The following is a 56447-nucleotide window of genomic DNA, read 5'->3' as shown; positions in this document are numbered from 1 at the left end:
GTTGCGCCGTCCAGCCAGTAGCTTAGCCAGGCACCAAAAAAGCTGGTCAGGCTACCGATAGCTACCGCGATAGTAAGCAGGCGTGGAAAACGATCCGTCAGCAACCAGGCGGTCGCGCCAGGCGTGACCACCAGGCAAATGACCAGAAATGCGCCGACGGTTTGCAGTGCGGCAACGGTGGAAACGGAGAGCAGCGTAAAAAATAGCAGCTTCAGCCGACCAGGATTCAGACCGATCGAGCGGGCATGGTTTTCATCGAAAAAGACCACCATCAGGTCTTTCCATTTCAGCAGCAGGATGGTCAGTGAGATAATACCGATGATCGCCAGTTGCAAAATATCTTCCGGCGCAATCGCCAGCACGTTGCCGAGAATAATGGTCTGGATGTTCACCGACATCGGATTGAGCGACACCATAAACAGCCCGATACCGAAGAAAGAGGAAAATATCAGCCCTATGATGGCATCTTCCTTCAGGCGTGAGCGCTGATTGAGAAACAGCATACTGCCCGCAGCCAGTCCCCCGGAAAGAAATGCCCCCAGCGCGAAGGGAAGCCCTAACATATAGGCCCCGGCAACACCGGGCACGATGGAATGCGATAGTGCATCGCCAATCAGCGACCAGCCTTTGAGCATCAGGTAGCACGAGAGGAACGCGCACAGGCCGCCGACCATCGCCGAAACCCACATGGCGTTGAGCATATACTGGTAACCAAAGGGTTCTGTCAGCCAGTTCATGACTATTCCCCCTCGCGTGCCGCGCGACGTGAAATAAACGGGCGCTCATCATCGGTAATCACATGTTGCTCGCCCCCGCTCAATGCGACGTGACGCAGAACGCCGCTAAATGCCTGTTCAAGGTTCTCGGTGGTAAAGGTGGTGTCAGTTGGACCGCTGGCCAGCACGGTGCCTTTAATCATTACCGTGTAATCACAAAACTCGGTGACCGAGCCCAGGTTATGGGTGGAGACCAGCATGGTTCGGCCCTCATCGCGCAATTCGCGCAGCAGACCGATGATACGGGCCTCGGTTTTTACATCTACGCCGGTGAAGGGTTCATCCAGCAAAATGACCTGCCCATCTTGTGCAATGGCCCTTGCCAGGAAAACGCGTTTTTTCTGCCCACCGGAAAGTTCACCAATCTGGCGATGGCGGTATTCCAGCATATCGACCCGTGCCAGAGCAGCATCCACGCAGGCGTGATCGTGCGCCTTTGGCCGGCGCAGCCAGCCCATATGGCCAAAACGTCCCATCATGACCACATCTTCGACCAGCACCGGAAATGACCAGTCCACCTCTTCAGACTGGGGCACATACGCAATCAGATTCTGTTTTAGCGCCTTGCTGACCGGCTGTTGCAGGATAGAGATTTCCCCCTGTGCCAGCCGGACAAACCCCATCAACGCCTTAAACAGTGTTGATTTCCCGGAACCATTTACACCAACCAGCGCGGCAATCGAGCCGCCCGGAACCTGAAACGTGGCATCCCGCAGTGCGGTGTGGCCGTTGCGATACGTCACCGTAACCTGATTCACGGTAATCGCAGATTGACTCATGGTTGACTCCCAAGGCCGTTGTTGATGCCGTTAACAATGGTTTGTGTGGTGACGCGCAGTAGATCCAAATAGGTCGGGACCGGGCCGTCGGCAGCGCTGAGTGAATCGACGTACAGCACGCCGCCGTAATGTGCGCCAGATTCTCGGGCCACCTGACGCGCGGGTTTGTCGGACACGGTACTTTCGCTAAATACCGTGGGGATCTGATGCGCTCGTAGGGTATCGATCACCTTGCGTACCTGTTTCGGCGTACCTTGTTGATCGGCGTTGATCGGCCATAAGTACAGTTCTTTCAGATCGTTATCGCGTGCCAGATAGGAGAACGCCCCTTCGCTAGTGACCAGCCAGCGTTTATCGGCAGGAATTTTGGCAAGTTCAGCTTGTAGCGGCGCGAGCGTTTGCTTAATTTCCGCTTTATAGCGCTCGGCATTCTTCTGGTAGGTCGCCGCGTTTTCCGGGTCATATTTCATTAACGCATTGCGGATGTTATCCACGTAAATCAGTGCGTTGTCTGCTGACATCCAGGCATGTGGATTGGGTTTTCCATTGTATGGCCCTTCGCTGATGCCCATCGGTTGTACGCCGTTTGAGACCATCACTTCCGGTACGCCGGACAGATGTTGGTAGAAGCGGGCGAACCAGAGTTCCAGATTGAGACCATTGGAGAGAATTAACTGCGCACCCTGCGCCCGCTTAATGTCGCCTGGTGTGGGCTGGTATTCGTGAATTTCTGCTCCGGGCTTGGTAATTGAACTGACGTCCGCCGCATCGCCTGCCACATTGCTTGCCATATCAGCAATGATCGTAAACGTCGTGATGACCTTAAACTTTTCTTTCGCCCAGGCAGGTGACAGCGTAAGTGCCGTCAACAGGCTGGCAAGGAGAACTGATTTCAGACGAGGCAGATGCGGCATAGTATCCCTCACAATAAAGTGGTTAATTAATCATCGAATATAGCCTTTGCTATGTTATATAGCACATGGCATAAGTAAATGAAAATAATTCTTATTTGCGTAGGGTGCTAAGGATGTATCACCTTCAGGTAATAGTGCTGCGTATTTTTAAGGTGTATTATTTATGCAACTTAATTGTGGAGGTCTCATGTCCGGCAAACGTATTGCTCGTGAAAAAATGACGATCCAAAAAATGATCTCGCTGTACGAAAGCCAGTGTCCGGAAGCTTCAGATGAGCAGGGGCATTACGATGCGTTGTTTGCTTATGCGCAAAAGCGCCTGGATAAGTGCGTGTTTGGCGAGGAAAAACCGGCCTGCAAACAGTGCCCGGTACACTGCTATCAGCCAGCCAAACGGGAAGAGATGAGGCAAATTATGCGTTGGGCCGGGCCGAGAATGCTCTGGCGTCACCCGATTCTGACCATTCGCCATCTGATTGATGACAAGCGTCCAGTCCCGGAATTACCTGAGAAATATCAGCGCAAGAAGTAATCTGGTTATTTTGTGCCGGATGGCGGCGATGCCTTATCCGGCCTACAAGAGCAAGTGCTCCGTCGCGTAGGCCCGATGAGCGTAGCGCCATCGGGCAATTTAACTATCCGGTACCGGATGGCGGTTACGCTTTGGTGGCAATAAGAATGGCCGAGGCTTTGATCAGCGCGATGACCCGGCTTCCCTGGCTCAGTTTCATCTCTTGCTGACTTTCGTTCGTCACGACCGCGACAATGTCAAAACCGGCATCAGTTTTGATGTGTACGGTGGCGTTAACGGCGCCTTCAGTTACCTGTGAAACGCTACCGGCAAATTGGTTGCGGGCAGAGAACTTCAGACCGCAGTCTTCAGTCGCCAGCGTCACCCACGGCGCTTTGATCAGCGCAATGGCTTCTTTTCCTTTCGCCAGACCCAGTGCCTGCTGACTGCTATGAGTCACAATCGCGACCAGTTTTGCGCCGCCAGCCAGCGTCAGTTCAACTTCATCATTCACTGCGCCAGTTGCAACTGCACTGACTGTACCGGTTAATTGATTACGTGCTGATACCGCCATACTGCCTCCTTTCGTTGAGTTATCACCCAGTATAGCCACAATGGCTAAACCAGCGCATCCTTATCAATACCTAATCGCTTCATACGCGACAACAACGTGGTTCGTTTTAGCCCCAGTCGCTGCGCAGCACCTTTAGGACCGGCGACAACGCCATTGGTCTCTTTCAGTACCCGCATAATCAGCTGGTATTCATCTTCGCCATCCTGTGCGACTTCGGTTGCAACCGGAGGGGGGGGCGGTACCTGCGTGGTGATATCCGGTAGGGATAATTGCAGTACGTTGCCTCGGGTCAGCAGAACGGCGCGTTCCACCACGTTTTCCAGTTCGCGGACGTTACCCGGCCACTCCATGCTGCTCAGGGTACGAAGCGCTTCGGCAGGAATACTGTCGATATTGCGCCCCATCCGGCGAGCGATTTTAAAGGTAAAGGCTTTCACCAGCAGTGGGATGTCTTCTGGACGCTCGCGCAGCGGAGGTAAATGGATCGGGAAAACGTTCAGCCGGTAATACAGATCGTTACGGAATTCCCGATCGGCAACCATCTTTTTTAGATCGCGGTTGGTGGCGGCGATCAACCGAACGTCGGTTTGGATCAGTTTGTTGCTGCCCAGGCGTTCAAATTCCTGCTCCTGAAGTACACGCAGTAACTTCGGCTGGAGTTCCAGCGGCATGTCACCGACTTCGTCGAGGAACAGGGAGCTTTTATCCGCCAGTTCGAAACGCCCAATTCGCTGTGTGCTGGCCCCGGTAAAGGCACCGCGCTCGTGACCAAACAGGTCGCTTTCCAGTAATCCGGCAGGCATTGCTGCGCAGTTCATCTTCACCATCCGACGGGCATTACGTCCACTCAGATTATGAATTGCTCTGGCGATCAGCTCTTTACCCGTACCTGTCTCACCCAGAATCAATACGGTACTGTCGCTTTGCGCCACCATTTCGACCTGTTTGAGTACGCTGTACATGGCTTCGCTGCGACCGATAATTTCGCCGAACTCACTGTCCACATTGTTCAGTTGCTCGGTCAGCGCCAGGTTTTCATCGACCAGACGTTCTTTCAGGCGGTGTATCTCCTGATAGGCAAGCGCGTTATCTACCGCAATGGCTACGCGTTCGGCAATCTGGCGCAACAGTTTCAGGTTGGCGGTGGTGAAAACTTTTTCTTCACACTGCGCCAGTTTGAGCACGCCAAGCATCGTATTGCCGGACATCAGCGGCAGCAGGCACAGCGTTTGTAACTGGTTACCCCAGGTTTCGAACAGCATGCGTTCATACGGCGCAAGGGTATCGCGTTCGCTCAGGTTAATCAGCAGCATCTCTTTGCTGCGGAACACCCGCTCGGAAAGCGTGCCAGCTTCATCCACTTCACTTTGTTCGTGAGCTGGATGATTCTCATCCAGATAGTGGGTGGAGTAGATACTCAACTTATTTTTGCGATCGCTGCGTAATACGATGCTGATGGCATCAATATCGAAATAGTGGTGGATCTCTTTGGCGACTTCGCTGACCAGTTCGTCAATGTCCAGTCGGGAGAGTACTGCATTGGTGATGGCGACCAGGATACGAAAGTTGTCACGTTCGCGACACAGCAAATCGTAATCGACGTTGTTGCTGACCCTGCTCTGAATTTGTTCCGCAACGACGCCGACTATTTGGGTGAAGGTCTGTAGCCGGTTGTACTCTTTTTCACTCCACGGGCGATCCTCGTTGCGGATAAATTCGCAGCCGCCAAAGATGCGTCCGTCCGCCGCCAGCGGCAGCAAACAGTAGTGACCAAATTCAGAATACAATCCGCCAGAGGCCAACTGTGGCCAGGTTTCTGAAAATTCATGATAGTTACAGTGCAGCGCATCGGGGCGAGACAGAATACGACGTACCGGACCGTGTGCCAGTACCGTTTCGTCTTCATAGTCGATGGGTTTACCATTTTCACGCGTCGCAAAATAACGCGCACGCTGCGTCTGTGCCTGCCATAACACAATAGCCGCGCAGTCAGCCAGCGCTGAACGCTTGACCAGCTGCGAAAGCGCCTCACTAAGAGACTGGAGATCGGGCTGCTGTAATAATGTACGAGTAATATCGAACAGGCCTTGCTGTCCGAGGTCACTCATCGGTGTATACGACATATTGCTTTTCCAGGGAAAACACCGCAGAACGGTGCGAAAACGGTAAATGAATTATAGGTATAAGTCGTAAATTATTGCCGGATGGGTCGGGTATTCAAACCATAGGCCTGATAAGCAAAGCGCCATCAGGCAGTAATACAGTGTTAATGCCGGATAACGACCCAAACGTGGTTTATCCGGCCAGGAACAGATTGCCAACCGGCTGCTAGCATATACGAGGTAATGGTTCGGCGTGTGGTAAATCGAGGGTCCGTTTCACGCCGTAAAGTCCGGCAAGACGTACACCTTTACGTTCAACCACTTCACCAATTAGCGCGGCATCGCGTCCTAAAGGATGGGCGTGGAGTGCGGCGAGTACGGCTTCAGCAGCCTGACGTTCAACGGCAATCACCAGCTTGCCTTCGTTGGCAAAGTTGAGTGCGTCCAGACCCAGCAGTTCGCAAACGCCACGCACGGCAGGTTTCACCGGCAGTGCCGCTTCAGACAGCTCAATGCCAAATCCGCAAGAGGCCGCAAATTCATGTGTTACCGCATTTACGCCGCCGCGGGTGGCATCACGCAGCGCTTTCACGCCAGGAATATCGCGTAGCGTCTGGATAAGCGGCGTTAACACCGCACAGTCGCTGACCAGTTCGCCATCAAGCCCCAACTGTTCGCGCAGGTTGAGGATAGTCGCACCGTGATCGCCAAGTGTACCACTCACCAGCAGCACATCACCCACGCTCAGGGTTTGCGCCCCCCAGTGAATATTGGCGGGAATCGCGCCCATACCGGCGGTGTTGATGAACAGTTTGTCCGCGGCACCGCGCTGCACAACTTTGGTATCGCCGGTTACGATAGCAATCCCCGCTTCACGGGCGGTTGCTGCCATGCTGTTCACGACGGTTTTCAGCGTGTCCATTGGCAGACCCTCTTCGAGGATAAAACCGCAGGAGAGGTAGCGCGGTATCGCGCCGCTGACCGCGACATCGTTAGCCGTACCGCAGATTGCCAGCTTGCCAATGTTGCCGCCGGGGAAGAACAGGGGGTCGATAACGTAGCTGTCCGTTGAAAACGCCAGACGATCGCCTTCTGCGACCAGCTGCGCCAGTTCCAGGCGCGCCTGATCTTCCTGTTCTGCCAGCCACGGGTTAGCAAAAGCTTCCATAAACAGACTGTTGATCAACTGCTGCATAGCCTGACCGCCGCTACCGTGGGCGAGTTGTACGCTGTTCATGCTTCACACTCCTGCTGACGATACTGATACCAGGCGGCACATGCGCCTTCAGAGGAGACCATCAGGGCACCAAATGCGGTCTCCGGGTTACAGGTTTTACCAAATAATGGGCACTGATGCGGTTTGCATCGGCCAGTCAGCACCTCTCCGCAACGTGCGCGCGGATCGTCATAGACCTGCTGCGGCGCTGGCTGGAAATGTGCTTCGGCGTCAAAACGCTGATAATCAGGCGTCAGGTGAACGCCGGATGATTCGATCACGCCCAGACCCCGCCATTCGCTGTCACCGTTGACACTGAACACGTCGGCGATAGCCTGCTGGGCTAACGCGTTACCGGCATCCGGTACCACGCGGCGGTACTGGTTTTCAACCTGGCTTTGGGCCGCTATTTTCTGCTCGATCAGCATCACGACGCCTTGCAGCAGATCAAGCGGCTCGAAGCCGGCGACCACCAGCGGGCGATGGAAATCTGAGGCAATGAAATTATAGGCGTCAGTGCCAATCACCATACTGACGTGACCTGGCGCCAAAAAGGCGTCGATACCGTTGTCCGGCTGTTCCAGCAGGCTGCGCAGCGTTGGGATCAAGGTGATGTGCTGGCAGAAAAAGTAAAAGTTCTGCACATCGCGCTGTTTGGCCTGCTGCAGAGTTATGGCGGTTGTCGGCATGGTGGTTTCAAAACCCAGGCCAAAGAACACCACTTTGCGCGTTGGGTTTTCCTCGGCCAGCTTCAGTGCATCCATCGGGGAATAGACGATACGGACATCCGCGCCGCGTGCTTTGGCCTGTAGCAGTGAGCCCTGTTTTCCAGGGACGCGCATCGCGTCGCCAAAGGTGCAGAAAATCACTTCCGGGTGGCTGGCGATTTCGACACAGCTGTCAATTCTGCCCATCGGCAGAACGCACACCGGGCAGCCTGGACCGTGAATAAACTCCACATTTGCGGGCAGAAGCTGATCGAGGCCGAATTTAAAGATAGCGTGGGTATGACCACCACAAACTTCCATAATGCGCAGCGGGTGTTCAGCGGTGTAGGAGAGGTGAGCGGCACGCTCGCACAGATGCTCTATCAACTGCATCACCTGTTCTGGTGCGCGATATTCGTCAACAAAACGCATTTATTTTTCCTCGCCATACAGCAACGCGCCGACATCCGGCTCAACGTCAAACATGTTTTGTAGCGCGTCGAGCGTATCGCGCGCTTCAGCTTCATTAATGATGCTCATGGCGAAACCGACGTGAACCAGTACCCACTGGCCCAGACGCGGCTCACCCTTTTCATCACAGCTCCCGACCAGCGTCAGATCGACGTCGCGCTGAATACCGCAAACATCGACCTTAGCCTGGTTGCCATCAATGGTGCGGATTTGACCCGGAACACCTATGCACATCGCTGATTCTCCAGCCATGACAGCCATTGATCCATCCCTTCACCGCTGGTGGCGGAAATCAGGATGATTTCAATGTCCGGGTTCACTTCCCGGGCGCTGGCGATGCACTTCTCAACATCAAAATTAAGGTAAGGCAGCAGATCCACTTTGTTGAGCAGCATCAGTGATGCAGCAGCAAACATGTGCGGGTATTTCAGCGGCTTATCTTCGCCTTCGGTAACAGAGAGCACGGCGACTTTATGACGCTCGCCGAGGTCAAAGCTGGCCGGGCAGACCAGGTTACCAACGTTCTCAATGAACAGAATGCCGTTGTCATCAAGCGGCAGACGTGGCGCGGCATCGGCAATCATTTGCGCATCAAGGTGGCAACCTTTACCGGTGTTGACCTGGATTGCAGGGGTGCCGGTGGCGCGAATACGAGCGGCATCGTTAACCGTCTGCTGGTCGCCTTCAATGACGGCACATGGCACACTGTCTTTCAGCTTCATCAGCGTTTCGGTCAGCAGCGTCGTCTTACCGGAGCCTGGGCTTGAGACGAGGTTCAGTACCAGATGCTGACGGGCAGCGAATCGGGCGCGGTTGCGCTCGGCCAGACGATTGTTTTTGTCCAGTACGTCTATTTCGACTTCCAGCATGCGGCGCTGGCTCATACCTGGCGCGTGAGTTCCTGCTTCACCGTGACCATAGTGCAGATCGCCTTCAGCGGTCTGGCTCGGTGCGAAACTGGAGGTTTTCACACCGGTAATATTCAGTGCCGGGCGAGCCGCCGGGGCAAATGGCGCGCTGCGGAACGCCGAGTGGGGGTTATGTTCATCACCCTCTATATATAGGTTGCCTTCAGCGCAACCACATGTCGTACACATCGCTCACTCCTGATCTTTATCTTGCGGTATATCTGTTGCCGGATGGCAGTTTTGCCTTATCCGGCCTACCAGAGGTGTCACCGGAATTAGTCTTCGGCGTCGCCTATTTCAATTCTTCGAATCTGTAAGCCGTCGTCGGCCACAATTCTCAGCATATCGCTATTGCATTGCGGACACCGACGCACGCGCTGCGTCAGCAACGTGACGTATTGCTGACAAGATTCGCACCAACATTCGGCTTCTTGTTCTTCGAGGTGGAGTTTACAACCTTCTGCAAGGGTGCCACGGCATACCAGATCAAAACAAAAGGCGAGAGCGCTGGTTTCTACGCAAGAAAATGCGCCAATTTTGAGCCAGACCCCAGTTACCCGCTTTGCGCCATGTTGGGTGGCCTGTTGTTCAATCAATTCCAGTGCCCGTTGGCAGAGGGTTATTTCGTGCATATCGCCTCCTAAGATGTTGCCGTTTTAAAAGCAATAAGCATGCCAGGTTGAATTTTCACGTTCGTGACAATGTCGACGATGACGAAATGACATGTCGTCATCGCGCCATAAATTCATAACCATATGAAAATAAACAAAATTAATTTTGGCATGAAATGTGCTTAGGGCTGTTCATCTCTGCTAAACGGGTAACCTGACATGACTATTTGGGAAATAAGCGAAAAAGCCGATTACATCGCTGAACGGCATCGTCGCCTACAGGACCAGTGGCGTATCTACTGCAACTCGCTGGTTCAGGGGATCACCCTGTCAAAAGCGCGTTTGCATCATGCGATGAGCTGCGCGCCGGACAAGGATTTGTGCTTTGTCCTTTTTGAACACTTCACTATCTACGTCACGCTGGCGGACGGCTTTAACAGCCACACCATCGAGTACTACGTTGAAACGAAAGACGGTGATGATAAGCAACTGATTGCACAGGCAGAGTTGACCCTCGACGGACAGGTCGATGAGCGCATCAGCAACCGCGATCGCGAGCAGGTGCTGGAGCACTATCTCGAAAAAATCGCCAGCGTCTACGACAGCCTGTACACCGCGGTTGAAAACAATATGCCGGTGAATTTAAGCCAGCTGGTTGAAGGACATAACCCGGCTTAAGCCTCGGGTGTTGCCCACTTGAGTCATGATGCGGTTTGTTCTGCATCACGACGGTTTAGGGAATGGGCATGTCGAAAAATGTCGAAATGACATTTTACAGACATGTTTTCGTCAAAAATGACTATCACCTGAGGAATGCCTGGTGAATCGTTTTGTAATTGCTGACTCCACTCTTTGCATTGGCTGCCACACCTGTGAGGCCGCCTGCTCAGAGACTCATCGCCAGCATGGCCTGCAGTCAATGCCGCGCCTGAAAGTGATGTTAAATGAAAAAGAATCTGCGCCGCAGCTTTGCCACCAGTGTGAAGATGCGCCTTGCGCTACCGTTTGTCCGGTTAATGCGATTAATCGCGTTGACGGTGCCGTACAGCTGAATGAAAGCCTGTGCGTCAGCTGCAAATTGTGCGGGATCGCCTGTCCGTTCGGTGCGATTGAGTTTTCCGGCAGCCGTCCGCTGCACATCCCGGCGAACGCCAATACGCCAAAAGCGCCCCCGGCTCCGCCGGCTCCTGCGCGTGTGAGCACGCTGCTAGACTGGGTACCGGGCGTTCGTGCCATCGCGGTGAAATGCGATCTGTGTAGTTTTGACGAGCAAGGTCCGGCCTGCATACGCATGTGCCCGACCAAAGCCCTGCACCTGGTGAGTAACATCGATATCGCACGCGCCAGTAAACGTAAGCGTGAGCTGACTTTCAATACCGATTTCGGCGATCTCACCTTGTTTCAGCAGGCTCAGAGTGGAGATGCAAAATGAGCGCAATTTCACTGATTAACAGCGGCGTAGCCTGGTTTACAGCGGCTGCGGTTCTGGCATTTCTGTTTTCATTTCATAAATCGCTGAGCGGCTGGATTGCTGGGGTTGGCGGTGCGGTAGGCAGCCTGTGTACCGCAGCCGCCGGTTTTACCGTTCTGACCAATGCGCTGGCGGTGAGCGGCGTGATGCCGTTTATTGGCCACAGTCTGCAAATTACTCCGCTGAATGCTATCTGGCTGATTACGCTGGGTCTGTGCGGCCTGTTTGTCAGCCTGTACAACATTGACTGGCATCGTCATCCGCAGGTGAAGGCTAACGGCCTGCTGGTGAATCTGCTGATGGCCGCGGCCGTGTGCGCAGTGGTTGCCAGCAACCTCGGTACGCTGGTGGTGATGGCAGAAATCATGGCGCTGTGCGCGGTGTTCCTGACTGGCTGCAGCAAAGAAGGCAAGCTGTGGTTTGCGCTGGGGCGTATCGGTACGCTGATGTTGGCGCTCGCGTGTTATCTGGTGTGGCAACGCTACGGCACCCTGGAACTGCGCCTGCTTGACCTGCGTACCCAGGAGCTGCCGCTTGGCTCCGACATCTGGCTGCTGGGTGTGGCTGGCTTTGGCTTGTTGGCAGGGATTATCCCGCTGCATGGTTGGGTGCCTCAGGCGCACGCTAACGCCAGCGCACCGGCTGCGGCATTGTTCTCTACCGTGGTCATGAAAGTCGGTTTGCTGGGTATTCTCTCCCTGTCGCTGCTGGGCGGTAACGCGCCGCTGTGGTGGGGCGTTACGCTGCTGGTGTTAGGCATGATCACCGCGTTTGTCGGTGGTTTGTATGCGCTGATGGAACATAACATCCAGCGTCTGCTGGCGTACCACACGCTGGAAAACATCGGCATTATTCTGCTGGGGCTGGGTGCTGGCGTGACCGGGATTTCCCTCAATCAACCAGCGCTGATTGCGCTGGGTTTGACTGGCGGTCTGTATCATCTGGTTAACCACAGTTTGTTCAAAAGCGTCTTGTTCCTGGGCGCAGGCAGCATCTGGTTCCGTACCGGTCATCGTGATATCGAAAAACTGGGCGGGATCGGTAAACGCATGCCGGTGATTTCTCTGGCGATGCTGGTTGGGCTGATGGCGATGGCTGCACTGCCGCCGCTGAACGGCTTTGCCGGTGAGTGGGTTATCTATCAATCCTTCTTTAAGCTCGGAAACAGTGGCGCCTTTGTCGGCAGTTTGTTAGGACCGTTGCTGGCGGTCGGACTGGCGATTACCGGCGCACTGGCGGTGATGTGTATGGCGAAAGTTTATGGCGTTACGTTCCTTGGCGCACCGCGCACGAAGGAAGCTGAAAATGCCTGTTGTGCACCCATCCTGATGGGCGTGAGCGTGGTTGCGCTGGCTATCTGCTGCGTGATTGGCGGCGTTGCTGCGCCGTGGCTGCTGCCGATGATCTCCTCTGCCGTTCCGCTGCCGTTGGAAACCGCGAACACCACCGTTTCTCAGCCAATGATCACGCTGCTGCTGATCGCGTGTCCGCTGCTGCCGTTCATCATCATGGCCATTTTCAAAGGCAACCGTCTGCCGTCGCGTTCACGCGGTGCGGCGTGGGTGTGTGGTTACGATCACGAGCAGTCAATGGTGATCACCGCGCACGGTTTTGCCATGCCGGTGAAAGAAGCCTTTGCCCCGGTACTCAAACTGCGTAAATGGCTGAACCCGGTATCACTGGTTCCGGGCTGGCAGAATGCGGCTGCACCGGTGCTGTTCCGTCGCCTGGCGCTGATTGAGCTGGCGGTGCTGGTGGTGATTGTGGTTTCACGAGGAGCCTGAGAATGAGTGTTTTATATCCGTTAATTCAGGCGCTGGTACTGTTTGCCGTTGCGCCGCTGCTGTCCGGTATTACCCGCGTGGCGCGTGCGCGTTTGCACAACCGCCGCGGTCCAGGCGTTTTGCAGGAATACCGCGACATTATCAAACTGCTGGGGCGTCAGAGCATTGCGCCTGCGGATTCCAGTTGGGTTTTCCGTCTGACGCCGTTCGTGATGGTGGGCGTGATGCTGACTATCGCCACCGCGCTGCCGGTAGTGACCGTGGGTTCACCGCTGCCGCAACTGGGTGATTTGATAACCTTAATCTACCTGTTCGCCATTGCCCGCTTCTTCTTTTCAATCTCGGGTCTGGATACCGGTAGCCCGTTCACCGCAATCGGTGCCAGCCGTGAAGCGATGCTTGGCGTACTGGTTGAACCTATCCTGCTGCTGGGTCTGTGGGTTGCGGCGCAGGTTGCAGGTTCAACGCATATCAGCAACATCGCTGACACCATTTATCACTGGCCTGCGGCTCGCAGTATCCCGCTGATTCTGGCGCTGTGCGCCTGTGCCTTCGCCACCTTTATCGAAATGGGCAAACTGCCGTTCGACCTGGCGGAAGCTGAACAGGAACTGCAGGAAGGTCCACTGACCGAATACAGCGGCAGCGGTTTTGCGGTGCTGAAGTGGGGCATTAGCCTCAAACAGTTGGTGGTTCTGCAAATGTTCGTCGGCGTATTCCTGCCGTGGGGACAGATGGAAACCTTCACCGCGGGTGGGTTGCTGCTGGCGCTGGTGATTGCCATCGTCAAGCTGGTCCTCGGCGTGCTGGTCATCGCCCTGTTCGAAAACAGCATGGCGCGTCTGCGTTTTTGCGCCACTTCACGCGTGACCTGGGCCGGTTTTGGGTTTGCGTTTTTAGCGTTCGTCTCCTTGCTGGTGGCGTGATTTAAGAGAGTTTGAGCATGTCTGAAGAAAAATTAGGTCAACACTATCTCGCCGCACTGCACCAGGCCTTTCCGGGTGTGGTGTTGGATGAAGCCTGGCAGACCAAAGATCAGCTGACAATTACCGTCAAAGTGAACTATCTGCCTGAAGTGGTGGAGTTCCTGTACTACAAACAGGGCGGTTGGTTGTCCGTACTGTTTGGTAACGACGAACGCCAGTTGTGCGGTCATTACGCCGTTTACTACGTGATGTCGATGGAGCAGGGCACCAAGTGCTGGATAACCGTCCGCGTTGAAGTCGATGCCAATAAGCTGGAATTCCCGTCCGTCACGCCGCGCGTTCCAGCTGCGGTGTGGGGCGAGCGTGAAGTGCGCGACATGTACGGTTTGATCCCTGTGGGTCTGCCGGATGAACGTCGTCTGGTCCTGCCGGATGACTGGCCGGACGAACTCTACCCGCTGCGTAAAGACAGCATGGATTATCGTCAGCGCCCGGCACCGACTACCGATGCCGAAACCTACGAGTTCATTAACGAGCTGGGCGACAAGAAAAATAACGTGGTGCCGATTGGCCCACTGCATGTGACCTCCGATGAACCGGGGCATTTCCGTCTGTTTGTTGATGGTGAGAACATCATCGACGCCGACTACCGCCTGTTCTATGTCCATCGTGGCATGGAAAAGCTGGCAGAAACCCGTATGGGTTATAACGAAGTGACATTCCTGTCGGACCGTGTTTGCGGCATCTGTGGTTTTGCCCACAGTACTGCGTATACCACGTCCGTTGAGAATGCGATGGGCATCGTGGTGCCGGAACGTGCGCAGATGATCCGCGCCATTCTGCTGGAAGTTGAACGTCTGCACTCGCACCTGCTGAACCTCGGTCTGGCCTGTCACTTTACCGGTTTCGATTCCGGCTTCATGCAATTCTTCCGTGTGCGTGAAACGTCCATGAAGATGGCGGAAATTCTCACCGGGGCGCGTAAAACGTACGGTCTGAACCTGATTGGCGGGATCCGTCGTGACCTGCTGAAAGAAGACATGATCCAGACCCGTCAACTGGCGCAGCAAATGCGTCGTGACGTGCAGGAACTGGTCGACATGCTGCTCAGCACGCCGAACATGGAACAGCGTACCGTTGGCATTGGTCGCCTGGACCCGGAAATTGCCCGTGACTTCAGTAACGTCGGTCCAATGGTTCGCGCCAGCGGCCACGCGCGTGATACCCGCGCAGACCACCCGTTCGTAGGCTACGGTCTGCTGCCGATGGAAGTCCACAGCGAGCAAGGTTGTGACGTCATTTCTCGTCTGAAAGTCCGTATCAATGAAGTCTATACCGCACTGAACATGATCGACTTTGGTTTGGATAACCTGCCAGGCGGCCCGCTGGCGGTGGAAGGCTTTACCTATATTCCTCACCGCTTCGCGCTGGGCTTTGCCGAAGCGCCACGTGGGGATGATATCCACTGGAGCATGACTGGCGACAACCAGAAACTGTACCGCTGGCGCTGCCGTGCAGCCACTTATGCTAACTGGCCGACGCTGCGTTACATGCTGCGTGGTAACACCGTTTCCGATGCTCCGCTGATTATCGGTAGCCTCGATCCTTGCTATTCCTGTACTGACCGTATGACCGTGGTCGATGTGCGTAAGAAGAAGAGCAAAGTCGTACCGTACAAAGAACTTGAGCGCTACAGCATCGAGCGTAAAAACTCGCCGCTGAAATAAGGAATCGCCATGTTTACCTTTATCAAAAAAGTCATCAAAACTGGGGCGCCGACGTCGTCGTATCCACTGGAGCCGATTGCGGTCGATAAAAACTTCCGTGGTAAGCCGGAACACAATCCGCAGCAGTGCATTGGCTGCGCAGCCTGCGTTAATGCCTGTCCGTCCAATGCGCTGACGGTTGAAACCGATTTGGCCACCAATGAGTTGGCGTGGCAGTTCAATCTCGGACGCTGCATTTTCTGTGCTCGCTGCGAAGAAGTTTGCCCGACGGCGGCAATCAAGCTGTCGCAGGAGTATGAACTGGCCGTGTGGAAGAAAGAGGATTTCCTGCAGCAGTCTCGCTTTGCGCTGTGCAATTGCCGCGTATGTAACCGTCCATTTGCGGTGCAAAAAGAGATTGATTACGCCATTGCGCTGCTGAAGCACAACGGTGACACCCGTGCGGAAAATCACCGTGAAAGCTTTGAGACCTGCCCGGACTGTAAGCGCCAGAAATGTCTGGTGCCGTCTGACCGTATTGAACTGACTCGCCATATGAAAGAGGCCAGCTGATGAGCAATTTATTAGGCCCACGTGATGCCAACGGTATTCCGGTACCGATGACTGTGGATGAATCCATTGCCAGCATGAAAGCGTCGCTGCTGAAAAGTATCAAGCGTTCAGCGTATGTTTACCGTGTGGACTGCGGGGGTTGCAATGGTTGCGAAATCGAAATCTTTGCGACACTTTCCCCACTGTTTGATGCTGAACGTTTCGGTATCAAAGTCGTCCCATCACCGCGTCATGCGGATATTCTGCTGTTTACCGGTGCGGTGACCCGTGCGATGCGCTCTCCGGCACTGCGCGCCTGGCAGTCTGCGCCAGACCCGAAGATTTGCATCTCCTACGGAGCCTGCGGTAACAGCGGTGGTATTTTCCACGACCTATACTGCGTATGGGGCGGCACCGACAAAATTGTACCGGTGGATGTGTATATTCCGGGCTGTCCTCCGACGCCTGCGGCAACACTGTACGGTTTTGCGATGGCGCTTGGCCTGTTGGAACAGAAAATTCATGCACGTGCGCCGGGCGAACTGGACGAACAACCTGCTGAAATTCTGCATCCGGATATGGTTCAACCGCTGCGCGTGAAGGTGGATCGCGAAGCGCGTCGTCTGGCAGGTTATCGCTATGGCCGCCAGATTGCAGATGATTATATGTTGCAGTTAGGTCAGGGTGAGCAGCAGGTGGCGCGCTGGCTGGAGACGGAAAACGATCCGCGTCTGACCGAAATCGTCACCCATCTTAACCATGTAGTCGAAGAGGCGCGTATCCGATGAGTGAAACGGTGGTGTTCAGTCAACTGAGCCGTAAGTTTATTGATGAGAACGATGCAACGCCCGCCGAGGCGCAGCAGGTTGTCTATTACAGCCTGGCGATTGGTCACCACCTGGGGGTCATCGATTGCCTGGAGGCGGCGTTAACCTGTCCATGGGATGAGTATCTGGCGTGGATTGCCACACTAGCCGAAGGCAGCGAAGCCCGACGTAAAATGGAAGGTGTGCCGAAGTACGGTGAAATCGTCATCGATTTTAACCATGTGCAAATGCTGGCGCGCGCGTTTGACGATGCACGCGCCGTGCAGACGCCGCAGCAACAGGAATGGAGCAAGCTGATGCTGAGTATGCTTCATGACATTCACCAGGAAAGCGCTATCTATCTGATGGTGAGGAGACACCGTGACTGACGTTTTATTATGTGTGGGTAACAGCATGATGGGCGATGACGGCGCGGGTCCGCTGTTGGCGGAAATGTGTGCCGCAAATCCTCAGGGCAACTGGGTTGTCATTGATGGCGGCAGCGCGCCGGAAAACGATATTGTCGCGATCCGTGAACTGCGCCCTGAGCGTCTGTTGATTGTGGATGCCACCGATATGGGGTTAAACCCTGGTGAGATCCGTATTATCGATCCTGATGATATTGCCGAAATGTTCATGATGACCACGCACAACATGCCGCTGAACTACCTGGTCGATCAGCTGAAAGACGATGTTGGAGAGGTGATTTTCCTCGGTATTCAGCCGGATATCGTCGGCTTTTACTACCCTATGACACAGCCAATCAAAGAGGCGGTTGAAACCGTGTATCAGCGATTAGCCGGGTGGAAAGGCCACGGTGGATTCTCTGAGTTAGAAGCCCCGGAAGACTAAACTGTGCCTGTGCCTGTGCCGGATGCATTGTGCGTCCGGCCTGTTTTACTTCTCGTACCCTCTGCTATTCCGTTGCTTGCTCAATAATTAATCTTCCCTGCATCACTGACACCTTCACTGCCGTACCGGTAGGAAACCCGGCCTGTTCCAGCCAGTCGCCATTTAGCGTTAACGAGGCGTGTCGGCTGATGCGTAGCGTGAAACCTGTCTTGCGATCTTCATGGCGTTTCCTGACATACCCTACAGTTAAACGGCGTACGGGCTTGGTGATTACCCCGGTTGTGTTGCCATTTTTTTCCGACATGAACGCTTCCTTGTGATGAATGGTTAAGACGAAAAACTACTGAATAAAATGCCAGTAAAAAAGTATGGAGGCAAACCTGAAACTGGAAGGGGGATTCCACATTGAGAATGCAATTAATGAAATGAAAGTGTTTTGCGGGTAGATTTCATGGGCGATTTGCGTCGCGATTCGACGTCTTATCTTTATGCCGGGAGGTGGGGTTTTTACGTCGCCAAAAAGTTTCACCGGCGAGTTGATTGATCGCGACGCCATTGCTCCGTCAGTTTCACGTTGACCGCCGTCATTAGTCATCGTCACTAGTGACGATGACACCCCATACAGCACCAGCATAAAATAAAAATCCTTAAATAACAGTTAATTAAATTCTGGCACGATTTGTGTATGTTTCGGCAGATAATCTGTCATTGCTGGAGAATTTGATGAACCGTTTCATCATTGCAGACGCCAATAAATGCATTGGTTGCCGTACCTGTGAAGTGGCCTGCGTGGTATCCCATCAGGATAACCAGGACTGCGCATCGCTGACCCCTGAAACCTTTTTACCCCGCATTCACGTGATCAAAGGTGTTAATGTTTCCACGGCGACGCTGTGTCGTCAGTGTGAAGATGCGCCGTGCGCTAACGTCTGTCCGAATGGTGCAATCAGCCGTGATAAAGGCTTTGTCCACGTGATGCAGGAACGCTGCATTGGTTGTAAAACCTGCGTTGTGGCTTGCCCTTACGGTGCGATGGAAGTGGTTGTACGTCCGGTTGTGCGTAACAGCGGTGCGGGTCTGAATGTCCGTGCAGAAAAAGCCGAAGCCAATAAATGCGACCTGTGCCACCACCGCGAAGCGGGACCTGCCTGCATGGAAGTGTGCCCAACTCACGCGCTGATTTATGTGGATCGCAATAAACTCGAGCAACTGAGCGCCGAAAAACGTCGCCGCGCCGCGCTGGACTCTACCGCATCTTTGCTGTTCTGATATCTGAAAATCCGCGTAAAATACGTGCCTGATGGCGCGCAGCTTATCAGGCCTACAAGGGCGTCATGTAGGCCGGATAAGGCGAAGCCGCCATCCGGCAAACGGACATTTCAGGGATACAATACCGCGGGAATTCATCATGACAATAAACCACCACTCCGGCGTACAACTGCGTATTCGCGGCAAGGTTCAGGGCGTCGGATTTCGCCCCTTTGTCTGGCAACTGGCGCAGCGCCTGCACCTACACGGCGACGTGTGTAACGACGGTGATGGCGTGGTTGTGCGATTGCTGGAAGATCCCGCGGCGTTTATTACCCAGTTGCATCAGCACTGCCCACCGCTGGCACGTATCGATAGCATCGAAAGTGAGCCATTTGTCTGGACGCAGCGGCCAGCTGATTTCTCGATTCGACAGAGCGCGGGCGGAACGATGAATACGCAAATTGTCCCCGATGCCGCGACCTGTCCTGAATGCCTTGTTGAAATGAACACGCCCGGCGAACGTCGCTATCGCTATCCCTTTATCAACTGTACCCACTGTGGCCCACGCTTTACGATTATCCGCGCGATGCCGTATGACCGTCCGTTGACCGTCATGGCGTCTTTCCCGCTCTGTCCGCAGTGCGACAAAGAGTATCGCGATCCGTATGACCGTCGCTTCCACGCCCAGCCCGTTGCTTGCCCGGCATGCGGCCCGCATCTGGAATGGATCGGTACTGGTGTGCGTGCTGAAAAAGAAGATGCACTGCTGGCGGCGGTGGCACAGCTGAAAGCGGGCGGCATTGTGGCGGTGAAAGGCATTGGCGGATTTCATCTGGTCTGCGATGCCCGTAACGATAATGCCGTGGCCCGACTCAGGCAGCGCAAACACCGTCCGGCTAAGCCTCTGGCGGTGATGTTGCCCGATGATAACGGATTGCCAGAGGCCGCTCGTCGTCTGCTGACAACGCCCGCCGCGCCTATCGTGTTAGTGAATAAACACGATGTTGTTGCGCTCAGTGAGGAGATTGCGCCCGGGCTGACGGAAATTGGGATAATGCTACCTGCTAATCCATTACAGCACCTGCTGTTACAGGCACTGAACTGCCCACTGGTGATGACCTCCGGCAATCTCAGCGGCAGGCCACCGGCCATTACCAATGCGCAGGCTCTGGATGATTTGCGTGAGATTGTAGATGGGTTCCTGCTACACAACCGTGAAATTGTGCAGCGTATGGATGACTCCGTGGTACGTCAAAGCGGGGAAATGCTACGCCGCTCCCGGGGCTACGTGCCGGATGCGGTTGCGCTACCGCCGGGCTTTCGCGATGTGCCGCCGATGTTGTGTTTAGGCGCAGATTTAAAAAATACTTTCTGTCTGGTGCGTGGTGAGCAGGCGGTTATCAGCCAGCATTTGGGCGATCTTAGCGACGATGGTATTCAACATCAGTGGCGTGACGCGTTGCGCCTGATCCAGAATATTTATGACTTTACACCGCAGCGTATCGTCCATGACGCGCACCCTGGTTATGTTTCCAGCCAGTGGGCCAGCGAGATGAATCTGCCGACTGAAACGGTGCTGCATCATCATGCGCATGCTGCTGCGTGTCTGGCCGAGCACGGCTGGCCGCTGGACGGTGGCGATGTGATTGCCCTGACGCTAGACGGTATTGGCATGGGCGAAAACGGTGCGCTGTGGGGCGGCGAGTGTTTGCGGGTCAATTATCGTGAATGCGAACACCTCGGTGGCTTACCTGCCGTGGCACTGGCCGGCGGCGATCTGGCGGCAAAACAGCCGTGGCGCAATCTGTTGGCGCAGTGCCTGCGTTTTGTTCCTGACTGGCAGCGTTACCCGGAAACGTCAGCGCTGCAACAGCAAAACTGGCCGGTGCTGGCTCGCGCCATCGAGCGAGGGATCAATACCCCGCAGGCCTCATCGTGCGGACGGTTGTTTGATGCCGTTGCAGCCGCACTCGAGTGCGCGCCGGAATCGCTGAGCTACGAGGGGGAAGCGGCCTGTGCCCTGGAGGCGATGGCATCGCAATGTGCTGGCGTTGATCATCCTGTCACGGTGCCGCTTGATGGCAACCATCTGGACTTAGCGGCTTTTTGGCACCAATGGTTGAACTGGCAGGCCAAATCGACAGAAAGAGCGTGGGCGTTTCACGATGCGCTGGCGCGTGGGTTTGCCACTCTGATGCGGGAACAGGCTGAAGCGCGCAGGATTAAGACGTTAGTATTCAGCGGCGGTGTAATGCATAACCGTTTATTGTCAACCCGACTGGCATTTTACCTGGCCGATTTTACGTTATTGTTCCCGCAGCGTTTACCGGCGGGCGACGGTGGATTGTCATTGGGGCAGGGTGTGATTGCCGCAGCGCGAGCGTTAGGGCAAAAATAAAAAAAGCCCCGGGACTGGCGGGGCAAGAAAAACATGTCGGGGCATACCGACAAGTGGCAACGCACATCCATGTGCGTGAGGTTAATAAATCAGTAGCCGCGTTGCTGGATAAGGTTGTAGATCGGATAAGGCGTAGCCGCCATCCGGCATCACAGATTTACACGGGCAACGTTTTCAGCAGCGCGAAGGCTTCTTTCATCCGGTCTTCACTGACGACGAAGGCACACAATTGACCTTCGTCGTTCATCCCCCGGGCGACCATCCCTTGCGCTTCGGCGGCAATATGCCAGTTCAGATCGCGACGCTGGGTTTCCCCTGCCAGGTGTAACGGCAGTTCCGGCGTTTTGACTTTTACCAGCATGGCGGGCAGTTTCAATGGCGCATTGCCGCCGAGCAGGTTTTTCGCCAGATACATGGCGCTTAACTGAATCGGTTGCAGGAACGGGAGCACCTGACCGTTAATCTCCGCACAGTCGCCGAGAGCATAAATGTCCGGATGACTGGTTTGCAGGTAGCTGTCGACGCAAACCCCCCGATTGATAGTCAATCCAGCGTGACGCGCCAGTGCGGTTTCCGGGCGCAGACCGGTTGCGGCGATTACCGCATCAACGTCGACACTACGATGACGATCGAGCGTGGCGCGGATACCGGTGCTGGTTTTCTCCAGACTCTGCAATTGTGATTTCAACAGCAGATGCACACCCATATCGGTCAGTCGGTGCTGCAAACGGCTGCTGACTTCCGGCGGCATTAACGAGGCCAGAATGCTGGCGGCGTTATCGATAAGCGTCACCGCTTTGCCGGCACGACAGAAATCCATCGCCAGTTCACTACCAATCAGACCGCCACCGACAATCAGTACCCGCCGGGCATCACGCAGCTGTGTTTCACAGGCGCGATACTCTTGCTGGCTATTCAGAGTAAGCATTAACTCACGCCCGGTAACCGGCGGCACAAAAGCCGATGCGCCCGTTGCCAGTACCAGTTTGTCGTACTCCCACTGCTGCTCCTGGCTTTTCACCACGTGAGCATCCGCGTCGATATCAGTAACCCAGGTATGCGGAAACAGGCGTAAGTTAAACTGTTCGGCAAACTCCCCCGCCGACTGGCGGGTGAGGTCGTCTGCGCGCTGTGCCTGACTGATCACGTGGCTGAGATCGGGCTTGTTGTACTCATCCATGCTGTCAGCGGCAATCAGGGTCAACGGAACCGTTGCATCCTGTTTACGGATATTTTTGACTAACTGGCGGGCGGCAAAGCCCGAACCAATAATGACAATTCCGCGGCTCATTTTGCCTCCGTTGCCAGTACGTCAAAGACGTCTTTACCTAATGAACATTCCGGGCACAGGAAGTTGTCCGGCACGTCGCTCCATGGTGTACCCGGTGCGACATCCTGCAGCGGCTCACCTTTTGCTGGATCGTAGATCCACTGGCAAACGCTGCACTGCATGCTTGGGCCGAGGTCCGCGGCAGCCGCAGCGGCACAGGCGCAGGCTTCTTCCTGGGCGACGGCTTTCACCTGGGTTTCCGGCAGCGGAGCAAGTGCCCACTGACGTGCAATTTCTCGACCGTGCTGGCGGCACAGTTCCAGCGCATCCAGATCAGGACGCCATTTTGCTTTCAGGCTCAGTGACATTTCAAAACCTGCATCCTGCAGGCGAGTGGACAAACGGTCTACCGCACCGCCACTCCAGCCATGTGAACCGAAGGCGCTGGCGCGTTTGTTACGAAAACGCAGGCCGGTCATTTCTTCCACCAGACCCGCGATTTTCGGCATCATCACGTTATTCATGGTCGAAGTCCCTACCAGCACGCCTTTAGAGCGGAAGACGTTAGTCAGTACTTCGTTTTTATCGCTGCGGGCAACGTTGAAGATTTTCACCGCGACGTTCGGGTCCACTTCGTTGATGCCCTGGGCAATCGCATCGGCCATCATGCGGGTGTTGTTCGACATGGTGTCGTAGAAAATGGTGATGCGGTCTTCCTGGTAATCCGCCGCCCATTTCAGGTACATCTCTACGATTTGTGTTGGGTTGTCGCGCCATACCACACCGTGGGAAGTGGCAATCATGTCGACCGGCAAGTTGAAGCCGAGGATCTCCGTGATTTTCGGTGTGACCAGACGGCTGAACGGGGTCAGGATATTAGCGTAGTAGCGCTGACACTGTTCGAATAACTCCGTCTGATCCACTTCGTCGTTGAATAAGCGTTCATCGCAATAGTGCTGGCCAAAGGCGTCGTTACTGAACAGTACCGCATCACCGGTCATGTAGGTCATCATGCTGTCCGGCCAGTGCAGCATCGGTGTTTCCACGAAGATCAGCTGTTTGCCGTTACCAATGTCCAGCGAGTCACCGGTTTTCACCACGTTAAAGTTCCATTCCGGGTGATGGTGGTGACCGTTGATGGAGTCAATGGCGTTGGCTGTGCAGTAAATCGGGGTATCCGGGATGCAGGACATCAGCTCGGTCAGCGCCCCGGCGTGGTCTTCTTCCGCATGGTTAATGATGATGTAATCGATATCTGCCAGGTCGATTTCACTGCGCAGGTTCTGCACGAATTCACGGCTAAACTTGTGGTCTACTGTATCGATCAGGACATTTTTTTCTTCACGGATAAGATAGCTGTTGTAGCTGCTGCCGCGCAGCGTTTTGTATTCGGTTCCGTGGAAATCACGAACTTCCCAGTCACGTTGGCCAACCCAATGAATGTTATTTTTAACCAGAATAGACATAGCAACCTCAGTAATTAATTTCGCGTTTTTCTAAAAAAGATGTTTTGCTTATTGCAGGTTGCGTGCCAACTTTTTATTTGTTTGATTTATAACGATTTAATATTTATTGCCTACAAAGTGGTAGTCAAAATGACTATTCATTTCATTGTCAATATGACAATATTAATTGTCAAAATGACAATGAGGTGGTCATGAGCTTTTCTGTAGACGTGCTGGCGGGCATCGCCATTGAATTACAAAGCGGTATTGGGCATCAGGACCGTTTTCAACGCCTGATCACGACGTTACGTCAGGTGCTGGAGTGCGATGCGTCGGCATTGTTGCGCTATGAATCCCGACAATTTATTCCGCTGGCGATCGATGGACTGACGCAGGATGTTCTCGGCAGGCGCTTTACGCTGGAGGGGCACCCACGGCTGGAGGCGATTGCCCGTGCCGGGGATGTGGTGCGTTTCCCCGCCGACAGCGATTTGCCCGATCCTTATGATGGGTTGATCCCCGGTCAGGAGAGCCTGAAGGTGCATGCCTGTATCGGATTGCCGCTGTTTGCCGGACAAAGTCTGATCGGGGCGCTCACGCTGGATGGCATGGAACCCGATCAGTTCGATGTGTTCAGTGATGAAGAGCTTAGGCTGATTGCCGCGCTGGCGGCGGGCGCGCTCAGTAATGCGCTGCTGATTGAGCAACTGGAAAGCCAGAACATGCTGCCAGGCTCGTCAACGGCCTTCGAGCAGGTGAAAGAAACGCAAATGATTGGCCTGTCGCCCAATATGATGCAACTGAAAAAAGAGATCGAGATTGTTGCGGGCTCCGATCTCAATGTTTTGATCAGCGGTGAGACGGGAACCGGGAAAGAGCTGGTGGCGAAGGCCATCCACGAAGGTTCGCCGCGTGCGGTAAATCCACTGGTGTATCTGAACTGCGCAGCGTTGCCGGAAAGCGTGGCAGAAAGCGAGCTGTTTGGTCACGTCAAAGGGGCGTTTACCGGGGCTATCAGCAACCGTAGCGGGAAATTTGAAATGGCGGACAACGGTACGCTGTTTCTGGATGAGATAGGTGAATTGTCGCTGGCGCTACAGGCCAAGTTGCTGCGCGTATTGCAGTACGGGGATATTCAGCGCGTGGGGGACGATCGCAGTCTGCGCGTTGACGTACGCGTGCTGGCAGCAACCAACCGCGATTTGCGTGAAGAGGTGCTGGCCGGGAATTTCCGCGCGGATTTGTTTCATCGCCTGAGCGTCTTTCCTCTTTCTGTGCCACCACTGCGCGAACGCGGTGAGGACGTTGTTTTGCTGGCGGGGTATTTTTGCGAGCAATGTCGGCTGCGACTGGGGCTTTCCCGCGTGGTGTTAAGTGGCGGTGCGCGTAGCCATTTGTTGAACTACGGCTGGCCGGGAAACGTTCGTGAACTGGAACATGCTATTCACCGCGCCGTGGTGCTGGCAAGGGCGACAAGGGCAGGGGATGAAGTGGTTCTGGAAGCGCAGCATTTTGCTTTACAGGATGACAGTTCCGTCCCGCCGCCGGAGGTTCTTCCCGAGGTTCCGCTGCATCATAACCTGCGTGAGGCAACAGAATCTTTCCAACGGGAGATGATTCGCCGGGCACTGGCGCAGAATAATCACAGTTGGGCGGCAAGTGCGCGGGCGCTGGAAACAGACGTCGCCAACCTGCACCGGCTGGCGAAGCGTCTTGGACTTAAGGATTAAATAATCCCTGCCTGATAGAAATCCTGCAGGTTGATAGCGCCGGTGAGTTTACCGTTTTCATCCACCACCGGCGCCGCGGTGATTTTGCGCTTCATCAGAACTTCTTTGGCATCAATCGCTCGGCTCTGCGCCTGCAGCGTGACGCCATTATGGGTCATCGCTTCGCTTACCTGAGTCGTAAGTGCGCCACCGCCGACCAGCCAACGGCGCAGGTCTCCGTCGGTAAAGACACCTTTCACCAGCGATTGATCGTCGCAGACCGCTACCAGGCCCAGACCTGTGCGACTCAGTTCCAGCATGGCATCCATGACGCTGGTAGTGAGCGTGACCTGTGGTACAGCATCGTCACGGCGCATCAGGTGATGCACTTTATTTAACAGACGTGCGCCCAGCGCACCGGCCGGATGGGAACGGGCAAAATCTTCTTCGTTAAACCCACGAGCCTGCATCACGGCTATCGCCAGCGCATCGCCCATCATCAGCGTGTTGACGGTGCTGGAGGTTGGCGCCAGGCGCATCGGGCAGGCTTCACGCTCTACTGAAATATCCAACACCGCTTTGGCTGCCAGGCCCAGTGGCGAAGTTGGTTTTCCGGTCATTGCCAGCAGGGTGACGGATTTGTCTTCCAGGCGTGGAATGATGAGATCCAGCTCCTTAGCCCCGCCAGAGTAGGAGATAAACAGCATGACATCGCGACTTTCAATCATTCCTAAGTCGCCGTGCAGCGCTTCTGCCGGATGCACAAAAAAGGCGGGCGTGCCGGTACTGGCGAGGGTTGCCGCGATTTTTTTGCCAATATGGCCTGACTTGCCAATCCCGGAAACAATCACTTTGCCTTCACAGTGGATGATAGTATTGGCAGCCCGAACAAAATCATCGCCCAGTCGCTCTGGCAGTCGACTGGCTTCCTGTAATTCCAGCATTAACGTCTGACGGCCCGCGTTCAGTAGTGCATCACTCATTGGTCTCTCCGGTTATAATCACTTCAATCCCTTTTGCTTCCAGCGCCTGACGAAACGCAGGGTTAATACCCGCATCGGTAATCAATTTGTCGACGCTTTCCAGACTGCACACAACATTGGGACTTTTGCGCCCAAATTTTGACGAGTCAGCCATCAGAATGACTTCGCGAGCGGCATTGCACATCGCTTTACTGACGCTAAACACCTCATTAAATGTGGTTACGCCGGCATTGAGATCGATGCCGTCGGTGCCCATGAAGAGTTTATCAAAGCTGAACTGCTCAAAGGCATTTTCTGCCAGCTGTCCGTGAAATGACGCAGATTTTTTACGGAATGTCCCACCGGGCATCAGGATGGTTTGCTCGTTGTCCAGCTCCGAAAGCGCATTAACAATGTGCAGGCTGTTGGTCATGACGGTGATGTTGCTAAAGCGGCTGAGCATCGGCACCATCTGCAGCACCGTACTGCCTGCATCCAGAATAATGGAGTCGCCATCGTGAATAAAGCGAACGGCGGCTTCGGCAATTTGCTCTTTTTTATGCGTGTTGATCAGCGTCTTGTGATCGATTGGCGGGTCAGATTCGTCTTTATTCAATACTACGCCGCCATAGGTGCGAATGACGGTTCCGGCATTTTCCAGAGTGACCAGATCCTTACGAATGGTCGTACCGGTGGTGTCAAAGTAGTGGGCCAGTTCTTCAACCGAGCATTTTCCCTGCTTTTGCAAGTGCTCCAGTATGGCAGCCTGACGCTGACGAGGTTTCATAGGCGTGATTACCCTGACTTAATAAGTTGCAAAATGATAATTTCGCAAGCTATTAGCATTCACAACGAAATTACCCATGTTTCAGTTTAAGCGCCAATGATAGTGCATTCTGCGAAAGCGGATCATGGGGAAAGATCACATCAGGCTGTAATTCATCAAGATGTTTGCCCATAATTGTGGCAATTTTGCCAGGTCTTGCAAAAACGGTAAGACCTTTCATAAATAACGTATCAGCAACCCGCTGTTGCTCATCCAGTGCGATAGCGACCACAACGCGGGGTTTAAAACGCCCACCGGAGCGACCCACGCCGACCCGACCCCGCTGGCAGAGCTTATCGAAAGCCCGATTAAAACGGGATATTTGCCAGCCTCCCAACGCGAGTTGCAGACACCACGCAATGGCGGCGACGGTAATCAGTGCGGAAACCATAATGTGCTCCTTTGATTTCGCCGGATGGCGGCTGCGCCTTATCCGGCCTACTGCGTGTAGGCCCGGTAAGCGCAGCGCCACCGGGCAATCATGTCTCTTAAAACATCACCTGACCGCCGGTCACGTTGATGGACTGCCCGGTGCAGTAAGAGGCTTTTGGACTGGCGTAAAACAGCAGCATATTCAGTACGTCCTGATAATCGCAGCCGCGCTTGAGTGGCACTTTATCAATGTAGTACTGCTCCACTTGGTCCGGCTTGAGGCCAAGTTTAGTGGCATATTGCGGTAACAATGACTGGAACATTGGAGATTTCAGCAGGTTACCCAGCATTAATGAGTGCACGGTAATGCCGTATTCCGCCAGGTCCAGTGCCAGCGATTGCGTTAAGCCCACGCCGCCAAATTTCGCCGCGCTGTAACCCGAGTTATGCTTGCTACCCACTTTCCCCGATTTGGAGTTGATTTGGATAATGCGGCCCTGCACGCCATCACGGATCATCAGGCGCGAGAATTCACGTGCACAGAGGAAATAGCCGACCAGATTCACCTGAAGTGAACGGTCGAAATCCCCCAACTGAAAGTCGCTGATAAATGCCGCTTTGGCAATGCCCGCGCTGTAAACCAGCAGGTCAACGCGACCGAATATTTCATCGACTCCGCGAGACAGCGCCAGCACGCTCTGTTCGCTGGTGGCATCTGCACCAAAACCGTAAGCGGTACCTTCACCGAACTCGGCGTTAATTTCCTGTGCCACATTCGCCGCTTTATCGCTTTGAATATCGACGACCGCAACGCGGTATCCTTCTGTCGCAAGCCCACGGCAAAGGAATGCTCCCAGGGTCTGGCCTCCACCAATGACAACGGCTACCTGATTCATTTTTTTCTCCTTCAATCTTAAGCAACAAACTTCAAAATACAGCCCGGTGCGATATCGTCCGGTACGGGCCCCGCTATGTGCACGGTGCCGGGAAATTCCGCTTCGCTTAGTCCGTCGAAGCGCAGAGTGATATGTCCGAGTTCACGTAAGTTTTGTTCTGCCACGCTGCCGACAGCCGTAACCGGGTAGTGATGCTGGCCCAGTTCGAAACGGATACCAGCTTGCAGAGAACCGTTCAGCACGCCATGGCAATGAATGAAGCAAAACTCTTCGATATCCGCAGGCGCGCCTTCACGAAAGGTAATCAGCATCTGGTCGCAAAGTGCATCTGCTGCGCTTTGGCCGATACGGGTGATGGTGGTCTGATAAATCACGGTCATTTCTGAGTGCCTCTTATTGGTAAATAAAGCCGGAAACAAACCAGGCGATGAGAACGGTAGGTGCACCGGTGAGGAAGCGGCTTACCAGAACAGATGGCACACCGACGCGCACGGTGTCCTGACGAGCCTCGGCCAGCGACAGGCCTACCGGGATAAAATCGCACGCAGCCTGGGCGTTAATGGCAAACAGGGCAGGTAGTGCCAGATGCGGCGGGATATTTCCCAGACCAATCTGTACACCGATCAGTACGCCGATAACTTGAGCAATTACCGCGCCAGGTCCGAGGAAAGGCGATAGCAATGGGAATGAGCAAATTAGTGCCAGGGTCACCAATCCCAGAGGATGGCTGGCCAGCGGCGCAAGACCATGGGCTATCCAGTCACCTAAACCGGAAGCCATAATGATGCCAATCAGTGCTGAGACGAACGCCATAAACGGCAGAATGGTTTTCAGTACGGTATCAATCGTGTCGCGTCCGGACTGGAACAGCACCGCAACGGCGGAACCCATGCCCATACCGACTTTTGCCAGCAGGCCATCACTTTGTTCGGTAATCTTTTTGCTGGTGTCGTAATCGCGACCAATAGTGCTGCTTGCAGGCTGCGGCGTAGCAGATGTTTCACCGACAACGGTGATATTTTCTTCTTTCACGCCAGAGACATAGATATCTTCAACAATGTATTGTGCCAGTGGGCCGGATTTCCCGGTCGCGTGAATATTTACCGTCGGTATACGACGTTTCGGATAGATCCCGCAGCGCAACGTGCCGCCGCAGTCGATGATTGCAACACCGATTTCATTCTCGGGTGGTTCACCTTCTTTGAAGCCATCAACGGCCTGCCAGCCGGTCAAACTGGCCAGTTTGTCGACAATTGCAGGGCGTGTCCCGGCAGTGATATAGACAATTTTCTTTCCTGAAATGGCGTCCAGTTCGAGTGGGCCACCCCAGCCGCCTGTGCCTTTTTCAATACGAATACGTGTCATGATGTTGCTCCCGCCAGATGCACTTTCTGCTCAAGTTGAATGCCCATTTTTTTCTCAAAAATGGCGGTAGTGAAATCGGTCACCCAGCCACGGAAGAAGTTGGTGACCAGACCGACCAGTAAATAGCTCACGGCGAGCGGGCCAAGCGGGAGGCCCAGCGTCGTCAAGCCGCTGGCAATCCCCAGATAGACAAACAACTCTCCGGGGTTAATGTGTGGGAACAAGCCGTTCATTGAGTGGCAGCTATAGGACGCTGCTGCGTAATAGCTGGGCTTATATTTCTCTGGCATAAAACGGCCCAGGCTCAGGGTCATGGGGTTACAAAAAACGAATGTGCCGATGCACGGCAGCAGCAGATAGCGGGACAATGGGTTCCCGGCACAACGCTGGGCAAAACGTTCAATACGCTGCTGGCCAATAAAGTTAATCAGCGCATTCATGATGACCAGCAGGCTAATCAGCAGTGGAAGAATACCGGTCACCATGCCGGTAAACACTTCTCCGCCTTTCTGGAACAGCCCGATAAACCACTCAGCACCGAGTGTGATGGTGTCGATCATTATTCTCTCCTGTAGGGATTTTAGTTACCTTGCCAAACGGTAATTAATTTTAATCAGATCGAAAGGTTTAAAAGTGTTATTTTGATCTCAAAATGAAAGATAAATATTTTAATTTGAAAGTTATTGCGTGAGTGCTCGCAAATGTGCGGGTCGGAGATGAAAGGGGATGTAAATTCTGTGAAGGAGAGCGACTACCGCTTCCTTGTATGACGGAGGATGCTTTACCATACTTCCCCCAGGCTGAATTTGTTTAATGGATGTCTCATGTTCAAGCGTCGTTATGTAGCGTTACTCCCCCTTTTCGTACTGCTCGCTGCCTGTAGCAGCAAACCCAAACCTTCAGAGACTCAAACGACTACGGGTGCGCCATCCGGCGGCTTCCTGCTTGAGCCACAGCACAACGTCATGCAAACAAGCGGTGATTTCGCCAATAATCCGAATGCACAGCAGTTCATCGAGAAAATGGTGAATAAGCATGGTTTTGACCGTCAGCAATTGCAGGAAATCTTGTCGCAGGCTAAGCGGCTGGACTCAGTATTGCGTCTGATGGACCGCCAGGCACCAACGACGCAGCCGCCAGCCGGACCTAATGGCGCATGGCTGCGCTATCGCAAGCAGTTCATCACCCCGGACAACGTGCAAAATGGTGTGGCGTTCTGGAATCAATATGAAGATGCGCTGAACCGCGCGTGGCAGGTATACGGAGTACCACCAGAAATTATCGTCGGCATTATCGGCGTTGAAACGCGCTGGGGCCGCGTGATGGGCAAAACGCGTATTCTGGATGCGCTGGCGACGCTTTCCTTCAACTATCCGCGCCGTGCGGAATACTTCTCTGGCGAGCTGGAAACCTTCCTGCTGATGGCGCGAGATGAAAGTGATGATCCGCTCGATCTAAAAGGTTCCTTTGCTGGTGCGATGGGTTACGGTCAGTTTATGCCATCCTCCTATAAACAATATGCCGTTGATTTCAATGGTGATGGGCACATTAACCTGTGGGACCCCGTCGATGCTATCGGCAGCGTGGCAAACTATTTCAAAGGGCACGGCTGGGTGAAAGGCGATACCGTGGCAGTACCTGCAAATGGACAGGAACCGGGTCTTGCGAATGGCTTTAAAACCCAATACAGCATTTCTCAGCTTGCCGCTGCTGGCCTGACACCGCAGCAGTCGTTGGGGAATCATCAGCAGGCTAGCCTGCTGCGTCTGGATGTTGGCACCGGCTACCAGTACTGGTATGGACTGCCGAACTTCTACACCATCACCCGCTATAACCACAGCACGCATTACGCGATGGCGGTTTGGCAGTTGGGGCAAGCGGTAGCGCTGGCTCGCGTGCAGTAATCGCGTGTTACCGGCCTACAGGAAGATTTCGCTTGTAGGCCGGATAAGATGCGCTGGCATCGCTATCTGGCAGGTCTTATTTAGGTAACGGATCAATTTTTGGAATCCCCCTCGTAAAACGTTCTCCTCATCCCCATCTTGATTGTGAAAGTGCTATCTTGTCCGGCATATTTTTTTAACTGACAGAGGCTGAAATGACCGACAGTGAACTGATGCAGTTAAGTGAGCAGGTGGGGCTGGCGTTAAAAGCACGCGGAGCAACGGTGACAACAGCTGAATCCTGCACCGGCGGTTGGGTGGCAAAAGCCATTACCGATATTGCCGGTAGCTCAGCCTGGTTTGAGCGCGGGTTTGTCACTTACAGCAACCAAGCCAAAGCGCAGATGATCGGCGTGCGCGAAGAAACGCTGGCGCAGCATGGGGCGGTGAGTGAACCGGTGGTCGTTGAAATGGCGATTGGCGCGCTAAAAGCCGCCCGTGCAGACTTCGCCGTCTCAATTAGCGGTATCGCAGGACCCGATGGCGGTAGTGAAGACAAACCCGTGGGTACGGTGTGGTTTGCCTTTGCCAGCGTCAGCGGTGAGGGGATTACCCGGCGGGAATGCTTCAACGGTGACCGTGAGTCGGTACGTCGTCAGGCGACCGCGTATGCGTTACAAACCCTGTGGCAACAATTTCTACAAAATACTTGATACTGTATGAGCATACAGTATAATTGCCTCAACAGAACATTATCTTTCACGTTTCACGGTTTAATCCGAAAGCGGCATGACAGGAGTAATTAATGGCTATCGACGAAAACAAACAGAAAGCGTTGGCGGCAGCGCTGGGTCAGATCGAAAAGCAATTCGGTAAAGGCTCCATCATGCGCCTGGGTGAAGACCGTTCCATGGACGTGGAAACCATCTCTACCGGTTCGCTTTCTCTGGATATCGCATTGGGCGCGGGCGGTTTGCCGATGGGACGCATCGTCGAAATTTATGGGCCTGAATCCTCCGGTAAAACAACGCTGACGCTGCAAGTTATTGCTGCCGCACAGCGCGAAGGTAAAACCTGTGCATTCATCGATGCAGAACACGCGTTGGATCCTGTCTATGCGCGTAAGCTTGGCGTTGATATCGATAACCTGCTGTGTTCTCAGCCGGATACGGGTGAACAAGCTCTGGAGATCTGTGACGCACTGGCGCGTTCTGGCGCAGTCGACGTTATCGTTGTTGACTCCGTTGCTGCACTGACGCCGAAGGCTGAAATCGAAGGTGAGATCGGTGACTCTCATATGGGCCTTGCGGCACGTATGATGAGCCAGGCAATGCGTAAGCTGGCGGGTAACCTGAAGCAGTCCAACACATTGCTGATTTTCATCAACCAGATCCGTATGAAAATTGGTGTTATGTTCGGTAACCCGGAAACGACTACCGGTGGTAACGCTCTGAAATTTTACGCCTCCGTCCGTCTGGATATCCGTCGTATTGGCGCGGTGAAAGAGGGCGATAACGTGGTCGGTAGCGAAACCCGCGTTAAGGTCGTGAAAAACAAAATTGCTGCACCGTTTAAACAGGCTGAATTCCAGATTCTTTACGGCGAAGGTATCAACTTCTACGGCGAACTGGTTGACCTGGGCGTGAAAGAGAAGCTGATTGAAAAAGCGGGCGCATGGTATAGCTACAACGGTGACAAAATTGGTCAGGGTAAAGCGAATGCCACCAACTGGCTGAAAGAAAACCCGGTTGCCGCAAAAGAAATTGAGAAAAAATTACGCGAGTTACTGCTTAATAACCAGGATTCAACGCCAGATTTCTCCGTTGATGACAGTGGTCAAGACGTAGCAGAAACCAACGAAGATTTCTGATAGTCTGACGTAATCGCATATTAAAGGGCTGCATATCATGCAGCCCTTTTCCATTTCTGAAGGCTCAATATGACAGATTCAACTTCCCGCCGCTCTGCTTACTCCCGATTACTTGACCGCGCGGTGCGAATACTTGCGATGCGCGACCACAGTGAGCAGGAACTGCGGCGTAAACTGGCTGCCCCGGTGATGGGGAAAAATGGACCAGAAGAAATTGATGCCACGCCGGAGGATTACGACAAGGTTGTCGCCTGGTGTATTGAAAGCCGTTATCTTGATGATGACCGATTTGTTCAGCAATTCATCGCCAGCCGTAGCCGTAAAGGTTATGGGCCAGCGCGTGTGCGCCAGGAATTAGGTCAGAAAGGGATCGCGCGTGAGGCCATTGAGCGGGCAATGCGGGAATGTGAAATTGACTGGGCGCTGCTTGCGCGGGAGCAGGCAATCAGAAAATATGGCGACCCCTTACCTGTCGATTTTTCAGAAAAGGTTAAGGTCCAGCGTTTTTTGCTCTATCGCGGCTATCTGATGGAAGATATTCAGGCAATATGGCGAAATTTTGACGATTGAGCGCATACGGGATTTTACTTCCCAGTAAAGAAAACTTATCTTATTCCCACTTTTCGATTGCCAGAGGCGCAGTTTGCATGCCGATGCTGGTAATGACATTTCGTTAGCTTGATTTCTTCAGGATAATTATGAGCAAGAGCACCGCTGAGATCCGTCAGGCGTTTCTCGATTTTTTCCATAGTAAAGGACATCAGGTAGTTGCCAGCAGCTCCCTGGTACCCAACAATGACCCTACTTTGTTGTTTACCAACGCCGGGATGAACCAGTTCAAGGATGTATTCCTTGGCCTCGACAAGCGTAATTATTCCCGCGCAACCACTTCGCAGCGTTGCGTACGCGCGGGCGGTAAGCACAACGATCTGGAAAACGTCGGTTACACTGCACGTCACCACACCTTCTTCGAAATGCTGGGCAACTTCAGCTTCGGCGACTACTTCAAACACGATGCCATTCAATACGCATGGGAACTGCTGACTGGTGAAAACTGGTTTGCTCTGCCGAAAGAGCGTCTGTGGGTCACCGTCTATGAAACTGACGATGAAGCCTATGAAATCTGGGAAAAAGAAGTCGGTATTCCGCGCGAACGTATCATCCGTATTGGTGATAACAAAGGCGCTGCTTATGCATCCGACAACTTCTGGCAGATGGGTGATACCGGTCCTTGCGGTCCGTGCACCGAGATTTTCTACGACCACGGTGACCACATTTGGGGGGGGCCTCCGGGAAGTGCAGAAGAAGATGGCGATCGCTACATTGAGATCTGGAACATCGTCTTCATGCAGTTCAACCGTCAAGCCGACGGTACCATGGAACCGCTGCCGAAGCCGTCCGTAGACACCGGTATGGGTCTGGAGCGTATTGCGGCCGTGCTGCAACACGTTAACTCCAACTACGAAATCGACCTGTTCCGCTCACTGATCGAAGCCGTGGCGAAAGTGACCGGTGCGACCGATCTGAGTAATAAATCACTGCGCGTTATCGCCGACCATATTCGTTCCTGCGCATTCCTGATTGCCGATGGCGTTGTCCCGTCGAATGAAAACCGTGGCTATGTGCTGCGCCGTATCATTCGTCGCGCGGTACGTCATGGCAACATGCTGGGCGCAAAAGATACCTTCTTCTACAAGTTGGTTGGTCCGCTGGTGGAGGTCATGGGCTCTGCGGGTGAAGAACTGAAGCGTCAACAAACCATGGTTGAGCAGGTTCTGAAAACCGAAGAAGAGCAGTTTGCGCGTACGCTGGAACGTGGGTTGGCACTGCTGGATGAAGAGCTGGCGAAACTGTCTGGCGATACGTTGGATGGCGAAACAGCATTCCGCCTGTATGACACTTACGGTTTCCCGGTTGACCTGACGGCAGACGTTTGCCGCGAGCGCAACATCAAGGTTGATGAAGCTGGCTTTGAGGCCGCAATGGAAGAACAGCGCCGCCGTGCGCGTGAAGCCAGCGGTTTTGGCGCAGACTACAATGCGATGATTCGTGTTGATGGTGCCTCTGAATTTAAAGGCTACGAGAATCTGGAACTGAACGGCAAAGTGACCGCGCTATTTGTTGATGGTAAAGCGGTAGATGCCATTAGCGCCGGTCAGGACGCTGTCGTTGTTCTGGACCAGACGCCGTTCTATGCCGAATCCGGTGGCCAGGTTGGCGATAAAGGTGAACTGAAAGGCGCAGGTTTTGCCTTTGCCGTGAACGACACGCAAAAATATGGTCAGGCAATTGGTCATATTGGCAAGTTGTCTACGGGCTCTCTGAAAGTGGGCGATGCGGTACAGGCTGATGTGGATGAAGCGCGTCGTGCGCGGATCCGTCTCAATCACTCTGCAACGCACCTGATGCACGCCGCGTTGCGTCAGGTTCTGGGCACGCATGTGGCGCAGAAAGGTTCACTGGTCAACGATAAAGTGCTGCGTTTCGACTTCTCGCATACCGAAGCGATGAAACCTGCTGAAATTCGTGCTGTTGAAGATCTGGTGAATGCGCAAATTCGTCGCAACCTGCCGATTGAAACGAACATCATGGATCTCGAAGCAGCGAAAGCCAAAGGCGCAATGGCGCTGTTTGGTGAGAAATACGATGACCACGTGCGCGTTCTGAGCATGGGTGATTTCTCTACCGAACTGTGTGGTGGTACTCACGCCAGCCGTACGGGCGATATCGGTCTGTTCCGTATTATCTCCGAGTCTGGTACCGCTGCTGGCGTTCGTCGTATCGAAGCCGTGACCGGTGAAGGTGCTCTGAATACCGTGCATGCTGAAAGCGATCGCTTAAGCGATATTGCGCAGCTGCTGAAAGGCGATAGCCAGAATATCGGTGATAAAGTTCGTTCCGTACTGGAACGTACGCGTCAGCTCGAAAAAGAATTGCAGCAATTGAAGGAACAGGCCGCAGCGCAGGAAAGTGCGAACCTTTCCAGCAAAGCAGTTGATATCAACGGCGTGAAGCTGTTGGTCAGCGAGCTTGCGGACGTTGAACCGAAAATGCTGCGTACCATGGTTGATGATCTGAAAAATCAGCTGGGTTCTACTGTTGTTGTACTGGCAACAGTTGCTGAAGGTAAGGTTTCTCTGATTGCGGGCGTGTCTAAGGATGTGACAGACCGCGTGAAAGCAGGGGAACTGATTGGGATGGTCGCTCAGCAAGTAGGCGGCAAGGGTGGTGGTCGTCCGGACATGGCGCAAGCCGGTGGTACGGATGCTGCGGCTCTGCCGGCAGCGTTAGCCAGTGTGAAAGGCTGGGTTAGCGCAAAACTGTAAAAATTATAAGCGTAAGTCGACGCTGCGGACTTCAATCCGCAGCGTTTGCATCAACGCTGTCGACAACGATAAAGTCAGGTTGAAGTTGTGTATATCGGCTAAACTTAGGTTTAACAGAATGTGATGCCGTGACTGCTTACACTTAGGTGTTTGTCATCGCTTACTTTTTGGCGTTATATGATGGATAATGCCGGGATACAGAGAGACCCGACTCTTTTAATCTTTCAAGGAGCAAAGAATGCTGATTCTGACTCGTCGAGTTGGTGAGACCCTCATGATAGGCGATGAGGTCACCGTGACAGTTTTAGGGGTGAAGGGCAACCAGGTGCGCATTGGCGTCAACGCCCCGAAAGAAGTTTCTGTCCATCGTGAAGAGATCTACCAGCGTATCCAGGCTGAAAAATCCCAGCAGTCCAGTTACTAAGGTTTTCGCGTCTCACCTTCCTGGTGAGGCGCAACCTGATTGAGTGTCTTCTTTTCTTACTTTTCACTTCCTCATTGCTCTCTTATCTCTTTCTATACTGCTCTGACTTCTCTCTGATTCTTGTTATTCCACGTCGTTTTCTCTGCTGTGATGCTGTTATTGTCTTCTCCGATGATTTTTCTGTTCGTACATTGTCTCCGTGTAACGCCGATTTATCTGTTGATAAAACACTCTTTTTGCCGTTTTTGCAGACTAATTGCGCGTGAAATGTGCAAACGATAAAAGCTCTGGAAAAATTGTTTGACTTATAAGTCCCAGAAAGTAATATGTGCGCCACGCAGCGACGATGAGCAGAAACAAGTTCTTCGAAGCACTCGCAAGAGGCGTGTTGGTGAGGTGGCCGAGAGGCTGAAGGCGCTCCCCTGCTAAGGGAGTATGCGGTCAAAAGCTGCATCCGGGGTTCGAATCCCCGCCTCACCGCCATTTGCATCCGTAGCTCAGCTGGATAGAGTACTCGGCTACGAACCGAGCGGTCGGAGGTTCGAATCCTCCCGGATGCACCATCTTATCTGTAATAGCGTATAAGCGTTGTTACGGAAAATTGATAGCGCTTTAGCAGCGACATCAAATCTGCAGTAAAGTAAGTTTCCCTGATGCATCCGTAGCTCAGCTGGATAGAGTACTCGGCTACGAACCGAGCGGTCGGAGGTTCGAATCCTCCCGGATGCACCATCTTCTCCGAGATAACAGAAAAACTGTTGTTTCATGGTATGCGAGATAATCGCGAGTACCAGGGAGGATAACGTTGCTTCAGCAACGGCCCGCAGGGCGAGGCGCAGCCGAGTAATCCTCCCGGATGCACCATCTCTTACTTGATATCGTTTATTACGATATCAATATCGGCAGTAAAGCAAGTTTTCCGATGCATCCGTAGCTCAGCTGGATAGAGTACTCGGCTACGAACCGAGCGGTCGGAGGTTCGAATCCTCCCGGATGCACCATCTTCTCCGAGATAACAGCTAAACTGTTGTTTCATGGTCTGCGAGATAATCGCCAGCACCAGGGAGGATAACGTTGCTTCAGCAACGGCCCGCAGGGTGAGGCGCAGCCGAGTAATCCTCCCGGATGCACCATCTCTTGTTTTCTCCAATCTAGTTTCACCGATGCATCCGTAGCTCAGCTGGATAGAGTACTCGGCTACGAACCGAGCGGTCGGAGGTTCGAATCCTCCCGGATGCACCATCTTCTCCTGAATTGTTTTCTTACCTCTCCCTGAATTATTTCCTTATCTTCCCTGAACAATCCTCAATTCGCTGTCAGCGACAAAATCAATCAATTACGATAAAATAACGTCTGGTTAATCGGCTTGTGAGAAGACGATGTACGAACGTTATGCAGGTTTAATTTTTGATATGGATGGTACCATCCTGGATACCGAACCTACGCACCGTAAAGCGTGGCATGAGGTATTAGGACGTTATGGGCTACGTTTTGATGAGCAGGCTATGGTCGCTCTCAACGGTTCCCCAACGTGGCGTATTGCCCAATCGGTGATTGAACTGAACCATGCCGATCTTGATCCCCATGCACTGGCGCGTGAAAAAACCGATAAGGTTAAAAGCATGCTGCTGGATAGCGTCCAGCCTTTACCGTTGGTCGATGTTGTGAAAGCCTGGTATGGTCGCCGTCCTATGTCAGTTGGCACTGGGAGCGAAAGTGCCATTGCAGAAGCTCTGCTCACTCACCTTGGGCTGCGTCGTTATTTTGATGCTGTGGTGGCGGCCGATCACGTACAACGCCATAAACCGGCTCCAGATACCTTCTTGTTATGTGCTGAGCGTATGGGCGTCGTTCCGGCTCGCTGCGTTGTGTTTGAAGATGCCGATTTTGGGTTGCAGGCAGCGCGTGCGGCAGGAATGGATGCTGTGGATGTTCGGTTACTGTGAGTGATGGACTGTCGCTCCTCTCACTGTTTGCCAGCAGCTTTCTCAGCGCCACGCTATTACCTGGAAATTCTGAAGTTGTTTTAGTTGCCTTACTGGTTTCTGGAGCGAGTCATCCCTGGGTCTTAGTTTTAACAGCAACAATGGGTAATAGCCTTGGAGGGTTAACTAACGTTATCCTTGGGCGTTTCTTTCCGTTGCGTAAAACATCGCGCTGGCAAGAGAAAGCCACTGGCTGGCTGAAGCGCTATGGCGCAGTCACACTATTATTAAGCTGGATGCCGGTTGTGGGTGATTTACTGTGCTTGTTAGCGGGATGGATGCGCATCTCGTGGGGCCCGGTGATCTTTTTTTTATGTCTTGGCAAAGCGCTGCGCTATGTTGTGGTCGCGGCGGTTACGACGCAAGGCATTATGTGGTGGCACTAATTGTGTTGTGGAATAACCTTCAGGGTGACCAATACCATTATGCTAATTAAAACGATTTTGACAGGCGGGAGGTCAATTTGATCCCGGACGTATCACAGGCGCTGGCCTGGCTGGAAAAACATCCTCATGCGTTAGAGGGGATTCAACGCGGGCTCGAGCGCGAAACGCTGCGTGTTAATGCTGATGGTTCATTGGCAACGACAGGCCATCCTGAAGTGTTAGGCTCAGCGCTAACGCATAAATGGATAACCACCGACTTTGCCGAAACGCTGCTGGAGTTTATTACTCCACCGGGCGATGACATTCACAAAATGCTCACGTTCATGCGCGATCTGCATCGCTATACCGCCAGGAATCTTGGCGATGAGCGTATGTGGCCACTGAGCATGCCTTGCTATATTGCTGAAGGTCAGGATATCGAGCTGGCGCAGTACGGTACTTCGAATATCGGTCGTCTGAAAACCCTTTACCGTGAAGGCCTCAAAAACCGTTACGGCGCGTTGATGCAGACTATCTCCGGCGTACACTACAACTTCTCGCTGCCGATGGCTTTCTGGCAGGCGAAATGTGGCGTAACAGATAGTGATGAAGACGTTAAAGAAAAAGTGTCAGCAGGGTATTTCCGTCTGATCCGCAACTACTACCGTTTCGGTTGGGTGATCCCGTATCTGTTTGGTGCCTCACCCGCAATTTGTTCCTCCTTCCTGCAAGGAAAGCCGACAACGCTGCCGTTTGAAAAAACCGATTGTGGTATGTATTACCTGCCTTATGCCACGTCGCTGCGTCTGAGTGACCTGGGTTATACCAATAAGTCGCAAAGCAATCTCGGAATTACGTTTAACGATTTGCATGAGTATGTGGCAGGATTGAAGCGCGCGATTAAAACGCCTTCAGAAGAATACGCGGCGATCGGTCTCGAGAAAGACGGTAAGCGCCTGCAAATCAACAGCAACGTTTTGCAAATCGAAAATGAACTGTATGCGCCAATTCGTCCGAAACGCGTGACTCGCAGCGGTGAAACGCCATCTGATGCACTTCTACGCGGCGGCATTGAGTACATCGAAGTGCGTTCACTCGATATCAACCCATTCTCGCCAATCGGCGTAGATGAACAGCAGGTGCGCTTCCTCGATTTGTTCATGGTTTGGTGTGTTCTGGCAGATGCGCCGGAAATGAGTAGCGACGAGCTGCTGTGTACGCGTACTAACTGGAATCGCGTTATTCTGGAAGGGCGCAAGCCAGGTCTGACGTTAGGTATTGGTTGTGAAACGGCTCAGTTCCCGCTGCCTAAAGTGGGTAAAGATCTGTTCCGTGATCTGAAACGTGTGGCACAAACGCTGGACAGCATTCACGGGGGAGAGGAATATCAAAAAGTCTGTGACGAACTGGTTGCCTGCTTTGATAATCCTGAGCTGACATTCTCAGCGCGGATCCTGCGGTCTATGATTGATACAGGTATTGGCGGCACGGGTAAAGCGTTGGGTGAAGCGTACCGTAACCTGTTGCGCGAAGAGCCATTGGAACTGCTGCAGGAAGAAGAATTTATTGCTGAAAGTGCGGCTTCCAAGCGCCGTCAGCAGGAGATTGAAGCGGCAGATACTGAGCCGTTTGGTGTGTGGCTGGAAAAGCACGCCTGATACAAAAGAAAAAGGCCACTCGGGAGTGGCCAAAATTTCATCTCTGAAAACAGGGATGATGATAACAAATGCGCGTCTTTCATATACTCAGACTCGCCCCGGAACAAAGAGTTCAGAATATTTTAAAAAAATTTATCGGAGGTGGCTAAATGCCGTTGTTAGATAGTTTTACTGTCGATCACACCCGGATGGAAGCTCCTGCAGTCCGGGTTGCAAAAACGATGAACACCCCGCATGGCGACGCTATCACCGTGTTTGATCTGCGTTTCTGCATTCCGAACAAAGAAGTGATGCCTGAGAAAGGTATTCATACGCTGGAACACCTGTTTGCTGGTTTTATGCGTAACCACCTGAATGGTAACGGTGTCGAGATTATTGATATTTCGCCAATGGGTTGCCGTACCGGTTTCTACATGAGCCTGATTGGAACGCCGGACGAACAACGCGTAGCTGATGCCTGGAAAGCGGCAATGGCAGATGTGTTGAAAGTACAGGATCAGAATCAGATCCCGGAACTGAACGTCTACCAGTGCGGTACGTATCAGATGCACTCGCTCAGTGAAGCGCAGGACATTGCCCGTCATATTCTGGAACGTGATGTCCGCGTTAACAGCAATGAAGAGCTGGCGCTGCCAAAAGACAAGCTGCAGGAACTGCATATTTAGTCTGGGCGGGCCTGCTAAGCATTGTGCTATCAGGTCACCAAATGTCAGGCATAAAAAAGCCAGTTCATCTGAACTGGCTTTTTTTATTAGTGTGCGCCGCCGCCGCCACTGCCTGCACCGAATGGCGGTTTGGCAAACCACACCAGGCCGAGTAGCACGAGGAAGATCCCAGCAGACATCCAGAAGATTTCGTTAGCAGAAATAATCAGCCCCTGGTTGGTGATTTGCTGCGCCAGCCAGCCGGATGCCTGTTCTTTGGTCATCCCTAATCCCTGCAGCTGGTTATACATAGCCTGCGCATTAGGGTTATAAGGGTTTACTGACTCCGTCAGTTGCGCATGGTGCAGCGACTCACGGCTAGTCCACATCGTTGTGGTGATCGACGTACCAATAGAACCCGCCAGTGTTCGCGTAAAGTTAGACAGGCTCGATGCTGCCGCCATACGTTCAGGCGGTAAACCCGATAGCGTGATGGTGGTCAGTGGCATAAAGAAGCAAGCTACCGCGAACCCCTGAATAAACTGCGGCCAGGCCGATGCACCAAAATCCATACCGGGCTCGAACGTCCACGCACGCCAGTAGAAACAGACGGCATACATGATGAAGCTGAACGTGACCAGCCGACGCATATCCAGCTTGTGTGCGAAACGGCCGATAATCGGCGACAGGATCACTGGAATCACCCCAACCGGTGCAGACGCCAGACCTGCCCAGGTTGCCGTATATCCGTACACCTCCTGCAATAACTGCGGCAACAGGACGATTGCGCCGAAGTAGAGCATATAGGCCAGACTGATACACAGACAGCCGATGGTAAAGTTACGCGACTTAAACAGCGAGAGATCGACAATGGGGTGCTCGTCGGTAAGCTCCCAGACGATAAGGAAGCTGATTGCCACCACGGCGACAACCGTCAGGATGATAATTTCCTGTGAGGCGAACCAGTCCAATTCTTTGCCGCGATCGAGCATAATCTGCAAACTGCCGATACCAATGACCAGCAGCGCCAGACCAATGGCGTCGATACGCCGCTGCTCGGTTTTGGTTTCCCGACCGCGCAGCGTTTGCAGCGTCATCAATACCACTACAGCACCGATTGGCACGTTGATGAAAAATATCCAGCCCCAGTGATAGTTGTCGCTGATATAGCCCCCAAGAATGGGGCCACAGATCGGGGCAACAATCACCGTCATCGACCAGAGCGCGAGGGCAATGGAGCGTTTGGCGGGAGGATAGTTATTCAGTAACAGGCTTTGCGATAGCGGGATTAACGGACCGGCGACAATACCCTGAATGACGCGGAAGAAAATCAGCATATTCAGGCTGGTGGACATCCCACATGCCCATGACGCAATGACGAAGGCGATAGTTGACCACATGAATAGTCGTACTTCGCCAACGCGTTTTGCCAGCCAGCCGGTGATCGGAATAGAGATAGCATTCGCCACCCCGAATGAGGTGATCACCCAGGTTCCCTGGCTCAGTGAAGAGCCGAGGTTCCCGGCGATAGTGGGGATCGCCACGTTAGCAATGGTGGAGTCCAGCACCTGCATGAATGTCGCCAGGGACAGCGCAATCGTCATAATGACGAGCTGCGCGCCTTCCAGCGGTTTTTGCTGTTGCATCACACGCACCTTTGAATTAGCCCGCGTTGGCCTGCACGATCTCTTCGATCATCTTATTGACCGGATCAAGGTTGATTTCACGTGCATTACTTTCTGATACTGGCGTCGTGCGGACCTGGCTTGCCAGGATCTGCCCGTCACGATTAGCGGTATCTACCGTAACCAGTGTTGACAAACCAATACGCAGTGGATGTTGTGCCAGCTGCTGCGCATCCAGTTCGATACGTACCGGCAAACGCTGGACGACTTTGATCCAGTTACCGGTCGCGTTTTGCGCTGGCAGCAGGGAGAAGGCGCTGCCCGTACCCATATCCAGGCCGACGACTTTCCCGGTATATTTCACATCATCGCCGTAAATATCACTGATGACGGTCGCCGGTTGGCCAATACGCATGTGCGCCAGCTGTGTTTCTTTGAAGTTGGCATCCACCCACAGGTTAGTCGCCGGAACAACTGCCATCAGCGGCGTCGTGGGGCTAATTTGTGCGCCGGGCTGCACGGCACGACGGGAAACATAGCCGGTCATCGGGCTGACAATTTTGGTACGTTCCAGCGCCAGCCAGGCATTACGCACTTCGGTGGCAGCCTGTTGTACAGCAGGTTGATCTTCCAGCTTGCTACCCAGAATCATTGCCTGGTTCGCATTATATTGTTGGATTGCGACATCAAGCTGAGCCTGAGCGCTGGCGACAGCATCGCGGGCATGTTGCAGTTCTTCGCGGCCAATCAGGTTGGCGTTACCCAGTGGGACACGGCGATTAAAATCGCTTTGTGCCTGGGCCAGCGCGGTTCTCTGAACTTCAATGCTTGCCTGCAGTTGCTTGCTGTTGATCATCAACTGGTGCGTCTGGCGCACGCTGGACGCCAGCGCAGTTTTGGCTTTTTCAAATGCCTGTTTGGCATCTGTCTGATCGAGAGTGACCAGGACATCGCCCTGTTTTACAAAGTCAGTGTTATCAGCCCAGACTTTCGTCACGCTGCCTGATACCTGCGCCATAATTTGAACCTGGTTCCCTGCCACGTAAGCATCGTCTGTCTCTTCGATATGACGCAGTACTAAAAACCAATAAATCCCATATGCCACGGCAATGATAATAAAGAGCAAGGTCAGCAGGAGCAGCATACTTTTACGTTTGCCATTCTTCTTGACCGGTTGCTGCGGGGTTTGAGTCTCCGCATTTGCGCTCATGTTGTTCTCCACGATCTTATTTTTTTCACATCGGCTGGGGCCGACCTGTTTATCAGAAAGGCCAGCACTGTGCGTGCTGGCCTGTCGGTTTTTCATTTTTAAATCTGGATTTCTGAGCGAGTCAGCGCGTTAGCGCAGCGCTTCTAATACCGCGCCATCCTGCTCCATCTGATCAAGACGGGTCAGAAGTTTACGGGTGATGTGCTCAAGTTGATCTTTTTCGGTGGTGCTGAGAGATGACCAAAGCTGATGAAGGCAGTTATGCTGAGGCGGTAATACCTCCTGCAAAAAAGCATGGCCTTTTTCGGTCAATTGCAGATGCAGACAGCGGCGATCGTTATCGCTTTCGCGACGCTCGATCCAGCCACGCTTTTCTAACTCATCCGCGATGCGGGTAGCGTTAGTCCGTGACGAGCCAAGTGCACAACTCAGTTCAGAAGGCTGAATACTGTGGTTTTCCTGAGACTCCAGCGTAATCAACGCCATAAACAACGTCTCGTTAATCCCTTGAGCTTTCAGCATCTTATTGCGGTTTTCCAGCAGCTTGCCCTGCATATGCATGCAAAGACGAGTCAGAAGCACTTCCTGATAAGGGAACTCTTCGTAGCGGCTGGCGCGAAATTTTAGCATTTGTTCAATGGGCGTAAACGAACTATCCATTTGGGTATAACCTCATTAATTTCAGCCGATATAGTAACGACAGTGACAAATAAAGTAAATGTATTATTTATTTAAAATGATTATTTTCATCTATAAGACAAACAGCATTTTCCAGGCTAATCCATAGCCCAGAGCACTCAGTAAGGTCGGAATGATAATGCTGCGGGTCTTATAGAAGCTTGCACCCAGTACCACAAACCCCACCAGCGTAGGTACAAAACGACGAGCGTCGTGCATCACTTCTGGCGCGGTAGACACCACCAGCAGGGCGCAAATTGATGCAATACCGATGGTGTCGAGTAATATTCCAGTGGCTCCGCGTTTTGTCGGGCGCACGTTCCCCATTCGCAGACGCAGTGGTAAATAGCGAAAACAGTAATTGACGCAGCCGACCAGCAGACCGAGCAGCAGAACCTCATAGCTCATCAGGTCCTCCCTGCCAGAACGACTGAATGAGCGCAGTCAGGCATCCGCAGGCTATGCCTGCCAGGATGGCTGCCGGAATGGAAAACAGCATCACGCCAGCCAGTGCACCGGCTAATGCCGCCGTGACGCATAGCGTTTGCTTACGCTGGAAAGAGGCCAGCAGAAAACTCATAAACAGCGCCGGGAGCATAAACCCCAGTGCGGCTTCTACCGCCGGGAAACCCTTCAGTAAGCCAGTGCCGGAAAATGCACCGATAACTGTGCCAAGAACCCAGGAAGCCCAGGAGCATAGCGCGATGCCGATCATCCAGTTTTCACTCCAGCGCCGATTATCCCGCACCAGCTTCGCCGTTGCAGCGGCAAAGACTTCGTCGGTGAGGCCAAAGGCCCATAACGCGCTTTTAGGTTTGCTCAGCTGTCGGGCGATACGGCTACGTAGAGATGGGCCATACAAAATGTGGCGAACATCCATCGCCATGACGGTCAGAGCCGCGACCCACAGTGAGCTGCCCGCGGCGAGCATAGTTGTGATGACAAACTGGCTGGCGCCGGCGTAAATGATGCAGGAGAAAAAAACGCTTTCAACGGGAGTAAAGCCCAGGCGAGTCGCATTCATACCAAATGCAAATGCGACCGGAATATAACTGATAACTATCGGTAGGCTGTCTTTGAATCCTTCAGTTAACGTAGCAGAACGGAATTCAGACTGGGGAACAGGGCTTTCCATAGGATTATAGGCTTCATTACCGAAATTAAAATAACCTGGCTCAATGAGTTATAACCTTAGCAGACTGATGGGCTCCTTAACACCCTGAGGAGCCCAATCAAAGGTAAACAGACGTTATACGCTTAATTTGCGGCTTCCTGGCGGTGAAAACCTCGCCACCAGACCAGCAGGTTGAGTACGGCAACGGTCACACCTGCCAGACAAACGCCAGCCCAGCCGGCATGCTGCCAGGCTGAAGCTGAAATCAGAGAACCTGCCGCACCACCAATGAAATAGCTGGTCATGTACCCGGCAGTCAGACGATTACGTGCGTCCGGGTGAATGCGATAGATAACCGTCTGGTTGGTGATATGTACCCCCTGAACAGTCAGATCCAGTACCAGGATACCGATAATCAGCATCGGCACTGAAGTATGTCCGAGCCAGATAGCCAGCCAGGAGAGCAACAGTAACAGCAGGCCTGCGGTAGTCGTGAGATGCGATTTACCCTTATCGGCAAAACCGCCCGCCGGACGAGCGCCTAATGCACCGGCAGCACCTGCCAGCCCGAACAGGCCAATCATTCCCTCTGAATAGTTAAACGGCGGTGCGGCGAGTAAAAATGCCATTGATGTCCAGAGAATACTGAAGTTGGCAAAGGTCAGGCAGCCCAGCATCGCGCGGGTGCGGAGTAATTTATCGTGGATAAACAGGCTAAACACGGAGCCCAATAGCTGCGGGTAGTTAAGATGGGTCTCTGATTTCATCTTCGGCAAACCACGCCACAGGGCAATCGCCATCAGCGCCATCAATACTGAGGCCACCCAAAACACGGTGCGCCAACCGCCGAGATTCGCCAGCAACCCTGCAACCGTTCGCGCTAGCAAAATCCCCAGCAACAGGCCGCTCATAATCGTACCAACAACTTTACCGCGCTTGTCCGGCGTGGCGAGCGTCGCCGCCAGCGGAACCAGGATCTGTGCGACAACTGAGAACAACCCGGTTAGCGCAGTGCCGAGGATCAGCATCCCCAGCGACTGACTGCTGGCAGTAATCAACATGCCGCCTGCGGCTAACAGTGTCATCGAGACAATCAGCATCCGGCGTTCAAACATATCGCCAAGTGGTACCAGAAACAGGAGCCCCGCAGCGTAGCCAAGCTGTGCTGCAGTGACGATAAAGCCCGCAGTACTGGCCGACAGCGAAAAGTTTCGCGCGATGGTGTCGAGCAGCGGCTGGGCGTAATAGTTACTGGCAACGGCGAGGCCGGTCGCCACAGACATTAAAACGATCAGTGCCGGGCTAAGCCCGTGAGTGGGTTTGGTCATTGTTTTCAACTGAATAATGGGTTGCAGAAAACAATCATAACGGAAGTGATTAAATGTTGCTGATTTGTTGGGTGATGGATTGTGCGGTGTGGGAAGGGGGGTAGGCCGGATAAGGCGCATCGCGCCACCATCCGGCATTGGTGGGATTACTGGGCCTGATAGCGTCACGCTTATCAGGCCTACGAGTGGGTTATTTCTGCGCAGCCAGCGCTTCTTTTACCCAGCCGTCGAACTGCTGCTGGTGGGCTTTGATCCAGCCATCAACGTGGCCCTGAACGTCAGCTTCTGAGGCTTTACCATCATGCATCATTGCGTTCTGCGCGTTGATATCTGCCAGTGGCAATTTCATGATGGCAAACAGTTTCGCCGCAGCCGGGTTTTTCTCCGCCCAGGCCTTGTTGGCGACAATGTGCATGGTGTTTACCGGGAAGCCATAGTTCGCGCCGTTCGGCAGTTTGGTATCGATATCTTTCTGTTCACCGGGCAGAGAAGAGAACGGGACCTGCAGCCAGACAACATCTTTGCCCGGTTTCATCACGTCACTGACCCAGTATGGTGTCCAGGTGTAGTACAGGATCGGTTTGCCTTCTTTAAAGCGGGTAATGGTGTCAGCCATCATTGCTGCATAGTTACCGTGGCTGACCTCGACTGTTTTTTCCAGATCGAAGGCTTTGTTCTGGTGGTTAATCACGGCTTCACAACCCCAGCCCGGCGAGCAACCCATCATGTCAGCTTTACCATCGCCGTTAGTATCAAAGATTTTGGCGATCTTCGGATCTTTTAACTGGGCGATGTTAGTGATTTTGTACTGCTCAGCGGTTTTTTTGTCGATCAGATAACCCTGTGCAGCGCCTGTTACGAATACCCCCTCGCGATAGAATTTTTTATCTCCGCCGGCTGCGGCGTACATATCATCATGTAGCGGCTGCCAGTTCACGGCGGTAAACGTCGCATCGCCAGAGGCAATAGAGGTATAGCCGACGTTGTAGTCAACTTCGCTGGTTTTGTTAACGGTGTAACCCAGTTTCTCCAGCGCGCGGGCAACCAGCTGCGTCTGGAAGGATTCTTCAGAGATGGTGCTCTGGATTGGCTGTACGGTGATGCCTTTGCCCGGCAGGTCGGCAGCGAAAGCGCTGGTGGAGACAAGGGTGGCAAACGCTGTGGCAAAAAGTATGGTATGTCGCATCGTTGTTCCTTATTACACTTCATCCTTCAAGCTGCCTCTTTGTTGGCTGCACTCATGCACCCCAGTCACGTACTACTTGTACGCTCCTGGGGATACATTCGTTTGCCGCCGCGATGCAACTTGAATGATTTTGTGTAAGCTAATGAATTGTAGGCCCGGTAAGCAATGCGTCACCGGGCAACGGGTGAACTACTTAGTGAAAGGGCGGGTGAGAAGCCCAACCGGACCGGTGGTGTACCAGCGACGGTTACCACGGCTACGCGAGTCGCGGCCTACGGCCTGCGTCAGACGGTCCAGAATGATGGCGAGGATCACGATCCCCACACCGCCAACGGTAGCCAGACCCATGTCCAGACGGCCGATACCGCGCAGAACCATCTGACCCAAGCCACCGACGGCGATCATCGACGCGATAACCACCATGGAGAGTGCCAGCATCAGCGTCTGGTTCACCCCTGCCATAATGGTGGGCATCGCCAGCGGCAACTGCACTTTAAACAGCATCTGACGCGGGCTGGCACCAAATGAGCGCGAGGCTTCAATCAGATCGGCCGGGACCTGATTAATCCCCAGAATGGTCAGACGCACGATGGGCGGCAGGGCGAAGATAATTGTCACCACTACGCCGGGGACGTTGCCAATACCGAACAGCATGACGATCGGCACCAGATAGACGAACGCGGGGGTGGTCTGCATCGCATCCAGCAGTGGTCGGACAATCTTCGCCGCACGTGGGCTGCGCGCCAGCCAGATCCCCATTGGCAAGCCGATCACCACGCAGAACAGCAACGCGGTTAGCACCAGCGCCAGGGTGATCATTGCCTGCGACCAGGCACCGATAGCACCGATAGCAATCAGTGAAATCAGCGTGGCGGCGCCCATTCCGATACCGGAAATTTGCCAGGCGATCAGGGCAAACAGGATAATTGCCACCGGTGCAGGCATGCCCAGCAGGAGTTGCTGAAAGCCATTAAGTATGTAATCCACCGGGACACGAATGCCCTGGAAGACAGGACGGAAATGGGTGACCACCCAATCGATCCCTTCGGTGACCCAGCTATCCAGCGGGATCAGCGTTTTATGGAATGGATCCATAATATTGAAATGCTCTGGTGCCGGTGCCGGTGCACTGGTTAGCCAGTCTGCGCTAGCGCCGTCGGCAGGTGCGCCTGCGGGGGTCCCCCAGGCATCAGCAGATTGCGCGGCGCTATCGGCCGCAGGTGCGGTATCCCACGGATTGGTTTGATCAGCCATTGTTTGCCCCCTCGCGATCTAAAGCCTGTAGCAGCATGCGTTTTGAAATGATGCCCACATACTGTTGTTCCTCATCGACAACCGGCACCGCGCACGGGGCCTGACCGACATGAGAAAGTAACTCGCTAAGAGGCGTTTGTGCATCCACGGCTAGCGGCTCGTTGATTAATGCCGCATCAATACCTTGTGCCTGGCTTAATGCGGTTTTTAATGAATCGATCGACACCACACCGACGAATTTATTGCCGCGTTCAATCACGTAACCATATTCGCGATCTTTGTCCTGCAGTAATTGCAGGGCCGAACGGGGGCCGACGCCTGGCGTTTTACGAATTAGCCCTTCAGGGCTACGACGGGATATATCTTTAGCGCTAAAGACCTGACTAATATCTACGCCACGGAAGAAGGTACGCACATAATCATTCGCCGGGTTATTCAGGATTTCATCCGGTGTACCGACCTGTACCACTTCACCGTTTTGCATAATGGCAATTCTGTCGCCAATACGCATCGCTTCGTCAAGATCGTGGGAAATAAAGACCACGGTACGCTGATGCTTCGCCTGGAGTTTTACCAGTTCATCCTGCATTTCGGTACGAATTAACGGATCGAGCGCAGAGAAGGCTTCATCCATTAATAAGATATCGGGATTGATGGCTAATGCGCGGGCGAGTCCCACGCGCTGGCGCATTCCGCCGGAAAGTTCATCCGGGTAGCCGTGCGCGTAATTCTCCAGACCTACCTGACGTAACGCATCCAGCGCTTTTTCACGACGCTCTTCAGCGGCAACACCGGCTAATTCCATGCCGAATGCCGTATTGTCCAACACAGTCATGTGCGGCATCAGGGCAAAGGACTGGAAGACCATCGCAATCTTTTTTCTGCGCACCTCGCGAAGTTCAGCATCGGAGATTCGGGCAATGTCTACGCCGTCTATCAATACCTGTCCGCGGGTGGGTTCAATCAGGCGATTGAGAAGGCGTACCATTGTGGATTTACCCGAACCAGATAATCCCATGATGACAAATATTTCGCCTTCTTCAATGGCCAGACTGGCGTCTTTAACGCCAAGCGATAGCCCTGTTTTATCCAGAATTTGCTCTTTTGAAAGTCCTTTTTCAATATATTTGAACGCTCTCTGTGGATGCTCGCCAAATATCTTATAGAGATTTTTAACTTCTAATTTAATTGCCATGCAATAGAATGATTCCTGTTATTTGTTTATATCGATATATTACCTGATGGAAATAGTGACCTTTTTCTACCCTAACATACTGAGAATCTGAGACAACCCTGAATTTGTTTGTGGCATGAATATTGCCAAACGTCAGATGGCGGGATTTCCCATGATATAAGGGCTGAGCGCGGATGAGCCTTGAGGGATATTTTTTGTAAATGACACTGAAAATGCGCCTGAATTGTTGAAATACAGGCGAATATTGCGGCTGATATTGAGTGTAGATCACCCAATCATATTTGTGTGATAAAAATGTGATCTCGTTAAAATATTAACGCGGAAAATGTAAGGTATTTCCCGCGGAAGGAAACGTTAAAAATTCCAGTCGTCATCTTCTGTTTCGACGGCTTTACCCATCACATAAGATGACCCTGAACCAGAGAAGAAATCATGGTTTTCGTCTGCGTTGGGTGAGAGCGCAGCGAGGATTGTCGGGTTCACATCCGCCATTTCTGCCGGGAACAGGGCCTCATAACCTAAATTCATTAGCGCCTTATTGGCGTTGTAGCAGAGAAAGGCTTTGACGTCTTCTACCCACGGGGTTTCCGCATACAGTTCCTCCGTATAACGAACTTCGTTGTCATATAATTCCATCAACAGATCGAGGGCATAATTCTGTAGCGCGTCACGCGTAGAGGGTGAAACGTGCTCCAGACCTTTTTGGTATTTATAGCCAATGTAATAACCATGAACTGCTTCATCACGAATGATCAGGCGGATAAGGTCAGCGGTATTCGTCAGCTTGCCGCGGCTGGAGAAATACATCGGTAGCCAGAAGCCGGAATAGAACAGGAAGGATTCCAGAAATACGCTGGCTATTTTCTTTTTCAGCGGTTCCTCGCTGGCGTAATGCGTCAGAATTATCTGTGCCTTGTGCTGGAGCGGAGAATTTTTCTCACTCCAGAGGTAAGCCGCGTCCACATCTTTGGTCTGACAAAGCGTGGAAAAAATAGAACTGTAGGAGCGCGCGTGCACGGCTTCCATAAAGCTGATATTCGACAGTACCGCCTCTTCATGTGGCGTGATTGAATCCGCCATTAGCGCGGGGGCGCCGGCGATATTCTGAATCGTGTCGAGCAGCGTCAGGCCGGTAAATACGCGGATAGTGAGCTGCTGCTCGGCAGCGCTCAACGTTTGCCATGCCGGAATATCATTGGAAAGCGGGACTTTTTCCGGTAGCCAGAAGTTACTGGTCAGGCGATTCCATACCTCAAGGTCTTTATCATCTTCAATCTTGTTCCAGTTGATGGCGCTGACGCGAGATAGTTTCATTCTGTTCTCCTTACAGTGCGCATGACACGCAACCCTCAATTTCGGTTCCTTCCAGCGCCAACTGGCGTAACCGTATGTAGTACAACGATTTGATACCCTTACGCCAGGCGTAGATCTGTGCCTTGTTGATATCTCGAGTGGTAGCGGTATCGGGGAAAAAGAGCGTCAGTGAGAGTCCCTGATCGACATGCCGTGTCGCCTCGGCATAGGTATCAATGATCTTTTGTGGGCCAATCTCGTAGGCATCCTGATACAGGGCCAAATTCTCGTTGGTCATAAACGGGGCAGGGTAGTAAACGCGCCCGGTTTTACCCTCTTTACGAATTTCCACTTTCGATACAATCGGGTGAATGCTTGAGGTCGCGTGGTTGATATAGGAGATTGAGCCGGTCGGCGGAACGGCCTGTAAATTCTGGTTATAGATGCCGTAGCGCATCACATCATCCCGCAGCTGCTGCCACATCTCCCGGGTTGGCAACGTAATGCCGCTTGTGGCAAACAGTGCGCGGACTTTCTCTGTTTTAGGCTGCCAGTCTCCCTGCAAATACTGGGTAAAGTACTCGCCACTGGCATAGCGTGACTGACTAAATCCGGCAAAAGATTTTCCGCGTTCACGGGCCAGTTTCATTGACGTATTCAGGGCATGCCAGGTGATGGTGTAAAAATAAAGATTGGTGAAATCCAGCCCTTCGGGTGAACCGTAGGCGATTCCTTCCCGCGCCAGATAACCATGCAGGTTCATCTGCCCGAGACCAATGGCGTGTGACGCACTGTTCCCGGCTTCAATGGAAGGAACACTGCGGATATGGCTCATGTCCGAGACGGCGGTTAAGCCGCGCACGGCTGTTTCCACTGTACGAGCAAAGTCAGGTGAATCCATGGTGTGGGCAATGTTCAGCGATCCAAGATTGCAGGAAATATCATGCCCTACCTGCGTATAGCCCAGTGCCTCATCATAGGTTGATGGACTGTTGACCTGTAAAATCTCCGAGCACAGGTTGCTCATATTGATGCGACCGGCAATCGGATTCGCACGGTTCACCGTATCTTCAAACATAATGTAGGGGTAGCCAGACTCAAACTGAATCTCTGCCAGTCGCTGGAAGAAGTCGCGGGCATGAATGTATGTTTTGCGCACACGCGTGTCGGCAACCAGTTCGTCATAGCGCTCGCTCACGGCGATATCACCGAATGGTTTGCCGTAAAGGCGTTCTACGTCATACGGTGAAAACAGCGCCATCTGCGCATTTTCTTTGGCCAAACGGAAGGTGACGTCCGGGATCACCACACCGAGCGAGAGCGTTTTGATGCGGATTTTTTCATCGGCATTTTCACGTTTGGTATCGAGAAAACGTAAAATATCGGGATGGTGCGCGTGCAGATACACTGCGCCCGCGCCCTGACGTGCGCCCAACTGATTAGCATAAGAAAAGGCATCTTCCAGCATTTTCATTATCGGGATCACGCCGGAAGACTGGTTTTCAATACGCTTAATAGGCGCTCCGGCCTCGCGCAGATTCGAGAGTAAAAATGCCACGCCGCCGCCGCGTTTGGAAAGCTGCAGCGCTGAGTTTACCGCCCGGCCGATGGACTCCATGTTGTCTTCAATGCGTAGCAGGAAGCAGGAAACCAGCTCCCCACGCTGTTGTTTGCCGCAGTTTAAGAAGGTTGGCGTGGCGGGTTGAAAACGACCCGAGAGCATTTCATCAGTGAGCTGCATGGCGAGCGCCTCGTCACCCTGCGCCAGAGTGAGTGCCACCATCGTCACGCGATCCTCGAAATCTTCAAGGTAGCGTTTGCCGTCAAAGGTTTTCAGTGTATAGCTGGTGTAGTACTTCCATGCGCCGAGGAATGTCTGAAAGCGGAATCCGCTGGCGTGGGCGTGGGCAAACAGCTTCACCACGAACGCGCGATCGTAGCGGGCTAAAACGCTTTCGTCGTAATAGCCTTCACGAATCAGCGTGTCCAGGCGTTCCTGCTGACTGGCAAAGACCACCGAATGAGGACGGACGTGGGTAGCAAAAAAAGCTTCCACCGCCTGATGATCTTTATCGAACTGAATCCGCCCGGCTTTATCGTACAGATTTAGCATGGCGTTCAGGGCGTGATAATCCAGTGCTGGCTGGATTACGCGTTCTGCGGTTGTCGTTGCCAAAATTCGCTCACTCCTTTTCGAACGTTTTCGATATCGCTTTGCGTACCCATCAGCTCAAAACGATAGAGCCATGGCACGCCGCATTTTTGTGAGACGACCTCACCCGCACGCCCATAGGCCTCGCCGAAATTGCGATTGCCAGATGCGATCACGCCACGGATTAATGCCCGGTTATGAGGATCGTTTAAAAAGCGGATCACCTGACGCGGGACTGCGCCTGCCGTACCGCCGCCGCCGTAAGACGGCACGATTAAAATGTAAGGCTCGTCTACCCGGATCCTCTCGCGTTCATTCAGTGGAATACGGATGGCGGGCAGCGCCAGACGCAGCATAAAGCGGTGCGTATTTTCGGAGCTGCTGGAGAAGTAGACGAGGGTCGTCATGCGCTGACCACGCGGGGTTCCGGGCGCAGGCGATTGATCATGTCCGGGCGAAATCCTGACCAACGGGTTTCACCTGCCACCACGACAGGCAACTGACGAAAACCTTGCTCGCGCAGGGTATCTGCCAGTTCAGGCTGCAAATCGACATTCACCATCTCAACGTCAAAACCACGGCTTTCCATCGCCCGTTTTGTGGCGTGGCACTGAACACAGTTATTACGAGTGTAAATAATAATACGCATGATTCGTATTTCCATTTAAAAGTAAAAGAGCGATGCATATTGGACATCGGCTTGTGTGGGTGCTGATAGAGAAGATACTAGATGTAGATGAAAGAAGATTCAACCATACAAGATATGGGAATTTTAGATTGATGATACCCAGGGTGATGAGCGGAGCGGGAACGGGATATGGACTATAACAGGTTGCCGGATGGCGACGCGTTGCGTCTTATCCGGCCTACAGGAGAGTACATCCCAGACCAGATAAGGCATTTATGCCGCCATCCGACGGCGCATAATGACATGCGTTTTCCAACGGCAAGGAGAGCGCATCGTAGGCCGGATAAGGCATTTATGCCGCCATCCGACGGCGCATAATGACATGCGTTTTCCAACGGCAAGGAGAGCGCATCGTAGGCCGGATAAGGCATTTATGCCGCCATCCGACGGCGCATAATGACATGCGTTT

The 56447-nt window shown here is 53.3% G+C and carries 56 protein-coding genes and 5 tRNA genes (1 of these 61 running past the window's edge); 28 read left to right on the top strand and 33 right to left on the bottom strand.

Translation table 11 applies throughout. The features are described from left to right. The 3 genes in view from sitC to NNO08_RS13045 are tightly spaced (at most 2 nt apart) and all read right to left on the bottom strand, a layout consistent with a single transcriptional unit that may run on beyond the window. Positions 1–737, bottom strand: partial view of an iron/manganese ABC transporter permease subunit SitC gene (sitC, locus tag NNO08_RS13055; protein ID WP_271456870.1) — the 5' portion only. The gene continues 127 nt to the left of window position 1, outside the view; 737 of the gene's 864 nt are visible here — the first part of the coding sequence; its start codon is at positions 735–737; its stop codon lies off the left edge, out of view. Positions 738–739: 2 nt separating this feature from the next. Next, the gene (gene sitB / locus NNO08_RS13050; RefSeq protein WP_271441802.1) at positions 740–1555 is read right to left on the bottom strand and encodes an iron/manganese ABC transporter ATP-binding protein SitB; all 816 of its coding nucleotides are present in this window, start codon (positions 1553–1555) and stop codon (positions 740–742) included. Then, positions 1552–2469, bottom strand: a complete 918-nt coding sequence (locus NNO08_RS13045) for a metal ABC transporter substrate-binding protein (protein WP_271456869.1) — start codon at positions 2467–2469, stop codon at positions 1552–1554. Before NNO08_RS13045 ends, sitB begins: the two co-directional genes overlap by 4 nt. Before the next feature lie 187 nt (positions 2470–2656). Between NNO08_RS13045 and NNO08_RS13040 the strand changes: the two genes are divergently transcribed. Continuing rightward, the gene (locus NNO08_RS13040) at positions 2657–3001 is read left to right on the top strand and encodes a nitrous oxide-stimulated promoter family protein (RefSeq protein WP_271441804.1); all 345 of its coding nucleotides are present in this window, start codon (positions 2657–2659) and stop codon (positions 2999–3001) included. A 124-nt stretch (positions 3002–3125) separates the two neighbouring features. On the opposite strand, the gene NNO08_RS13035 is transcribed toward NNO08_RS13040, so the two are convergent. From NNO08_RS13035 to hypA, 7 genes are all read right to left on the bottom strand, one after another. After that, entirely contained in the window at positions 3126–3554 is a 429-nt protein-coding gene (locus NNO08_RS13035; protein ID WP_003037421.1) for a TOBE domain-containing protein, read from the bottom strand. A 44-nt stretch (positions 3555–3598) separates the two neighbouring features. Next, complete coding sequence (gene flhA, locus NNO08_RS13030; protein WP_271449788.1) at positions 3599–5677, bottom strand: formate hydrogenlyase transcriptional activator FlhA; 2079 nt, start codon at positions 5675–5677, stop codon at positions 3599–3601. 205 nt (positions 5678–5882) lie between these two features. Further along, entirely contained in the window at positions 5883–6893 is a 1011-nt protein-coding gene (hypE, locus tag NNO08_RS13025; RefSeq protein ID WP_061068461.1) for a hydrogenase maturation carbamoyl dehydratase HypE, read from the bottom strand. Further along, on the bottom strand, positions 6890–8011 hold the full coding sequence (gene hypD, locus NNO08_RS13020) for a hydrogenase formation protein HypD (RefSeq protein WP_271456868.1): 1122 nt from the start codon (positions 8009–8011) through the stop codon (positions 6890–6892). Before hypD ends, hypE begins: the two co-directional genes overlap by 4 nt. Further along, entirely contained in the window at positions 8012–8284 is a 273-nt protein-coding gene (hypC, locus tag NNO08_RS13015; protein ID WP_061068460.1) for a hydrogenase 3 maturation protein HypC, read from the bottom strand. It lies immediately after the preceding gene. Beyond that, positions 8275–9147, bottom strand: a complete 873-nt coding sequence (gene hypB, locus NNO08_RS13010; protein WP_124020831.1) for a hydrogenase nickel incorporation protein HypB — start codon at positions 9145–9147, stop codon at positions 8275–8277. The genes hypC and hypB overlap by 10 nt, the downstream gene beginning before the upstream one ends. Before the next feature lie 86 nt (positions 9148–9233). Next, entirely contained in the window at positions 9234–9590 is a 357-nt protein-coding gene (gene hypA / locus NNO08_RS13005) for a hydrogenase maturation nickel metallochaperone HypA (protein ID WP_101741655.1), read from the bottom strand. 198 nt (positions 9591–9788) lie between these two features. Between hypA and hycA the strand changes: the two genes are divergently transcribed. The 9 genes from hycA to hycI all read left to right on the top strand — a co-directional run bounded on the left by hycA (position 9789) and on the right by hycI (position 17666). Next, entirely contained in the window at positions 9789–10247 is a 459-nt protein-coding gene (gene hycA / locus NNO08_RS13000; protein ID WP_271454168.1) for a formate hydrogenlyase regulator HycA, read from the top strand. A 142-nt stretch (positions 10248–10389) separates the two neighbouring features. Beyond that, positions 10390–11001: a formate hydrogenlyase subunit HycB gene (gene hycB / locus NNO08_RS12995; protein WP_271449789.1), complete on the top strand. Its 612-nt coding sequence runs from the start codon at positions 10390–10392 to the stop codon at positions 10999–11001. Next, complete coding sequence (gene hycC / locus NNO08_RS12990) at positions 10998–12824, top strand: formate hydrogenlyase subunit 3 (protein WP_271456867.1); 1827 nt, start codon at positions 10998–11000, stop codon at positions 12822–12824. The genes hycB and hycC overlap by 4 nt, the downstream gene beginning before the upstream one ends. Before the next feature lie 2 nt (positions 12825–12826). Then, entirely contained in the window at positions 12827–13750 is a 924-nt protein-coding gene (locus tag NNO08_RS12985) for a respiratory chain complex I subunit 1 family protein (RefSeq protein ID WP_271449791.1), read from the top strand. Between the two features lie 17 nt (positions 13751–13767). Continuing rightward, positions 13768–15477 carry a formate hydrogenlyase subunit HycE gene (gene hycE, locus NNO08_RS12980; protein WP_202037928.1) on the top strand — a complete coding sequence of 570 codons (1710 nt, stop codon included), beginning with the start codon at positions 13768–13770 and terminating at the stop codon, positions 15475–15477. A 9-nt stretch (positions 15478–15486) separates the two neighbouring features. Further along, on the top strand, positions 15487–16029 hold the full coding sequence (gene hycF / locus NNO08_RS12975) for a formate hydrogenlyase subunit HycF (protein WP_271449792.1): 543 nt from the start codon (positions 15487–15489) through the stop codon (positions 16027–16029). Further along, on the top strand, positions 16029–16796 hold the full coding sequence (gene hycG / locus NNO08_RS12970) for a formate hydrogenlyase subunit HycG (RefSeq protein WP_271449793.1): 768 nt from the start codon (positions 16029–16031) through the stop codon (positions 16794–16796). Before hycF ends, hycG begins: the two co-directional genes overlap by 1 nt. Beyond that, the gene (locus NNO08_RS12965; protein WP_069324564.1) at positions 16793–17203 is read left to right on the top strand and encodes a formate hydrogenlyase maturation HycH family protein; all 411 of its coding nucleotides are present in this window, start codon (positions 16793–16795) and stop codon (positions 17201–17203) included. Before hycG ends, NNO08_RS12965 begins: the two co-directional genes overlap by 4 nt. Beyond that, entirely contained in the window at positions 17196–17666 is a 471-nt protein-coding gene (gene hycI, locus NNO08_RS12960; protein ID WP_271454172.1) for a hydrogenase maturation peptidase HycI, read from the top strand. Before NNO08_RS12965 ends, hycI begins: the two co-directional genes overlap by 8 nt. A gap of 64 nt (positions 17667–17730) precedes the next feature. Here the strand turns inward: hycI and NNO08_RS12955 are convergent, their stop codons facing one another. Then, positions 17731–17970 carry a SymE family type I addiction module toxin gene (locus NNO08_RS12955; RefSeq protein ID WP_271456866.1) on the bottom strand — a complete coding sequence of 80 codons (240 nt, stop codon included), beginning with the start codon at positions 17968–17970 and terminating at the stop codon, positions 17731–17733. 419 nt (positions 17971–18389) lie between these two features. Here NNO08_RS12955 and hydN point away from each other — a divergent pair, with 419 nt between their 5' ends. Together hydN and hypF are read left to right on the top strand one after the other, a co-directional pair. Further along, complete coding sequence (gene hydN / locus NNO08_RS12950; RefSeq protein ID WP_003037366.1) at positions 18390–18935, top strand: electron transport protein HydN; 546 nt, start codon at positions 18390–18392, stop codon at positions 18933–18935. Positions 18936–19074: 139 nt separating this feature from the next. Further along, positions 19075–21315, top strand: coding sequence for a carbamoyltransferase HypF (gene hypF, locus NNO08_RS12945; protein ID WP_271456865.1), 2241 nt, complete (start codon positions 19075–19077; stop codon positions 21313–21315). 157 nt (positions 21316–21472) lie between these two features. Here the strand turns inward: hypF and norW are convergent, their stop codons facing one another. Both norW and norV read right to left on the bottom strand, forming a co-directional pair. Beyond that, on the bottom strand, positions 21473–22606 hold the full coding sequence (gene norW / locus NNO08_RS12940; RefSeq protein WP_271456864.1) for an NADH:flavorubredoxin reductase NorW: 1134 nt from the start codon (positions 22604–22606) through the stop codon (positions 21473–21475). After that, a complete protein-coding gene (gene norV, locus NNO08_RS12935; RefSeq protein ID WP_271441814.1) occupies positions 22603–24051 on the bottom strand; it encodes an anaerobic nitric oxide reductase flavorubredoxin in 1449 nt (482 codons plus the stop codon). Before norV ends, norW begins: the two co-directional genes overlap by 4 nt. A gap of 191 nt (positions 24052–24242) precedes the next feature. Here norV and norR point away from each other — a divergent pair, with 191 nt between their 5' ends. Next, entirely contained in the window at positions 24243–25760 is a 1518-nt protein-coding gene (gene norR, locus NNO08_RS12930) for a nitric oxide reductase transcriptional regulator NorR (protein ID WP_271441815.1), read from the top strand. On the opposite strand, the gene gutQ is transcribed toward norR, so the two are convergent. The 7 genes from gutQ to srlA form a co-directional block, all read right to left on the bottom strand. After that, a complete protein-coding gene (gene gutQ, locus NNO08_RS12925; RefSeq protein ID WP_137382783.1) occupies positions 25757–26722 on the bottom strand; it encodes an arabinose-5-phosphate isomerase GutQ in 966 nt (321 codons plus the stop codon). The genes norR and gutQ overlap by 4 nt on opposite strands. Beyond that, positions 26715–27488 (bottom strand): glucitol operon DNA-binding transcriptional repressor SrlR, encoded by a 774-nt coding sequence (srlR, locus tag NNO08_RS12920; RefSeq protein WP_137382784.1) that lies wholly within the window; start codon positions 27486–27488, stop codon positions 26715–26717. Before srlR ends, gutQ begins: the two co-directional genes overlap by 8 nt. A 70-nt stretch (positions 27489–27558) precedes the next feature. Further along, positions 27559–27918 carry a transcriptional regulator GutM gene (gene gutM / locus NNO08_RS12915; RefSeq protein ID WP_137382785.1) on the bottom strand — a complete coding sequence of 120 codons (360 nt, stop codon included), beginning with the start codon at positions 27916–27918 and terminating at the stop codon, positions 27559–27561. Positions 27919–28015: 97 nt separating this feature from the next. Continuing rightward, positions 28016–28795, bottom strand: a complete 780-nt coding sequence (gene srlD / locus NNO08_RS12910) for a sorbitol-6-phosphate dehydrogenase (RefSeq protein ID WP_103848299.1) — start codon at positions 28793–28795, stop codon at positions 28016–28018. A 17-nt stretch (positions 28796–28812) separates the two neighbouring features. Beyond that, positions 28813–29175 carry a PTS glucitol/sorbitol transporter subunit IIA gene (gene srlB / locus NNO08_RS12905; RefSeq protein WP_271441816.1) on the bottom strand — a complete coding sequence of 121 codons (363 nt, stop codon included), beginning with the start codon at positions 29173–29175 and terminating at the stop codon, positions 28813–28815. 13 nt (positions 29176–29188) lie between these two features. Beyond that, entirely contained in the window at positions 29189–30160 is a 972-nt protein-coding gene (gene srlE / locus NNO08_RS12900; protein ID WP_271441817.1) for a PTS glucitol/sorbitol transporter subunit IIB, read from the bottom strand. Next, positions 30157–30720: a PTS glucitol/sorbitol transporter subunit IIC gene (srlA, locus tag NNO08_RS12895; protein ID WP_003825953.1), complete on the bottom strand. Its 564-nt coding sequence runs from the start codon at positions 30718–30720 to the stop codon at positions 30157–30159. The genes srlE and srlA overlap by 4 nt, the downstream gene beginning before the upstream one ends. 264 nt (positions 30721–30984) lie before the next feature. Between srlA and mltB the strand changes: the two genes are divergently transcribed. The 15 genes from mltB to luxS all read left to right on the top strand — a co-directional run bounded on the left by mltB (position 30985) and on the right by luxS (position 42336). Beyond that, positions 30985–32064 carry a lytic murein transglycosylase B gene (gene mltB / locus NNO08_RS12890; protein WP_271456863.1) on the top strand — a complete coding sequence of 360 codons (1080 nt, stop codon included), beginning with the start codon at positions 30985–30987 and terminating at the stop codon, positions 32062–32064. Between the two features lie 194 nt (positions 32065–32258). After that, positions 32259–32756, top strand: coding sequence for a nicotinamide-nucleotide amidase (gene pncC, locus NNO08_RS12885; RefSeq protein WP_271449800.1), 498 nt, complete (start codon positions 32259–32261; stop codon positions 32754–32756). A 92-nt stretch (positions 32757–32848) separates the two neighbouring features. Beyond that, positions 32849–33913 (top strand): recombinase RecA, encoded by a 1065-nt coding sequence (gene recA, locus NNO08_RS12880; RefSeq protein WP_271441820.1) that lies wholly within the window; start codon positions 32849–32851, stop codon positions 33911–33913. Between the two features lie 69 nt (positions 33914–33982). Then, positions 33983–34483 (top strand): recombination regulator RecX, encoded by a 501-nt coding sequence (gene recX, locus NNO08_RS12875; protein WP_271454179.1) that lies wholly within the window; start codon positions 33983–33985, stop codon positions 34481–34483. A gap of 128 nt (positions 34484–34611) precedes the next feature. After that, positions 34612–37239 (top strand): alanine--tRNA ligase, encoded by a 2628-nt coding sequence (alaS, locus tag NNO08_RS12870; protein WP_271456862.1) that lies wholly within the window; start codon positions 34612–34614, stop codon positions 37237–37239. Between the two features lie 238 nt (positions 37240–37477). Beyond that, a complete protein-coding gene (csrA, locus tag NNO08_RS12865) occupies positions 37478–37663 on the top strand; it encodes a carbon storage regulator CsrA (protein WP_000906486.1) in 186 nt (61 codons plus the stop codon). A 390-nt stretch (positions 37664–38053) separates the two neighbouring features. Continuing rightward, a tRNA-Ser gene (locus NNO08_RS12860) sits at positions 38054–38146 on the top strand. Between the two features lie 3 nt (positions 38147–38149). Further along, positions 38150–38226, top strand: a tRNA-Arg gene (locus NNO08_RS12855). A 92-nt stretch (positions 38227–38318) separates the two neighbouring features. Next, positions 38319–38395, top strand: a tRNA-Arg gene (locus NNO08_RS12850). A 192-nt stretch (positions 38396–38587) separates the two neighbouring features. Then, a tRNA-Arg gene (locus NNO08_RS12845) sits at positions 38588–38664 on the top strand. A 164-nt stretch (positions 38665–38828) separates the two neighbouring features. Next, a tRNA-Arg gene (locus tag NNO08_RS12840) sits at positions 38829–38905 on the top strand. Between the two features lie 137 nt (positions 38906–39042). Then, positions 39043–39609 (top strand): fructose-1-phosphate/6-phosphogluconate phosphatase, encoded by a 567-nt coding sequence (gene yqaB / locus NNO08_RS12835; RefSeq protein WP_040232255.1) that lies wholly within the window; start codon positions 39043–39045, stop codon positions 39607–39609. Continuing rightward, on the top strand, positions 39606–40034 hold the full coding sequence (locus NNO08_RS12830) for a YqaA family protein (RefSeq protein WP_271441824.1): 429 nt from the start codon (positions 39606–39608) through the stop codon (positions 40032–40034). The genes yqaB and NNO08_RS12830 overlap by 4 nt, the downstream gene beginning before the upstream one ends. A gap of 77 nt (positions 40035–40111) precedes the next feature. Further along, positions 40112–41671 carry a glutamate--cysteine ligase gene (gene gshA / locus NNO08_RS12825; RefSeq protein ID WP_271456861.1) on the top strand — a complete coding sequence of 520 codons (1560 nt, stop codon included), beginning with the start codon at positions 40112–40114 and terminating at the stop codon, positions 41669–41671. A gap of 149 nt (positions 41672–41820) precedes the next feature. After that, the gene (gene luxS, locus NNO08_RS12820; RefSeq protein WP_005130532.1) at positions 41821–42336 is read left to right on the top strand and encodes an S-ribosylhomocysteine lyase; all 516 of its coding nucleotides are present in this window, start codon (positions 41821–41823) and stop codon (positions 42334–42336) included. Positions 42337–42422: 86 nt separating this feature from the next. Here the strand turns inward: luxS and emrB are convergent, their stop codons facing one another. From emrB to nrdH, 13 genes are all read right to left on the bottom strand, one after another. After that, the gene (gene emrB / locus NNO08_RS12815) at positions 42423–43961 is read right to left on the bottom strand and encodes a multidrug efflux MFS transporter permease subunit EmrB (protein ID WP_061068443.1); all 1539 of its coding nucleotides are present in this window, start codon (positions 43959–43961) and stop codon (positions 42423–42425) included. A gap of 16 nt (positions 43962–43977) precedes the next feature. Next, entirely contained in the window at positions 43978–45150 is a 1173-nt protein-coding gene (gene emrA / locus NNO08_RS12810; RefSeq protein WP_048213008.1) for a multidrug efflux MFS transporter periplasmic adaptor subunit EmrA, read from the bottom strand. A gap of 129 nt (positions 45151–45279) precedes the next feature. Further along, positions 45280–45810 carry a transcriptional repressor MprA gene (gene mprA / locus NNO08_RS12805; protein ID WP_005122929.1) on the bottom strand — a complete coding sequence of 177 codons (531 nt, stop codon included), beginning with the start codon at positions 45808–45810 and terminating at the stop codon, positions 45280–45282. Positions 45811–45900: 90 nt separating this feature from the next. Further along, positions 45901–46236: an L-valine transporter subunit YgaH gene (gene ygaH / locus NNO08_RS12800; RefSeq protein WP_005122930.1), complete on the bottom strand. Its 336-nt coding sequence runs from the start codon at positions 46234–46236 to the stop codon at positions 45901–45903. Next, the gene (locus NNO08_RS12795) at positions 46226–46963 is read right to left on the bottom strand and encodes an AzlC family ABC transporter permease (RefSeq protein ID WP_271456860.1); all 738 of its coding nucleotides are present in this window, start codon (positions 46961–46963) and stop codon (positions 46226–46228) included. The genes ygaH and NNO08_RS12795 overlap by 11 nt, the downstream gene beginning before the upstream one ends. A 122-nt stretch (positions 46964–47085) precedes the next feature. Next, a complete protein-coding gene (locus NNO08_RS12790) occupies positions 47086–48270 on the bottom strand; it encodes an MFS transporter (RefSeq protein ID WP_271442287.1) in 1185 nt (394 codons plus the stop codon). A 190-nt stretch (positions 48271–48460) separates the two neighbouring features. Next, positions 48461–49456 carry a glycine betaine/L-proline ABC transporter substrate-binding protein ProX gene (gene proX, locus NNO08_RS12785; RefSeq protein WP_271456859.1) on the bottom strand — a complete coding sequence of 332 codons (996 nt, stop codon included), beginning with the start codon at positions 49454–49456 and terminating at the stop codon, positions 48461–48463. A 189-nt stretch (positions 49457–49645) separates the two neighbouring features. After that, the gene (gene proW / locus NNO08_RS12780) at positions 49646–50710 is read right to left on the bottom strand and encodes a glycine betaine/L-proline ABC transporter permease ProW (protein WP_271449806.1); all 1065 of its coding nucleotides are present in this window, start codon (positions 50708–50710) and stop codon (positions 49646–49648) included. Continuing rightward, entirely contained in the window at positions 50703–51905 is a 1203-nt protein-coding gene (proV, locus tag NNO08_RS12775) for a glycine betaine/L-proline ABC transporter ATP-binding protein ProV (RefSeq protein WP_271454184.1), read from the bottom strand. The genes proW and proV overlap by 8 nt, the downstream gene beginning before the upstream one ends. Before the next feature lie 354 nt (positions 51906–52259). After that, complete coding sequence (nrdF, locus tag NNO08_RS12770; protein WP_271454185.1) at positions 52260–53219, bottom strand: class 1b ribonucleoside-diphosphate reductase subunit beta; 960 nt, start codon at positions 53217–53219, stop codon at positions 52260–52262. 10 nt (positions 53220–53229) lie between these two features. Further along, positions 53230–55374: a class 1b ribonucleoside-diphosphate reductase subunit alpha gene (nrdE, locus tag NNO08_RS12765; RefSeq protein WP_271456858.1), complete on the bottom strand. Its 2145-nt coding sequence runs from the start codon at positions 55372–55374 to the stop codon at positions 53230–53232. Next, positions 55347–55757 (bottom strand): class Ib ribonucleoside-diphosphate reductase assembly flavoprotein NrdI, encoded by a 411-nt coding sequence (gene nrdI, locus NNO08_RS12760; RefSeq protein ID WP_271442293.1) that lies wholly within the window; start codon positions 55755–55757, stop codon positions 55347–55349. Before nrdI ends, nrdE begins: the two co-directional genes overlap by 28 nt. Then, positions 55754–55999, bottom strand: coding sequence for a glutaredoxin-like protein NrdH (gene nrdH, locus NNO08_RS12755; protein ID WP_271442294.1), 246 nt, complete (start codon positions 55997–55999; stop codon positions 55754–55756). Before nrdH ends, nrdI begins: the two co-directional genes overlap by 4 nt. Positions 56000–56447 lie beyond the last annotated feature (448 nt).

Origin of the sequence: Citrobacter sp. Igbk 17 (assembly GCF_028069775.1) — a bacterium.
Classification (GTDB): domain Bacteria; phylum Pseudomonadota; class Gammaproteobacteria; order Enterobacterales; family Enterobacteriaceae; genus Citrobacter.
The sequence above is the reverse complement of the archived record's forward strand: the minus strand, read 5'-3'. Positions and strand labels throughout refer to the sequence as shown.

What these genes read in the sequence shown, in the direction of transcription:
- sitB (WP_271441802.1), bottom strand. Translation starts at nt 1,555, where the DNA reads ATGAGTCAATCTGCGATTACCGTGAATCAGGTTACGGTGACGTATCGC.
- NNO08_RS13045 (WP_271456869.1), bottom strand. Translation starts at nt 2,469, where the DNA reads ATGCCGCATCTGCCTCGTCTGAAATCAGTTCTCCTTGCCAGCCTGTTG.
- NNO08_RS13040 (WP_271441804.1), top strand. Translation starts at nt 2,657, where the DNA reads ATGTCCGGCAAACGTATTGCTCGTGAAAAAATGACGATCCAAAAAATG.
- NNO08_RS13035 (WP_003037421.1), bottom strand. Translation starts at nt 3,554, where the DNA reads ATGGCGGTATCAGCACGTAATCAATTAACCGGTACAGTCAGTGCAGTT.
- flhA (WP_271449788.1), bottom strand. Translation starts at nt 5,677, where the DNA reads ATGTCGTATACACCGATGAGTGACCTCGGACAGCAAGGCCTGTTCGAT.
- hypE (WP_061068461.1), bottom strand. Translation starts at nt 6,893, where the DNA reads ATGAACAGCGTACAACTCGCCCACGGTAGCGGCGGTCAGGCTATGCAG.
- hypD (WP_271456868.1), bottom strand. Translation starts at nt 8,011, where the DNA reads ATGCGTTTTGTTGACGAATATCGCGCACCAGAACAGGTGATGCAGTTG.
- hypC (WP_061068460.1), bottom strand. Translation starts at nt 8,284, where the DNA reads ATGTGCATAGGTGTTCCGGGTCAAATCCGCACCATTGATGGCAACCAG.
- hypB (WP_124020831.1), bottom strand. Translation starts at nt 9,147, where the DNA reads ATGTGTACGACATGTGGTTGCGCTGAAGGCAACCTATATATAGAGGGT.
- hypA (WP_101741655.1), bottom strand. Translation starts at nt 9,590, where the DNA reads ATGCACGAAATAACCCTCTGCCAACGGGCACTGGAATTGATTGAACAA.
- hycA (WP_271454168.1), top strand. Translation starts at nt 9,789, where the DNA reads ATGACTATTTGGGAAATAAGCGAAAAAGCCGATTACATCGCTGAACGG.
- hycC (WP_271456867.1), top strand. Translation starts at nt 10,998, where the DNA reads ATGAGCGCAATTTCACTGATTAACAGCGGCGTAGCCTGGTTTACAGCG.
- NNO08_RS12985 (WP_271449791.1), top strand. Translation starts at nt 12,827, where the DNA reads ATGAGTGTTTTATATCCGTTAATTCAGGCGCTGGTACTGTTTGCCGTT.
- hycE (WP_202037928.1), top strand. Translation starts at nt 13,768, where the DNA reads ATGTCTGAAGAAAAATTAGGTCAACACTATCTCGCCGCACTGCACCAG.
- hycF (WP_271449792.1), top strand. Translation starts at nt 15,487, where the DNA reads ATGTTTACCTTTATCAAAAAAGTCATCAAAACTGGGGCGCCGACGTCG.
- hycG (WP_271449793.1), top strand. Translation starts at nt 16,029, where the DNA reads ATGAGCAATTTATTAGGCCCACGTGATGCCAACGGTATTCCGGTACCG.
- NNO08_RS12965 (WP_069324564.1), top strand. Translation starts at nt 16,793, where the DNA reads ATGAGTGAAACGGTGGTGTTCAGTCAACTGAGCCGTAAGTTTATTGAT.
- NNO08_RS12955 (WP_271456866.1), bottom strand. Translation starts at nt 17,970, where the DNA reads ATGTCGGAAAAAAATGGCAACACAACCGGGGTAATCACCAAGCCCGTA.
- hydN (WP_003037366.1), top strand. Translation starts at nt 18,390, where the DNA reads ATGAACCGTTTCATCATTGCAGACGCCAATAAATGCATTGGTTGCCGT.
- hypF (WP_271456865.1), top strand. Translation starts at nt 19,075, where the DNA reads ATGACAATAAACCACCACTCCGGCGTACAACTGCGTATTCGCGGCAAG.
- norW (WP_271456864.1), bottom strand. Translation starts at nt 22,606, where the DNA reads ATGAGCCGCGGAATTGTCATTATTGGTTCGGGCTTTGCCGCCCGCCAG.
- norV (WP_271441814.1), bottom strand. Translation starts at nt 24,051, where the DNA reads ATGTCTATTCTGGTTAAAAATAACATTCATTGGGTTGGCCAACGTGAC.
- norR (WP_271441815.1), top strand. Translation starts at nt 24,243, where the DNA reads ATGAGCTTTTCTGTAGACGTGCTGGCGGGCATCGCCATTGAATTACAA.
- gutQ (WP_137382783.1), bottom strand. Translation starts at nt 26,722, where the DNA reads ATGAGTGATGCACTACTGAACGCGGGCCGTCAGACGTTAATGCTGGAA.
- srlR (WP_137382784.1), bottom strand. Translation starts at nt 27,488, where the DNA reads ATGAAACCTCGTCAGCGTCAGGCTGCCATACTGGAGCACTTGCAAAAG.
- gutM (WP_137382785.1), bottom strand. Translation starts at nt 27,918, where the DNA reads ATGGTTTCCGCACTGATTACCGTCGCCGCCATTGCGTGGTGTCTGCAA.
- srlD (WP_103848299.1), bottom strand. Translation starts at nt 28,795, where the DNA reads ATGAATCAGGTAGCCGTTGTCATTGGTGGAGGCCAGACCCTGGGAGCA.
- srlB (WP_271441816.1), bottom strand. Translation starts at nt 29,175, where the DNA reads ATGACCGTGATTTATCAGACCACCATCACCCGTATCGGCCAAAGCGCA.
- srlE (WP_271441817.1), bottom strand. Translation starts at nt 30,160, where the DNA reads ATGACACGTATTCGTATTGAAAAAGGCACAGGCGGCTGGGGTGGCCCA.
- srlA (WP_003825953.1), bottom strand. Translation starts at nt 30,720, where the DNA reads ATGATCGACACCATCACACTCGGTGCTGAGTGGTTTATCGGGCTGTTC.
- mltB (WP_271456863.1), top strand. Translation starts at nt 30,985, where the DNA reads ATGTTCAAGCGTCGTTATGTAGCGTTACTCCCCCTTTTCGTACTGCTC.
- pncC (WP_271449800.1), top strand. Translation starts at nt 32,259, where the DNA reads ATGACCGACAGTGAACTGATGCAGTTAAGTGAGCAGGTGGGGCTGGCG.
- recA (WP_271441820.1), top strand. Translation starts at nt 32,849, where the DNA reads ATGGCTATCGACGAAAACAAACAGAAAGCGTTGGCGGCAGCGCTGGGT.
- recX (WP_271454179.1), top strand. Translation starts at nt 33,983, where the DNA reads ATGACAGATTCAACTTCCCGCCGCTCTGCTTACTCCCGATTACTTGAC.
- alaS (WP_271456862.1), top strand. Translation starts at nt 34,612, where the DNA reads ATGAGCAAGAGCACCGCTGAGATCCGTCAGGCGTTTCTCGATTTTTTC.
- csrA (WP_000906486.1), top strand. Translation starts at nt 37,478, where the DNA reads ATGCTGATTCTGACTCGTCGAGTTGGTGAGACCCTCATGATAGGCGAT.
- yqaB (WP_040232255.1), top strand. Translation starts at nt 39,043, where the DNA reads ATGTACGAACGTTATGCAGGTTTAATTTTTGATATGGATGGTACCATC.
- luxS (WP_005130532.1), top strand. Translation starts at nt 41,821, where the DNA reads ATGCCGTTGTTAGATAGTTTTACTGTCGATCACACCCGGATGGAAGCT.
- emrB (WP_061068443.1), bottom strand. Translation starts at nt 43,961, where the DNA reads ATGCAACAGCAAAAACCGCTGGAAGGCGCGCAGCTCGTCATTATGACG.
- emrA (WP_048213008.1), bottom strand. Translation starts at nt 45,150, where the DNA reads ATGAGCGCAAATGCGGAGACTCAAACCCCGCAGCAACCGGTCAAGAAG.
- mprA (WP_005122929.1), bottom strand. Translation starts at nt 45,810, where the DNA reads ATGGATAGTTCGTTTACGCCCATTGAACAAATGCTAAAATTTCGCGCC.
- ygaH (WP_005122930.1), bottom strand. Translation starts at nt 46,236, where the DNA reads ATGAGCTATGAGGTTCTGCTGCTCGGTCTGCTGGTCGGCTGCGTCAAT.
- NNO08_RS12795 (WP_271456860.1), bottom strand. Translation starts at nt 46,963, where the DNA reads ATGGAAAGCCCTGTTCCCCAGTCTGAATTCCGTTCTGCTACGTTAACT.
- NNO08_RS12790 (WP_271442287.1), bottom strand. Translation starts at nt 48,270, where the DNA reads ATGACCAAACCCACTCACGGGCTTAGCCCGGCACTGATCGTTTTAATG.
- proX (WP_271456859.1), bottom strand. Translation starts at nt 49,456, where the DNA reads ATGCGACATACCATACTTTTTGCCACAGCGTTTGCCACCCTTGTCTCC.
- proW (WP_271449806.1), bottom strand. Translation starts at nt 50,710, where the DNA reads ATGGCTGATCAAACCAATCCGTGGGATACCGCACCTGCGGCCGATAGC.
- proV (WP_271454184.1), bottom strand. Translation starts at nt 51,905, where the DNA reads ATGGCAATTAAATTAGAAGTTAAAAATCTCTATAAGATATTTGGCGAG.
- nrdF (WP_271454185.1), bottom strand. Translation starts at nt 53,219, where the DNA reads ATGAAACTATCTCGCGTCAGCGCCATCAACTGGAACAAGATTGAAGAT.
- nrdI (WP_271442293.1), bottom strand. Translation starts at nt 55,757, where the DNA reads ATGACGACCCTCGTCTACTTCTCCAGCAGCTCCGAAAATACGCACCGC.
- nrdH (WP_271442294.1), bottom strand. Translation starts at nt 55,999, where the DNA reads ATGCGTATTATTATTTACACTCGTAATAACTGTGTTCAGTGCCACGCC.